Origin of the sequence: Pseudomonas sp. NFACC14, from assembly GCF_900106885.1 — a bacterium.
In the GTDB taxonomy this organism is placed as follows: Bacteria; Pseudomonadota; Gammaproteobacteria; order Pseudomonadales; family Pseudomonadaceae; genus Aquipseudomonas; species Aquipseudomonas fluorescens_AA.
The window spans coordinates 1-55756 of sequence record NZ_FNOA01000003.1 but is presented as its reverse complement, the minus strand read 5'-3'; the positions used below and the strand labels follow the sequence as shown (position 1 = coordinate 55756).

Here is a 55756-nt window from a genome sequence, read left to right as displayed (position 1 = left end):
GCGCCGCTGGCCAGGCTCTGGGCCAATTGCAGTTTGAGTTCCGGGTAACCGCTGACGCCGAACGAGCGGCAGAAGCGGTTGACGGTCGGTTCGCTGACCGAAGCCGCCTGGGCGAGGGCGGCGATGCTGAAGCGGGTCGCCTGCTGCGGATTGAGCAGGATGATCTCGGCCACCTTGCGTTCGGCCTTGTTCAGGTCTTCAAGGCGACTCTGGATCTGTTCCAGTAAGTTTCGCACGCGGTCCATACAAGATTCCTAGGAAGACGGGTCTTTGATACGACCCTTTGCGGTGGCCTATCCTACTGATGGCTCCGGCGGACCACCACTCGGAATCGGTATTTTCGGAAAATGTTGTGGTTATTACTACATTTTTCCTTGAGTGATACCTTGAAAAAAGGTATTTGTAGTTTAACTTGATAAAAGAACAAACATCATGCCTTCGATTACGGTTGAACCGTGCACCTTTGCCTTGTTCGGCGCGTTGGGCGATCTGGCCTTGCGCAAGCTCTTTCCTGCCCTGTACCAGCTCGATGGCGCCCAATTGTTGCACGAGGACACGCGGATCATCGCGCTGGCCCGTGAGCCTGGCGGTGAGCAGCAGCACCTGGCATTCATCGCTGCCGAGCTGCGCCGTTATGTCGGCGAAAAAGACCTGGACGAAGCCGTACTCGAGCGCTTCCTGGCACGGTTGACCTACCTGCACGTGGATTTCCTCAAGGCCGACGATTATGTCGCCCTGGCCGAAGCGGCCGGTTCGGCCCAGCAGGTCATTGCCTATTTCGCCACCCCGGCGGCGGTGTATGGGGCGATCTGCGAGAACCTGGCGAAGGTCGGCTTGAGCGAGAATACCCGGGTCGTGCTGGAGAAACCCATTGGCTCGGACCTGGAGTCGTCGCGCAAGGTCAACGATGCCGTGGCGCAGTTCTTCCCGGAGAACCGTACTTATCGCATCGACCATTACCTGGGCAAGGAGACGGTCCAGAACCTGATCGCGCTGCGGTTCGCCAACAGCCTGTTCGAAACCCAGTGGAACCAGAACTACATTTCCCACGTGGAAATCACCGTGGCCGAGAAGGTCGGTATCGAAGGCCGCTGGGGCTATTTCGACAAGGCCGGCCAACTGCGGGACATGATCCAGAACCACCTGCTGCAGCTGCTGTGCCTGATCGCCATGGACCCGCCGGCCGACTTGTCCGCCGACAGTATCCGTGACGAGAAGGTCAAGGTGCTCAAGGCCCTCGCGCCGATCAGCCCGGAAGGCTTGACCACCCAGGTGGTGCGCGGCCAGTACATCGCCGGCCACAGCGAGGGCAAGTCGGTGCCTGGCTACCTCGAAGAACCCAATTCCAACACCCAGAGCGACACCGAGACGTTCGTCGCCCTGCGCGCCGACATCCGCAACTGGCGTTGGGCCGGGGTACCGTTTTACCTGCGTACCGGCAAGCGCATGCCGCAGAAGCTGTCGCAGATCGTCATCCACTTCAAGGAACCGTCCCACTACATCTTCGCGCCCGAGCAGCGTTTGCAGATCAGCAACAAGCTGATCATCCGCCTGCAACCGGACGAAGGGATTTCCTTGCGGGTGATGACCAAGGAGCAGGGCCTGGACAAGGGCATGCAATTGCGCAGCGGTCCGCTACAACTCAACTTCTCCGACACCTATCGCAGCGCACGGATTCCCGATGCCTACGAGCGGTTGTTGCTGGAAGTCATGAACGGCAATCAGAACCTGTTTGTCCGTAAAGACGAAATCGAAGCCGCGTGGACGTGGTGTGACCAGTTGATTGCCGGGTGGAAAAAATCCGGCGATGCGCCCAAGCCGTATGCGGCTGGGTCCTGGGGGCCGATGAGCTCCATTGCTCTGATCACGCGGGATGGGAGGTCATGGTATGGCGATATCTGAAGTGAAACTGCCCCAGGGCGTCAGCGCCCGTGAATTCAAGAACCCGGTGCTGCTGGCCGAAGGCCTGGCGCTGAACGTGGCCGAGCAGTTGCGCAATGCGATCGATGCCCGCGGCACGGGGACCCTGGTGGTGTCCGGTGGCCGCAGTCCGGTGGCGTTTTTCCAGCACTTGGCCAAGCAGCCGCTGGACTGGTCCAAGGTGGTGGTCAGCCTGGCCGACGAGCGCTGGGTACCGGTTGAACACGCCGACAGCAACGCCGGTTTGCTCAAGCGTTACCTGTTGCAGGGCGCAGCGGCCAAGGTCCAGTTCCTGAGCCTCTACAGCGCCAGCGCTCACCTGGAAGCGGCTGCCGAGCAGGCCGATCGTTTGCTGGCCGAGCTGCCGCCCATCGACGTGCTGGTATTGGGCATGGGCGATGACGGGCATACCGCCTCGCTGTTCCCCGGCAGCCCGAACCTGGCCCAAGCCCTGGACGCCAATGGCGCACGCCGCTGCTGGCCGATGCTGGCACCGACCGTGCCGCATCAGCGCTTGACCATGAGCCGCGCCTTGCTGGCTTCGGCGCAACACAAAGTGCTGTCGATTTCCGGTCAGTCGAAATTGACCACCCTGAACGCTGCGGTGGCAGGTGACGATGTCGCCGAAATGCCGATCCGTGCGTTTTTGCAACCTACGTTAGAGATTTACTGGTGCCCATGAACCAAGGATCAGCCGCTATGACAAACCCATCCCCGACCGTTTCCATGGCGGACAAAGTTGCCCTGATCGACAGCCTCTGCGCCAAGGCGCGGATCCTGCCGGTGATCACCATCGCCCGTGAACAGGACATCCTGCCGCTGGCCGATGCCCTGGCCGCCGGTGGCCTGACGGCGCTGGAAGTGACGTTGCGTTCCCAGCACGGCCTCAAGGCCATCCAGGTGCTGCGCGAGCAGCGTCCGGAACTGGTGACCGGCGCCGGCACGGTACTCGATCGCCACATGCTGGACGCCGCCGAGGCGGCCGGCTCGCAGTTCATCGTCACCCCGGGCATCACCCGTGACCTGCTCGAAGCCAGCGTCTACAGCTCCATCCCCTTGTTGCCGGGCATCAGCAATGCCTCGGGCATCATGGAAGGCTACAGCCTGGGCTATCGCCGCTTCAAACTGTTCCCGGCCGAAGTCAGCGGTGGCGTCGCGGCCATCAAGGCCTTGGGCGGCCCGTTCGGCGAAGTGAAATTCTGTCCGACCGGCGGCGTGAGCCCTGCCAACATCAAGAGCTACATGGCGTTGAAAAACGTGATGTGCGTGGGCGGAAGCTGGATGCTTGATCCGGAGTGGATCAAGAACGGCGACTGGGCCCGCATTCAGGAATGCACTGCCGAGGCCTTGGCGCTGCTGGACTGATTGTTTTACCGAACCTCGTTGGGTGTTCTACGGTTTTACGGTGCGCTTGGTCGGCGCGCCGTTTTTTTTGCCTGGGGTTTTATGCTGGCACAGATTTCCTGTGGCCAGAGAGCAAGCTCCCGCTGGGCTGTGTAGGAGCTGGCGAAGCCTGCGATCTTTTGATCTTTCGCTTGAGACTCAAGTGTCTGGGCAAAGATCGCAGCCTCGCTCCGCTCGTCAGCTACAGGTCCAGCGGGAGCAGGCTCCCTCGTCACAGGGGCTAGGTGCGGCTCAGATGGATCAGCGCCTGGGTCAACCGCTCGATATCACTCGCCAAGGTAATCAACCCTGGGGTAATGCGGATGCATGGCCCGACGCTGGTATGGCGCACCACGGTGAAAATCCCATGCTCATCGAGCAGTCGAGCGGCCATCGTCTGTTGGTCGGCCTGGTTGGTGAAGCGCATCGCCGTGATGCCGCAATAGAGGCGCCGGTCATCCGGGGTCATCACCTCGATGCCCGGCACATCGCGCACGGCATTCACCCACAGGTCGCGCAGGTAGCAGAGGCGCGCGCCCTTGGCCAAGGCACCGCCCAGGCTGCGGTGTTCTTCGAAGACCAGGGGCAGGGTGAGCAAGGCCGGGATATTGGGCGTGCTGTGGGGCGTGCGTGTGCGGATGTCGGTGGCGGGGTAGTGGTCTTCGTCCATGTCCGGATCGATGTCGGCCAACCGCTGCGGGGCGATGTACAGGAAGCCCTGGGAGAGCGGGCCGCCGATCCACTTCTGCAGGTTGAACCCGGCAAATTCGATCCCGAGCTTCTTCAGGTCGAAATCGATCTGACCCAGGGCGTGGGCACCGTCGAGGATGATATCGACGGCAAACGCCCGGGCGTTCTCGGCAATGGCCTGGACCGGCATCACCAGCCCGGTCAGGTGGTTGACGTAGGTCAGCGCCATCAGCTTGAGGCGAGGGTAGCGAATGAACGCTTCGCGGTAAGTGCTCACCAGGCTGTCGAAACTGGCGGGGTGCTGGTGGACGATTTCGATCACCTCCGCGCCACGTTGGCGGGCCAGCCAGCGCATGGCGCTTTTGACCGAGGCATATTCCACGTCACAGATCAGCACTTGATCGCCCGGCTTGAGGCTGTTGTAGTTGCGAATCAAGGTTTGCAGGGCATCCACCGCGCTGTTGGCCAACGTCACGCTCTGGGGGGAGGCGTGGATCAGCCGGGCCACCTGTCGCCGAATGGCTTCGCCGTGTTCCCGGTCGAACTGCTGGCGCACATACACCGAGTTGCCGCGGTTGATGAACTCGATGTTGCGCTGGTATTCCTCCACCACGGTGCGGGACATGCGTCCGAAGTAGCCGTTTTCCAGATTGAGTGGCCCGGCGGGATCGATGTCGTAGCGGTCGACAAAGGTTCGCCAGAAGGCTTCATCGTGGGCGCGCAGCGTGTTCTCGGGCATGGCGGGTCTCAGTCAGTCAATGGCGAGGTTTGGGCAGGCCATGTTTGGCGCGTAGCGGGTCCAGCAGGTCGGACAAGCCGTTATGATCGATTTCCTGCATCAATGCCAGCAAACCGCCGAGTTCACCGTGGGGGAAACCCTGGCGAGCGAACCAGTTGAGGTATTGACCTGGCAGGTCGGCAAGGATTCGACCCTTGTACTTGCCAAAGGGCATTTGACGCGTGACGAGCAACTCGAGCTTTTCCGGATTCATGGCAATCGTCTTGATTTCAAATCTGTCTCGAAAATACAGGCATTCTGCATGCAGGCCAAATGACAGATCATGCAAATAGCGCGGATACAGATTTCAGGGTATTTGTTAAATAATTGATTTTTAAGTGCTTTTATTGGGTTTGATGGCTGGCATGGCTGATGCAATATCCCTTGCAGGTTTTCTATTCACCAGCAAAGGAACTGAAAAATGACTGACATCAACAAAGAATCCATCTCCGTCTTGAACGACCTGATCGAGACCTGCAAGGATGGCCAGGAAGGGTTCAAGACCTGCGCTGAAGACATCAAGCATCCAGAGCTCAAGACGCTGTTCGTCCAGCGCTCCGCCGATTGCGCCACCGCGGCGGCCGAGCTGCAGGCAGCTGTTCGTTCGCTGGGCGGTGATCCGGAAACGTCCACCAGCGTTGCCGGTGACCTGCACCGTCGCTGGGTGGACGTGAAATCCATGTTCACCGGCAAGGATGAAGAAGCGGTGCTCAACGAAGCCGAGCGCGGCGAGGACCATGCGCTCAAGGCTTATAAAGAGGCGCTGGAGAAAATCAACAAGCACAACCTGGTGGGCATTCGTGACCTGGTCGAACGTCAGTACCATGGCGTGCAACGCAACCATGACCAGGTCAAGGCTCTGCGCAACCAGGCGCGTGCCCAGAGTTAAACACGCAGCCAACGCCAAAAAAAACGCCAGCCTGCCTGGCGTTTTTTTTGTTTGGGGCTCGGATTGAAGGTGACACTGTTGTGGCGAGTCAGGTTGGCGCACTCAGCCTCGATCAGAAAAAGTGTGTTGTTGAATCCATCAATAATCAGCTCTGGACTCTAATAGGTAGCTAGCTAATAATTGCGCCGCCTATCCCTCCGCATTGCATCTATTGTTATTGGCGTCCCCCAAAGAGTTTTTCGCGTGCCCATTACCTTCCAGGCCTTGTTCGCCCCCGACCGCCTCGCTGTGCAGTTCGCCATCAAGACCGTGCTTGGCGCCGGGCTGGCGTTATGGCTGGCGTTGCGCTGGGGGTTGGAGCAGCCGTCGTGGGCGCTGATGACGGCGATCATCGTCGCCCAGCCACTGTCCGGGATGGTGGTGCAGAAAGGGTTGGCGCGATTGGTCGGCACGTTGGTGGGCACCGTCATGTCGGTGGTGTTCATGGGGCTGTTTGCCCAGGCGCCCTGGTTGTTCCTGCTGGCCTTGGCGCTCTGGCTAGGCCTTTGCACGGCCTGTTCGACGCTGCTGCGCAGTGCCTGGTCGTATTCATTCGTATTGGCCGGCTACACGGTGGCGATCATTGCCCTGCCGGCCATTTCCCATCCGCTGGGGGTGTTTGACCAAGCGGTGGCGCGCTGTACCGAGATCAGCCTGGGCATCGTCTGTGCCACGGCGGCCAGTGCCTTGCTCTGGCCGTTGCGGGTCGAGCGGCAACTGGCCGGTCAGGCCCTGGCTGCCTGGCAGAGTGGCATGCAGGCAGCCCGTGCGACCCTGGCGGGCGATGCCCAGGCCCGTAAAGGATTGCTGGAAATTCTGGGCAGGATCGTCGCGGTGGATGCCCAGCGCGAACATGCCTGGTTCGAAGGCAGCCGAGGTCGACAGCGAGCCCGGGCCATCAGCGGCTTGAGCCAGAAATTGCTGATGCTGCTGCGTATCTCGCGCTCGGTGCGCCGGCAGTGGAAGCAGCTTGACCCCGAGGAAGCGGTGGCGCTCCAGCCATGGATGAACGAGGTGCGGCAAGCCCTCGATGCCGACAGTGCGACCCTGCAGGCCCTGCGCCCCCGGGTATGGGATGCGTCCCACGACCCCCAGATCAGCGCGGCGCAAAGTTACTGCCTGGCGCGGTTCGCCTTGTTGCTCGATACCGCCCTGGCCGCCTGCGCCGCCCTGACGGCGGTGCAGGAGGGCAGGGAGGCGGCGGATCCACCCCGCACCTTGACGCCCCATCGCGACGTGTCCCTGGCCATGGTCTTCGGCGCGCGTAGCGCCCTGGCATTCCTGGCGGTGGCCTGTTTCTGGCTGGCGACCGCCTGGCCCGCCGCATCGGGTGCGCTGGTACTGACGTGCGTGGTGTGCAGCCTGTTCGCCAGTCGCGAAAACGGCGCGCAGATCGGCATGAGTTTTCTGCGCGGCATCTTTTTGGCCGTGCCGACGGCGTTCGTGATCGGCGAGCTCGTGCTACCGCAATGGAGCAGTTTCGCGATGCTGTGCATGGCCATGGGCGTGCCGTTGTTTTTCGGGGCATTGGGCATGGCCAAGCCGCAGATCTTCGCCACGGCGACGTCGTTCTGCCTGCATTTCGTGGTGTTGATTTCACCGCTCAATGCCATGAAATACGACGTCGCGGCGTTCTTCAACAATGCCCAGGCCATGATGATCGGCGTGGGCGCGGCGGTGTTGGCCTTCAATCTGTTGATTTTGCGCAACCCGGCCTGGCACAGCCGCCGTCTGCTGGCCGCGACCCTTCACGATCTGGTGCGCCTGACCCATCGCCGCCTGCCGGGGGCCGAGAGTTGGTTCGGCGGGCGCATGGCCGACCGGCTGTTGCAGCTCGCCAGGCATTACCCTGAACTGCCGGCGCAGTCGCGCAGCCGTTGGGATGATGGTTTGCTTGGCCTGGACATCGGCGATGAGCTGTTGCATTTGCGCCTGAGCCTGGCCGTCGCCCAAGTGCCCGATACCCGGGCGCAGCGCCGTTATTTCGAAGCGCTGGAGCAGGTGCTCGAACGTGGTCCGGCCGGTGACCAGGCCGATGCGCTGGCCCCGGCGAGCGCCGAGTTCCTGGACGTGTTGTCGACCCAGCCGCCCGGCGATGCACTGAAGCTGGCCCAGGGCGCGGTGGTGCAATTGCAAAACAGCTGGCGCGCCTGGTGCAGCCAGCACGAACCTGAACGACGGGAGCACAGCCATGGGCTTGCGTGAGTGGTCGATTGGCGGGGTGTTGCTCAGCCCGTTCCTGATTTATTTGGTACTGGCGTTGCTGGTGACCGGCGCGTTGCGCCTGTTGCTCAGCCTGGTGCCGGCCGGGCGGTGGATCTGGCATGAAGCCTTGTTCGACTGCGCCCTGTATGTCTGTGTCCTGACTGTCATTACCGTGGTCCTCGGGCCGCTATAGGAGTTGAACATGCGTACTTCCGTACGTGTCGCCGTCACGCTGTGCATGGTGGCCGTGGCGATCTTCGCCGGCTTTCACCTGTGGCAGTACTACATGCTCACGCCCTGGACTCGCGATGCGCGGATCCGCGCTGACGTGGTAGTGATCGCACCCGACGTGTCGGGCTGGGTGCGCGAGCTCAAGGCTGTGGATAACCAGCAGGTCAAGGCCGGTGATCTGCTGTTGAGCATCGACCGCGAGCGTTTCGAGGCGGCGGTGGAGAAGGCCCGGGCCGTGGTCCAGACACGCCAGCAGCAACTGAGCCTGCGCGAACACGAAGCCAGTCGCCGCGCCGCCCTGGGCCCCCAGGCCATCAGTGCCGAATTGCGGGAAAACGCCCAGATCAACGCTGGCATCGCCCGCGGCGAACTGCGCGAAGCCCAGGCCGAGGCCAAGGTCGCCGAGCTCAACCTGGCCCGCAGCCAGGTCCTGGCCCCCCGCAGCGGCCACATCACCAACCTGCGCCTGGCCGAAGGCAACTACGTGAATGCCGGCCAGCCGGTCATGGCGCTGATCGATGACTCGACGTTCTATGTGCAGGCCTATTTCGAAGAAACCAAATTGCCCAGGATTCGTGTGGGCGATCCGGTCAAGATCTGGCTGATGAGTGCCGGCCATGCGCTGGAGGGGCATGTCGAAAGCATCAGCCGCGGCATTACCGACCGCAACACCAACCCCGATGCGCAGTTGCTGGCGGAGGTGGAGCCGACCTTCAACTGGGTGCGCCTGGCCCAGCGGATCCCGGTGCGGATCAAGTTGGACAAGGTGCCGGAGGGGGTGAACCTGAGCGCCGGGATGACGGCGAGCGTGCAGGTGCGCGAAGACCAGCCATAATTTTGTGGCGAGGGGATTTATCCCCGTTGGGCTGCGCAGCAGCCCTTGTGCCCAGGCTGACACACGGCAGGGATTTGAGGTATTGGGGCCGCTTCGCGCCCCAGCGGGGATAAATCCCCTCGCCACATGTCATTCACTTTAGATCGCGGTAATCAACCGACAGTGATCGCCGGCAATGTCGGCAAGGTCACGGTCTGCTGTTTGCGCGGGGCGAGGATTTCGGCTTCGCCGTCCACCACCAGCTCGTCGCGCTGATTGAACACGCGGGTGGCGATGCGCACACGAAATTTCGGCATCTTTTCCAGGATTTCCAGGCGCACGGTCAGGGTGTCGCCGATTTTCACCGGTTTCTGGAAGCTCATCTGCTGGCCGATATAGATCGTGCCCGGCCCAGGCAGCTCGCACGCCACCGCCGCGCTGATCAGCGCACCGCTGAACATGCCGTGGGCGATGCGCTCCTTGAACATGCTCGCCGCGGCGAATTCGGCGTCCAGGTGCACCGGGTTGTGATCGCCCGACATCGCTGCGAACAGCTGGATGTCGCGTTCCTCGACGGTCTTGCTGTAGCTGGCGGTCTGGCCGATTTCGAGGGCTTCGTAAGGGGTGTTGGTAACCTGGGTCATCTGTTTCAGATCCTGTGGAGTAAAGGAAAACGCTGCAAGCCTACTCGCTGCGTGGCGGCCGCTTGTGTTCCAGGGCCTGGGCAATCCAGGCCAGCACGTCGGCGGTCACTTCATCGCGGTTGGTTTCATTGAACAATTCGTGCCGGGCCTGCGGGTAAATCGTCAATTGCAGGTGCTGGCTGCCGGCGTCACGCAGGGCGTCGGCCAGATCCTTCAGACGCTTGCCTTCGCTCACCGGATCACATTCGCCACCGATCACCAGCAGGGGCAGGCCCGGATCGATCTGGGCGAGATTGGACGCTTTGCTGATTTGCTGCAAGCCGCCGAGCAGGTCGACCCACAGTTGATTGGTGCAGCGAAAGCCGCACAGCGGGTCGTGGACGTACTTGTCGACTTCGGCCGGATCGCGGCTGAGCCAGTCGAAGGGGGTACGCGTCGGTTTGAATTTCTTGTTGAAACTGCCGAACGACAGCCACTCGATCAAGGCACTGCGCCCCGTCGCACCCTGGCGCCGGCGTTCGAAGCGGGCGATCAGGCGAGCGCTGCGGTAGAGCGCCACCGGCTGGAAGTTCGAACCGCTGAGAATCGCCCCGTGCAGGCTGGCGCTGTGATGCAGCAGGTAACCCTGGGCGATGTAGCTGCCCATGCTGTGGCCCAGCAGCAGGATGGGCGTATCAGGGTGCTGCTGGCCGATGTGATGGTTGAGGCTGGCCAAATCACCCACGACCTTGGCCCAGCCGTCTTCGTCGGCAAAGTGGCCGAGTATCGTTCCCTCGCCGGTCTTGCCATGGCCGCGCAGATCCATCCCATAGACCCCATAGCCTTCGTCGCACAGCGCCTGGGCCAGGCGGGCGTAGCGGCCACTGTGTTCAGCCATGCCATGGGCCAGCATGATCACCGCCACCGGGGCGGTTTCGGGCAGCCACTGGTTGACGAACAGGCGGCTATGGTCGGTCGCGGTCAGCCAGAACGTTTGGTGGATCATGGCGATTCCTTTGCACAAAGTCAGACGCAGCGTCGCTGCATTGTATAGCGCATCCGTTGCGTCTCGCCTGATCAGGCCACGCCATGGCAAGAAGATTCACACAATCTATGACGCAGGTTGCCATATTTGCCTGATTGGCCATAGCTGCTAGTGTCCCAGGAGCTCCGCCTCTGCAAGCGATACAGACGCGGCCCGGACATGCTCAGGTAAAGAGGACAAAAACAATGCAGCCTGATTTCTGGAATGACAAACGCCCGGCCGGCGTGCCCCTGGACGTCGACCTGGGGACCTACAAGTCGGTGATCGAGGTGTTCGAGCGTTCCTGCAAGAAATTTGCCGACCGTCCGGCGTTCAGCAACATGGGGGTGACCCTCACCTATGCCGAGCTCGAGCGCTACAGCGCGGCTTTCGCCGGTTACCTGCAAACCCATACCGACCTGGCGCCTGGCGATCGTATCGCGGTGCAGATGCCGAATATCCTGCAGTACCCGATCGCCGTGTTCGGTGCCTTGCGCGCCGGGCTGATCGTGGTCAACACCAACCCGCTGTACACCGCGCGGGAAATGCGTCATCAGTTCAAGGACTCCGGTGCCCGGGCCCTGGTGTACCTGAACATGTTCGGGCAGAAAGTCCAGGAGGTGTTGCCCGATACGGACCTGCAATACCTGATCGAAGCGAAGATGGGCGACATGATGCCCACCGCCAAGGGCTGGCTGGTCAACACGATGGTGAGCAAGGTCAAGAAAATGGTCCCGGCCTATTCACTGCCCCAGGCCATTTCCTTCAAGAGCGCCTTGCGCCTGGGACGCGGCCAGGGCATCAAGCCGCTGACCGTCAGCCTCGACGATATCGCGGTATTGCAATACACCGGTGGCACCACCGGGTTGGCGAAGGGCGCGATGCTGACCCACGGCAACCTGGTGGCCAACATGCAACAGGCCCGGGCCTGCCTGGGGCAGCTCGGCGATGACGGCCAGCCGCTGCTGCGCGAAGGCCAGGAGGTCATGATCGCGCCACTGCCGCTGTACCATATCTATGCGTTCACGGCGAACTGCATGTGCATGATGGTGACCGGCAACCACAACGTGTTGATCACCAATCCACGGGACATCGGCGGCTTCATCAAGGAACTGAAGAACTGGCGTTTCTCGTTGCTGCTGGGGCTCAACACGCTGTTCGTGGCGTTGATGGACCATCCGGATTTCAAGACCCTGGATTTTTCCCACCTCAAGGTCACCAACTCCGGCGGCACCGCGTTGATCAAGGCCACCGCCGAGCGCTGGCAGCAGCTCACCGGTTGCGGGATTACCGAGGGCTATGGCCTGACCGAAACCTCACCGGTGGCCAGTGCCAATCCTTATGGCGGCAAGTCTCGACTGGGCACGGTGGGGATGCCGGTGCCGGGTACGCTGATGAAAGTGATCAACGACGATGGCGTCGAGCAGCCCCTGGGCGAGCGCGGCGAGCTGTGCATCAAGGGGCCGCAGATCATGAAAGGCTATTGGAACAAGCCCGAGGCCACGGCCGAAGTGCTGGACAGCGAGGGCTGGTTCAAGTCTGGCGATATCGCGGTGATCGACCCGGACGGGTTTGTGCGCATCGTCGACCGCAAGAAAGACATGATCATCGTCTCGGGTTTCAATGTGTACCCCAACGAGATCGAAGACGTGGTGATGGCCCATCCCAAGGTGGCCAACTGCGCGGTGATCGGCGTGCCGGACGAGCGTTCGGGTGAGGCGGTGAAGTTGTTCGTGGTGGCGCGGGAAACCGGGGTCAGCCTTGAAGAACTCAAGGCCTATTGCAAGGAGAATTTCACCGGCTACAAGATTCCCAAGCACATCGTGTTGCGGGATTCATTGCCGATGACGCCAGTGGGCAAGATCCTGCGGCGGGAGTTGCGGGATATCGCCTGAGGCGCCTGCCTCATGGATCACTGTGGGAGCGAGCTTGCTCGCGATAGCGGTAGGTCAGTAACAGAGATGTGGGCTGATACACCGCCATCGCGAGCAAGCTCGCTCCCACCGTTTTTATATATTCGGGGTCATTATCCAAGGCTTAGAATTTTTACTCTAAAAATGACCATAAATATTCATGAGTCATGTTTATGACTGTGGGGGTTGTTTTTGGCTCTAGGCGACCCTCGGCAAAGCTGCTACTCTCGGCGCGCTTTTGTGACTTCTCGGCCTTGATTCAAGCCAGATTCACCAATAAACACACACCAATAATAATCGCATCAAATGCGGTGAGAATTCGCGTTGCTGAGGAGTGGGCTTCCATGATCGAAGACTTTTGGAAGGATAAGTACCCAGCTGGGATTGCTGCCGACATCAATCCAGACGAGTATCCGAATATTCAGGCGGTGTTGAAGCAGTCCTGCCAACGCTTTGCCAACAAGCCGGCATTCAGCAACCTCGGCAAGACGATCACCTACGGTGAGCTCTACGAGTTGTCCGGGGCGTTTGCCGCGTACCTGCAACAGCATACCGATTTACAGCCGGGCGATCGAATCGCCGTGCAGTTGCCCAACGTTCTCCAGTACCCGGTGGCGGTGTTCGGTGCGATCCGTGCCGGGCTGATCGTGGTCAACACCAACCCGTTGTACACCGCGCGGGAAATGGAACACCAGTTCAACGACTCCGGTGCCAAGGCCCTGGTGTGCCTGGCGAACATGGCGCACCTGGCCGAAACCGTGGTGCCGAAGACGGGCGTCAAGCACGTTATCGTCACTGAAGTCGCCGACCTGCTTCCGCCGCTCAAGCGCCTGTTGATCAACAGCGTGATCAAGTACGTCAAGAAGATGGTCCCGGCTTATCACTTGCCCAAGGCCGTCAAGTTCAACGACGTGTTGAGCAAAGGCCACGGCCAGCCGGTGAACGAAGCCAACCCCACCAGCGACGACGTGGCCGTGCTGCAATACACCGGCGGCACCACCGGCGTGGCCAAGGGCGCGATGCTCAGCCACCGCAACCTGGTGGCCAACATGTTGCAGTGCAAGGCGCTGATGGGCTCCAACCTCAATGAAGGTTGCGAGGTGCTGATCACGCCACTGCCGCTGTACCACATCTATGCCTTCACCTTTCATTGCATGGCGATGATGCTGATCGGCAACCACAATATTCTGATCAGCAACCCGCGTGACCTTTCGGCGATGGTCAAGGAACTGTCGAAGTGGAAGTTCAGCGGTTTCGTCGGCCTCAATACGCTGTTCGTGGCCCTGTGCAACAACGAAGCCTTCCGCAAGCTGGACTTCTCGGCACTGAAAGTCACCCTGTCCGGAGGCATGGCCTTGCAACTGGCCGCGGCCGAGCGCTGGAAAGCGGTGACCGGTTGCCCGATCTGCGAAGGTTATGGCATGACCGAAACCAGCCCGGTGGCCACCGTCAACCCGATCCAGAACATCCAGATGGGTACCATCGGTATTCCTGTGCCGTCGACGCTGTGCAAGGTGATCAATGACGCGGGTGTCGAGCAGCCATTGGGCGAAATCGGCGAGTTGTGCGTGAAAGGTCCACAGGTGATGAAGGGCTACTGGCAGCGTCAGGACGCCACCGACGAGATCCTCGACAGCGAAGGTTGGCTCAAGACCGGTGATATCGCGCTGATCCAGCCGGACGGCTACATGCGCATCGTCGATCGCAAGAAGGACATGATCCTGATCTCCGGTTTCAACGTGTACCCCAACGAACTGGAAGACGTGCTGGCAACCCTGCCGGGCGTGCTGCAATGCGCGGCCATCGGCGTACCGGACGAAAAATCCGGCGAGGCGATCAAGATCTTCATCGTCGCACGGCCCGGTGTGACGTTGACCAAGGAACAGGTAATGGAACACATGCGTGCCAACGTCACCGGCTACAAGGTGCCCAAGGCCGTGGAGTTCCGCGATGCCTTGCCGACCACCAACGTGGGCAAGATCCTGCGCCGCGAGTTGCGGGATGAAGAACTCAGGAAGTTGGGGTTGAAGAAGTAAGACCGTTACCCATGAAAAGCCCCGCTGATGCGGGGCTTTTTGTTGGCTGCGATTTCCTGGGCAAGAAAGCTTGTGTGGCGAGGGAGCTTGCTCCCGCTGGACGCGCAGCGGCCCCTTGCGGTGTGTCCGTCAGATCGAAGGGGGCTGCTGCGCAGCCCAGCGGGAGCAAGCTCCCTCGCCACAGGGAACCGGTGCCTCTCGGGTCCGGTTACAACCGGAACTGCGCAAAATCCAGGTTGGTGCCACCCGGTCGCATGTCCTGCAGGTAGGCGTCCTTGTCGGCACTCAGTTCCAGGCTCAGGGCTGCCTTGCGTTTGCCCTGGTTGCGCACTTCCAGGCCTTCCATTTTTTCCCGCAGGAACACGGTCGGCACCTTCAAGTGCAGCAGCTCATCGGTGGCCGGCGTGTGCAGCAGCAGGTGGATCCATTCGTACTGACCGATGGCCAGGCGCGCCACCGGGATATCGAACCAGAAGATGTTGCGGTTGCGGTTCAATTCGCTGAAATGGCAATTGTTGACGCCCAGTACGGCGCCGCCCAGTTCCTGGTTCCTGCGGGCGATGGCCTGCTTTTTATCGAGTTTCATAACGTTCCTACGGGGTTGGAGCTTCAAGCCACGGCCTGAATACGTGGGGCATTCTCGGGGGTTGATCGACAAACATAAAGTGCAACCTGCATTCGACGCTGAAATGTGCCGCTGAAAAAAATGAAACTCCCGGCGAACGGCCCCGGTCAACCCTTATGTAATGACTTTTCGTAGCGTTGTTCACAGGAGAGACACCATGGGTAGCACGAGCGATAAAGTGAAGGGCGTCGCCAACGAAGCCGTTGGCAACATCAAGCAAGGCGTCGGCAAGGCCACCGACAATGACCGTATGCGCGCCGAGGGCGTGGTCCAGGAGAAAAAAGGCGAGGCCCAACAAGCCGTGGGCAAGGCCAAGGATGCGGTCAAGAAAGGCGTCGACAAGGCATAACCGGCCTGTAGTGAAGCGAATGGAACGGTCATCTGCGGATGGCCGTTTTCATGTCGGCTCGAACTTGCACCGGGGAAATTGTTCCAAAGTCGCCAAACAGGTTACTTTGTCTTGGATAACAACCCCATGAGTCGCCAGGCGACCTTCCTTTTTTGCGGCGAAAGGAGACGCACATGATGTTTCCGGCCTTGAAAGGCTTACCTTTGCATCGTGTGATGATGCGTACCGTGACCGAGTTCGTCGACGACGAGATGTCGACCTACGCCTCGGCACTGGCCTACCAGATGCTGTTTTCGCTGTTTCCGTTCATTCTCTTCCTGATTGCCTTGATCGGTTTCCTGCACCTGCCGGACTTCTTCTCCTGGCTGCGCCTGCAATCGGAGCTGGTGCTGCCCCCCCAGGCCCTGGAGCAGGTCAACCCGGTGATCGACCAGCTTCAGCAGTCCAAGGGTGGGTTGCTGTCCGTGGGTATCGTCATCGCCTTGTGGACCGCTTCGGCGGGCGTGCGCCTGATGATGAGCGCGATGAACGCCGCCTACGATGTGGTGGAAGGACGTCCGGCCTGGAAGCGCTTCCCGCTGTCGATTTTCTACACGGTCGGCATCGCCGGCATGCTGCTGGCCGCTGCGGCGTTGATGGTGCTCGGGCCGCAGGTAATGGGCTGGATTGCGGCCCAGGTCGGCCTGGAGGAGTTCATCGTCACGCTCTGGACGATCGTGCGTTGGCCGGTGATCGTGTTCTTGCTGATGGTGGCCGTGGCGCTGATCTATTACGTGATGCCCGACGTCAAGCAGGAGTTTCGCTTCATCACGCCGGGGTCGGTGCTGGCGGTGGTGGTGTGGATCATCGCTTCCCTGGGCTTCGCGTTTTACGTCAAGACCTTTGCCAACTACAACGCCATGTATGGCAGCATCGGCGCGATCATCGTGTTGTTGCTGTATTTCTATATTTCTTCGGCGGTGCTGTTGCTCGGCGCGGAAATGAATGCGGTGATCGAGCACATGTCCACCGAGGGCAAGAACCCGGGTGAAAAGAGCGCGGGCGAGCACGAAAAACAGCATGTGTCGGGCCTGGGGCGCGACCATTCCATCCCTCAAACCCATCCTGACGAAGCCCGACCATGATCCGTGAAATCCTGAAAATGGGCGACGAACGCCTGCTGCGCATCGCCCCGCCGGTGCCCGCCGAAATGTTCGACAGCCCGGAGTTGTGGCAATTGATCGACGACATGTTCCAGACCATGGAAAGCGTCGGCGGCGTCGGTCTGGCGGCGCCGCAGATCGGCGTCGACCTGCAGCTGGTGATCTTCGGCTTCGAGCACAGCGAGCGTTACCCCGACGCCGAGGCGGTGCCCCAGACCATCCTGATCAACCCACTGATCACCCCCCTGGGCCCGCAGATGGAAGAGGGCTTCGAAGGTTGCCTGTCGGTGCCGGGCCTGCGCGGTGCGGTGGAGCGCTACCAACACATCCGCTATGAGGGCTTCGATCCCAAGGGCGAGCCGATCGTGCGTTACGCGTCGGGTTTTCATGCGCGGGTGGTGCAGCATGAATGCGATCATCTGATCGGGCGCTTGTACCCGTCGCGCATCACTGATTTCAGCAAGTTCGGCTTTACCGAAGTGATGTTCCCGGACCTGGACCCCGCCGCCGACGATTGATACCCACCCCTGAACCCCGTGGGAGCGAGCTTGCTCGCGATGGCGGTGTGTCAGCCGCCATTGATGCAGCTGACCTGACGCCACCGCGAGCAAGCTCGCTCCCACAAGGGACTGCCCTGATCTCAGGGTTTTGCAGGCTCCCACCCCATCGCAATCATCGGCTTGCTGCGGGCATACCGGCTCAGGCGCTCGGCCATCGCATAGGGCAGTTCAGGGTCGAAGCTGAAGCCACGCCGCTCATAAAAGCCGCGCAAGTCCGGGTGGCAGAACAGCCACACCGGTTTGTCCACACCGTTCACCGCTTCGGCGATCAATCGCGCGGCTATGCCCTGGACGCGGTACGCCGGGTCGACGAACAACCCCGTCAACCAATGCCCACCCGACACGGGCCGCAAGCACAGGGCGGCGACGATCTCATCGCGCCGTGCCACCCACAGCTGCGCGTCACGCACCGCTTTCATCGAGGATTGGTGAGCGCGATAGAACTTGTTCATCAGCGGCCAAAGCGATGCTTCGAGCGCTGCGTAATGGATTTCGGACATGGTTGGGTCGTGGCGCAGAAGGGGGAGGCAATTATAAAAGAACGCGACTGCGGCGATAGGTGTATACCTGACTTCACATCCCGTATGACTGGAGTACGTATCATGGCCAAAGGCATGGATTCAAAAAAAGCGGCAAAGAAAAAACCGGCGAAGACTGCCGATGAGAAGCGCGCCGACAAAAAAACCAAAAAGGTGAACCTGTTCGGTCATTGAGCCGGTACCGCTTCGGCGGGCCTCAGGTTTGAGCTGGGCGGTCACCCCAGCTCAAACGCTTGGTGATGTGCCGAGGCTCAAAGCGAGGCGAGAAACATGTCCGTGGCCGAGGCTTTGTCGCCCGTGCGGCTTTCTTGGGCCTTTTCCACTTGTGCCATCGCCGACTTGTCCTGCATGCGCTGGGCAATCTCCTGGCTGACCGCCATCTGCTTCTCGGGCGGCATCGCTTCGAACGCTTCCTCGGTAATGCCCATCTCTTCGAGAATACTGTCGCGCAGGCGCTCTTCGGGCGTCTTGCTCATGTAGTCCTTGAACTGCGCCGTGGCGGAGCCGCCCAGTGTCGTGGTTTCTTCAGGCATTGATGAAGCCACGGTCTGCAGTTGCACGCGCGTCTTGGCGAACGCCTCATCCACCTTGTCGCTGATGGCGGTGGCGGCATTGACCTGTTGCGTGGCTCGTCGGGTGAAGGAATCCTGGACCTGGGCACTGCCCTGGCTGGCCTGGGCCTGGACATTATTGCGCAATGCCTGCAGCGCGGCGCTTTGCAGGCCGCTGGCGGCTTCGGCGGTGGGATCCTCGCCCGGGCGTTTGAGTGGCAAGACCATCGCTTGCTGTTTGGCACTGACCAACATGATGAACACCTGTAGGTAATGGCTGAGCGATGGGCAGGAGCAATTCCCATGCCGCCTTCGCAAGGCCCGTATTCCAAAGGGTCTGGACAAGCGCGCGGCGAGCGGGGCGGCCAACCCTTGCCGTCCGACGGCATGGATCGACCGCTTGAGCGTGCGCCTCAGGTGCTTTCGCGAACCTTGAGCTCGAAACCCAGGTCCACCACCGGCTGCGCGATGCGGTTGCCGGCCATCAGCGTCAGCATCTGTTCGGCGGCGCGGCGACCGATGGCTTCCCGTGGGGTGCTGATGCTGCTCAGGCGCGGCACCATATGGGCCGAGGCGGGCAGGTCGTTGAAACCGAGGATCGACACCCGCTCGGGGATCTTGATGCCGCAGCGCAATGCTTCGAGCAGGGCGCCGTGGGCCAGGTCATCGTTGCCGAAGAAGATCGCATCGACGTCCGGGTGACTGGCCAGCAATTGCAGGAACAGCTCGCCGCCCAGGCCCACCGATGATGGACGCGGTGTCAGTACTTCCAGGTCCGGGTCGTACAATCCGACGTTCTGCAAGGCACGCCGGAAACCCTCGCCGCGCAGCAGGGTGCGCTGGTCCAGCTGCGCGCCGATGTAGGCAAGGCGCTTGCGGCCCTTGGAAATCAAGTGCTCGGCCGCCGTTTCGCCAGCCTTGAGCTGGGAAAAACCGACGCAATTGAGCCCGGCGCCGGGGTCCAGTTCCATCATGTACACGCACGGTATGTTGCTGGCCTCGATCATGCGCCGGGCGCTTTCGGTGCGGTCGAAACCGGTCAGCAGCAACCCCCGTGGCTGGTAGGCCATGTAGTTGCGCAACAGGTCTTCTTCCTCGTCCCGGGAGTAGTGGTAGTTGCCGATCACCACTTCGAAACCCTTGGGTCGCAGCACCCGATGGATGGCTTCCAGGGTGTCGATGAACAACAGGTTGGACAACGACGGCACCAGCACCACCACCGAATGGCTCTGGGCCGAAGCCAGGGCGCGGGCGGCGGGATTGACAACGTAGTTGAGTTCCACGGCGGCCTGGCGGACTTTTTCCACCAGTTCCGAGGCGACGGTGCTGACGCCACGCAGGGCACGGGAGGCGGTGATAGGGCTGACACCGGCCAGGCGTGCGACTTCGTTGAGCGTGGGGCGACCGGTGGTGCGAGGATTCTTATCGTTTTTAGGGGCGGTCATCAGGGCGGCTTGCCAAACAAAAATCAAGGCACTAAGGTAGCGCTGTCTCGACGCCGCTGCAAATGCGTGAGCGGGGGTTGCCTGATCCCCTGTCCACGGGTGTCGTGAACGAACATGCTGCAACCACAAAAATGACAAGAAGGCGTCGGCAACTTCTGCTTTTGCTGCGGTGTCATAACTGGCAAAGGTAGCGCTGTCTGCGCGCTGAGGTGTTACATGAACAATCCCATCTCCGCCCTGGTCATCATGGGCGTTGCCGGTTGCGGCAAAACGTGCGTCAGCCAGGCCCTGTGCCAGTTGAGCGGCGCCACCGCCATCGAAGGCGACACGTTCCACCCCGCGGCCAACATCCAGAAGATGAGCGCCGGTATCCCCTTGAATGACGACGACCGTGCCGGCTGGCTCGACAGCCTGTGCGACGAGTTGCGCCGTGTCGATGCCACGGGCGAGCGCCCGGTGCTGACCTGCTCGGCCCTCAAGCACAGTTATCGCGAGCGTCTGCGCAGCGCCTTGCCCGGCCTGGGCTTCGTATTCCTTGAGTTGACCCCCGAAGTGGCCGCCGACCGCGTTTCCCATCGTCCCGGCCATTTCATGCCGTCGACCCTGATCGACAGCCAGTTCGCCACCCTTGAATCCCCTGTCGGCGAGCCCCTGACCCTGGCTCTGGACGCGTCCAGCCACAGCGTTGACGAACTGGCGCAGCAGGCTTACGTCTGGTGGTTGGCCCACGGTTTGAAGCTGGCCAGCTGATTTCAAAAAATTTGCGTCAGAAAGATAGCGCTGTCCCGACGACTCATAAATAACTGCTTCAATAACAACAACAAATCAGGAGACACCTCCCATGTTCGGCATGTCCCACGAGACGTTCCTACTGCTTGATGCAGTGGTCACGGTGATCGGACTCATCGTCCTCATCACCAAGTTCAAATTCCACCCGTTCATTGCGCTGACCATCGCCGCCGCGTTCCTCGGCCTGACATCGGGCATGCCGACCGGCACCATCATCAAGGCGTTCCAGGACGGCTTCGGTGGCGTGCTGGGCTTTGTCGGCATCATCCTGGCGCTGGGCACGATGCTCGGCAAAATGATGGCCGAGTCGGGCGGGGCCGATCAGATCGCCCAGACCCTGATCCGCGCCTTCGGCAAGGACAAGGTGCAGTGGGCGATGATGTTCGCCGCGTTCCTGGTGGGCATCCCGCTGTTCTTCGAAATCGGCTTCGTGCTGCTGATCCCGCTGGTGTTCATCGTTGCGCGCCGCACCGGCGTGTCGATCATCAAGATCGGTATCCCGCTGCTGGCCGGTCTTTCCGCGGTCCACGGCCTGGTGCCGCCGCACCCGGGGCCGCTGCTGGCGATTGGCGTGTTTGGCGCCGACATCGGCAAGACCATTCTCTATGGTCTGATCGTCGCGCTGCCGACTGCCATCATTGCCGGCCCGATCTTCGGTACATTCATTGCCAAGCACATCCCCGGCCATCCGAACCAGGAACTGGTGGACCAACTGGCCCGCGAGACGAGCGCCGCCGAGCTGCCAAGCTTCAGCATCACCCTGATCACCGTGCTGTCGCCGGTGTTCCTGATGCTGCTCAAGACTTTCGCTGACGTGGCGCTGCCGGACGGCAACCTCTTCCGCGCCTGGATGGACATGATCGGCCACCCGATCTCGGCGTTGCTGCTGGCATTGTTGCTGTCGCTGTACACCTTCGGCTACAAGCAGGGCATCGGTTCCAGCCAGATGCTCAAATGGCTGGACGCCAGCCTGGCGCCGACCGCCGCGATCATCCTGATCATCGGTGCCGGTGGTGGCTTCAAGCAGATGCTGGTCACCAGCGGCGTGGGCGATGTGATCGGTCACATGGCGGTGAGTGCGCAGATCTCGCCGATCCTGCTGGCGTGGTTGGTGGCGGCGGTGATCCGTATCGCCACAGGTTCGGCGACGGTGGCGACCATTACCGGTGCCGGTATCGTGGTGCCGGTGGTGGGGATGATGCCGGGTGTGAACCGTGAGCTGCTGGTGCTGGCGACCGGTGCCGGCTCGTTGATCCTGTCCCACGTCAACGATGCGGGTTTCTGGCTGGTCAAGCAGTACTTCAACATGACCGTGGCCGAGACGTTCAAGACCTGGACCGCGATGGAAACCATCCTGTCGGTGGTGGGGTTGATCTTTATCCTGCTGCTGTCGCTGGTGGTATAACCGACAACCTATAACCCTTTGTGGGAGCGAGCTTGCTCGCGATAGCGGACTTGCAGTCGATACTTTACTGACTGTTGTACCGCTATCGCGAGCAAGCTCGCTCCCACACTGGTTTCGGGTGATCAGTAGAGCCAGGGCGGGAGCCAACCCCGCCGCTGGTTTAGGTCAGGCGTTTGGTTTGCTTACCAACCCATCCGCCCTGAACATCCCACGGATCCCACGCACCGCCTGGCGAATCCGGTCCTGGTTCTCGATCAGCGCAAAGCGCACGTGATCATCCCCATACTCCCCGAACCCCACCCCCGGCGAGACACAGACCTTGGCCTCGGCCAGCAGCTTCTTGGCGAACTCCAGCGAGCCCAGGTGCGCATAGGCCTCGGGGATCTTGGCCCAGACGTACATTGATGCCTTCGGGTTCTCTACCATCCAGCCCAGCTCATGCAGGCCCTTGACCAGCACGTTGCGGCGCTGGCGGTACTGCTCGGCGATGTCGCGCACGCATTGCTGGTCGCCTTCGAGGGCGGCGATGGCCGCCACCTGCAGCGGCGTGAAGGTGCCGTAGTCGTGGTAGCTCTTGATCCGCGCCAGGGCGTTGACCAGTTCCGGGTTGCCCACCATGAACCCGATGCGCCAGCCGGCCATGTTGTAGCTCTTGGACAGGGTGAAGAACTCCACCGCGATGTCTTTCGCGCCCGGCACTTGCATGATCGACGGGGCTTTCCAGCCGTCATACACGATGTCGGCGTAGGCCAGGTCGTGGATCACCAGCACGTCGTACTGCTTGGCCAGGGCGATGACCCGCTCGAAGAAGTCCAGCTCCACGCACTGGGCGGTGGGGTTGGACGGGAAGCCGAGGATCATCATCTTCGGCTTGGGGATCGAGCCGCGAATGGCCCGCTCCAGTTCGTCGAAGAAATCCACCCCAGGCACCAACGGCACCGAGCGCACCTGGGCGCCAGCGATCACCGCGCCGTAGATGTGGATCGGATAGCTGGGGTTGGGCACCAGCACCGTGTCGCCCTGGTCCAGGGTCGCCAGCATCAGGTGGGCCAGGCCTTCCTTGGACCCGATGGTGACGATGGCTTCGGTCTCCGGGTCGATGTCCACCTCATAGCGGTCCTTGTACCAGCGCGAAATGGCGCGGCGCAGGCGCGGGATGCCTTTGGAGGTGGAATAACCGTGGGTGTCTTCGCGCTGGGCGACGGTGACCAGTTTTTCCACGATGTGTGGAGGCGTGGCGCCGTCGGGATTACCCATGCTCAAGTCGATGATGTCTTCGCCGCGCCGACGCGCAGCCATCTTCAGCTCGGCAGTGATATTGAATACATATGGGGGGAGTCGATCGATGCGCGCAAAGCGGCGCGGCGAACCTTGTTCGGCCATTATTGCCTCGAGATACGTGAGCGCCCGGAACCGTCCGAGCGACGTTGGCCACTGCGGTGGCCTGCGGCGCAAGATAATCGGGCGGATGTCGGATTGTCCAGTAGCCGAGGCGAACTATTTTCGACGACACTGTCGCCCTGGCCGCGGCGCCATCGATGGTCGCAGCGGCTTGTTGAACCTGCCTCACCAATCCTGATGGAATGAATGATGGAATTTTCCAGCGGTTTCCTGCTGAGCCTTTCGCTGTGCCTGGACATTGGCGTGGCCAATATCGCGATGATCACCCTGGCGATGCAGCGCGGCTATTTCCAGGGGTTCGCCCTGGGCCTAGGCACCTGCGTGGGCGATCTGATCTATGCCGTCCTGGCCTTGGCCGGCATGACTGTGCTGCTGCAATACGAAGCGGTGCGCTGGGTGCTGTGGGTCGGCGGCTCGGTGCTGTTGCTGTACTTCGCGGCCAAGATGATCCACTCGGCGATCTATCACAGCGCGGTACTGGCCGAGGCCGGTGAAGTGCAGGGCAACTCTTCGCGCCAGGAGTTCTTGCGCGGGATTTTCCTGGCCATGTCATCGCCCAGTGCCATCCTCTGGTTCGCGGCGGTGGGCGGTACGCTGATCGCCCGTTCGGGTGGCGGAACCTTGCTCAGCTCGGCGCTGTTTCTCAGTGGTTTTCTCTGCGCCGGGCTGCTGTGGTGCGCGGCCTTGTGCCTGGCGGCGACCCAGGGCGGCAAACTGTTGGGGGATAAGTTGTTGCGTTATTCCTATTGGGCATCCGCCGCGATCTTCTGTTATTTCGCGGTGTACGTGATTGTTTCTGGCTACAACGAGTTTGTAGGAAACGCCGTCACCGGGGCCCTGCCTGGCATCTGATTAGCGAAACGGCCCTGGCAATCACGGTTTGGCTTCTATACTGCCAAGCCCGACTTCACGTTTTGCTGGAGTGTTGCCGCATGGAAAAGCCCGAACGCGATTGCACAGCCGTACCACGCTTTGAACAGGGACGTTTTCAGCTCGTCGCCGGCTTTGGTGCTCGGTTTACCCAGGACACCGCCCAAGACATCCCTTTGCTCTGGGAAAAGTTCCTGCCCTGGCTCGGCAAGGTGCCAGGGCAGAAAGATGAAGTGACCTACGGTGTGTGTTGCAACCCGGACGGGAAGGGTGGGTTCGAATACATCGCCGGCGTGGAAATCAGCCGGCTCGACGATTTGCCGGAGCAATACCGCTGGATCGAAATCCAGCCAGGCCATTACGCGGTCTTCGAACACAAAGGGCCGTTGAAAAAACTGCCGGATACGTTTCAGTACATCTGGAAAGAATGGCTGCCCCATTCCGGTTACGAAGCGGCGGATGAGCCTGAATTCGAGCGCTACAGCGAAGACTTCAACCCCAGGACCGGCCAAGGCACCCTGGAGATCTGGATCCCGCTCAAGCCAAGCTGATCGTCGCAGGTCCCCTGTGGGAGCGAGCGTGCTCGCGATAGCGTCAGGCCAGCCACTTTGATGTTGACTGAAACACCGCTATCGCGAGCAAGCTCGCTCCCACATTCAGCACCTATCGATCGTTGATTCTGTTTGTCAGAACGTCAACCCCATCCGCCGCTCATAACCGATGCGGCCCTTATAGGCTTCGCCACTGTCGACCCAGCCCAACCGGGCGTACAGGCCAATGGCCGAGACGTTATCGGGATCGACCGAGAGCTCCAATCCGTGGATGTCCGGCCAGGCGGCTCGTGCCACGGCGGGCAGCGCCTGCAGGCAGGCCTTGCCATACCCTTTGCCCTGGGCCCGGTGGTCGACTTGCAAGGCATGCAGAGTGGCGCTGTGTTCGTTGGCCCAGGCGGGCAGTACCGGCGGGCGCTTGAGCAGCAGGAAGGCCACCGGCACCTCGCCAGCCAATAGCGCAAAGCCTTTGACCCCTGGGCCGGGCCGGGACAGCAGCATGTGCAGGGCGCCATGGATATCGCCGGCGAACCTGATCTGTTCGGGGTGGAGTTCGATGGCGCTGACCTGTTCGCGTTGCAGCGCGGTCAGGTCTTCGTAGGGGACGAGTCGAGCGGTCACAGAAACGTCCAATGCTTGCCGGCAGAATAGGACTGGGATTCTAGCGAATTTTCTCTTTGGAATTATTTTTGTTGGATTGTCGATTCGCTGTTTTTCCAAACGACAAAGGGTGTCTTCAACAAAAAAACTGCGGAGAATCACCATGGATACCCAAGCCACTGAAACCCGGATCCAGGCCTTGATCGACACCTACCGTCAAGCCGTCATGGCCAAGGACGTCGAAAAAGTCATGGCGCTCTATGACGATAACATTGTGTCGTTCGATGCCATCCAGGCCCTGCAATTCAAGGGCAAGACCGCTTACCGGGCTCATTGGCAAGCCTGTATGGAAATGTGCCCCGGCCCGCACAAGTTCGACTTTCATCAGGTCAAGATTACCCCGGCCGACAACATCGCCTTCGCCCACTGGCTGGCCTATTGCGGCGGCACCAACGAGAAAGGCGAGGAACAGGCCTGCTGGATGCGTGTGACGGCCTGCTACCAGCGTGTAGCCGGACAATGGCTGATCGTCCATGAACATTGGTCCGCTCCGTTCGACCCGATGGCCGGGACGGCGCTGTTCGACCTGCAACCCTGATCGTCGGTTTTTTCGCCGGGCGTCATTCTGCCGTCCATAGTTGATCAGTCCGAACACGGAGCCTTCCATGAAGTACCTATGCCTGGTGTATAGCAACGAACAGACGCTGCACAACTCGCCCGACAGCCCGGAGGACGCTGAGTGCATGGCCTATGCCGAATCGATCCAGGGCAGTGGGCGCATGCTGGCCGCCGAAGCCCTGGAGTCGGTACAGACCGCTACCACGGTGCGCATGCGTGGCGGCAAGCTGTCGATCACCGACGGCCCCTTCGCCGAAACCAAGGAGCAGCTGGCGGGCTTCTACCTGATCGACGCCAAGGACCTCAACGAAGCCATCCAGGTCGCCGGCCATATCCCGGCGGCCCGGGTCGGCTGCGTTGAAGTGCGACCGGTACGCCAACTGAACCCCTGAACAACAATCACACACAGGATTTCGTTCATGAACCTCACCGCTGCCCCTTGCGCGTTATCCATCAACCGGGTCATCGATCGCCAGGCACACGACCCTGAGGGTTGGGGCCAGGGCCTGGACCGGCTTGAGACGCTGGTTGCCCAAGGCATGCCCGACTGATGTCGGTCGAAACGGTCAAGGCGCGGGTCGAGCAGGTTTATCGACAAGACTCGCGGCGGATCCTGGCGACGCTGATTCGCCTGCTGGGTGATTTCGAACTGGCGGAAGAGGCCTTGCACGAGGCCTTTTTCATTGCGGTCGAGCGCTGGCAGCGCGACGGTGTGCCGGACAACCCGCGGGCCTGGCTGGTGTCTGCGGGGCGCTTCAAGGCCATCGACAGTTTGCGCCGACGCGCGCGTTTCGCCGCGTCCCAACCGATGTTGATCGCTCAACTCGAGGCGCTGGAACAGGATCCGTGGAGTGACGAAGACGTGGAAGACGATCGCCTGCGGCTCATCTTTACCTGTTGCCACCCGGCCCTGGCGGCGGATGCCCAGGTGCCCCTGACGCTACGGGAAGTCTGCGACCTGAGCACCGAACAAATCGCCCGGGCGTTTCTCGCCGCCCCGGCGGCCATTGCCCAGCGCATCGTGCGGGCAAAGGCGAAAATCCGTGATGCCAGGATCCCCTATCAGGTGCCGTCCCGCGCGGAACTGCCGGAGCGGTTGGACAGCGTACTGCGGGTGATCTACCTGGTGTTCAACGAAGGCTATTCGGCCTCGATGGGGGCCGAGTTGACTCGCGAAGACCTCACGCGCGAAGCCATCCGTCTCGGGCGTCTGCTGATGGAGTTGCTGCCCGAGGCCGAGGTCATGGGGTTGCTGGCGTTGATGTTGCTGCACGAATCCCGGCGCCCGGCGCGAACGTCGTCGACCGGTGAACTGATTCTGCTGGATGAGCAGGTGCGATCCTTATGGGATGCCGAGCTGATCGCCGAGGGCTGTGCGTTGGTGGAAGCCGCGCTGAAAACCCGACGGTTCGGGCCGTACTGCCTGCAAGCGGCGATTGCGGCGGTGCATGCCGAAGCGCCGACGGCTGAGCAGACCGATTGGCCGCAGATCGTCGGGCTTTACGATGTGCTGCTGCGGGCCGTGCCGTCACCGGTGATCGAACTCAACCGCGCCGCCGCCCTGGCCAAGCGCGACGGACCACAGGAAGGGCTGCGCCTGGTTGACGGGATACTCGCCAGGGGGGATTTGACGGACTACCACCTGGCCCACTCGGCGCGGGCGGAGTTCTGTCGGCAGTTGGGGCGGGTGGACGAGGCGAGGGCCGCCTACCAACGCGCGCTCGAACTGACGCAGCAACTGCCGGAACGGCGGTTTATCGAAGGGCGGCTTGCCGGGTTGCAGCCATGAACCACCGTGCGCCCCTTGTGGGAGCGAGCTTGCTCGCGCTAGTGGTAGACCAGCCAACATCAATATCGACTGATAGACCCCCATCGCGAGCAAGCTCGCTCCCACAAGAATGGTGATGACTGGTCTCGCATTTTCGAAACACCAGAACACCCTGTGGGAGCGAGCTTGCTCGCGCTAGTGGTAGACCAGCCAACATCAATATCGACTGATAGACCCCCATCGCGAGCAAGCTCGCTCCCACAAGAATGGTGATGACTGGTCTCGCATTTTCGAAATACCAGAAAGCACTGTGGGAGCGAGCCTGCTCGCGATAGCGGTAGACCAGCCAACATCAATATCGACTGATAGACCTCTGTCGCGAGCAAGCTCGCTCCCACAGGTTTTGTGGCTTGGCTGGCTGCGTTGACCCGCAGCCAGCCGGCGTTGATCAGAACTCGTGATCAGCGTTGTCCGGGTTCAGGTCGCTGATGCCCAGTTTGCCCGCAGCCTGTTCGATCGAACCGGTCTGCTTGACCAGTGCGGCGATGGCGTCGCGCACGATCTGGTTACCGGCAGTGTTGCCGGCGGCGATCAACTGGTCGTAGTGCTCACCCTTGTTGGCGTGATCGACCATGACCTGGATCTTGGCCTCGGTGTCGGCCAGGTCGGCCTTGAGCGCGGTGTCCGCGGCCGGGTCGGCCTTGGCGACCAGGGACGACAGGCTGGCGCCGGTCATCTTGGTGCCGTCGACACGGGTGTATTCGCCCAGGTACACGTTACGCACGCCCTTGGCATCGTAGAAGTGCGAGTTGTGGGTGTTGTCGCTGAAGCAATCCTGTTCGTCTTCCGGCGAGTTGGCTTCCAGGGACACCTTCATGCGCTCGCCCGCCAGTTCACCCAGGGACAGGCTGCCCATGCCGAACAGCATCTTGCGCAGGCCGCTTTCGGCCGGCTCGGCTTCCAGGGTGGCGCGGTAGTTGTCGGCCACGTTCGGCTTCCAGTTGCCGACCATTTCTTCCAAGTCGCTGACCAGCAGCTGGGTCACGGACTTGAGGTAGGCACGACGACGGTCGTTGTGGCCGCCAGTGGCGCCGGCGCCTTCCAGGTAATCCGAAGCGGGGCGATTGCCGGCGCCCGGGCCGGTGCCGTTGAGGTCCTGGCCCCACAGCAGGAATTCGATGGCGTGGTAACCGGTGGCGACGTTGGCCTCGGAACCGCCCAGTTCGTTCAGGCTGGCGAGTTTTTCCGGGGTGATGTCCTTGACGTCGACCTTGTCTTCGCCAACCTGGACTTCGGTATTGGCGATGATGTTGGCGGTGGCGCCCGGGTTACCCAGGGCGTGCTCGTAGGACTTGTCGACGTAGTCGATCAGGCCTTCGTCCAGGGGCCAGGCGTTCACCTGGCCTTCCCAGTCGTCGATGATGGTGTTGCCGAAGCGGAACACTTCGCTTTGCAGGTACGGCACGCGTGCGGCGATCCAGGCAGCCTTGGCGGCTTTCAAGGTGTCGGCGTTCGGCTTGGCCAGGAACGCGTCGACGGCGGTTTGCAGGGTCTTCGCAGTGGATTCGGCATCGCTGTAGACGGCATAGACGATGTCGGCATAATGCGCGACAACAGCCTTGGCGGCGGCTTCGTCGACTTTGCCGGCGGCAGCAGGGGCGACCGGTGCCGAGGTGCTGGCGGCCGGCGTTGGCGCTTGCGGCGCGGCGGCCTTGTCTTTGCCTTCGCCGCAACCGGCGAGGGAAATAGCGATGGCCAGCAGACTGGCGGTAGCCAGGGGCATACGAATCATGGCGAACATCCTGCTTCGGTGATGGATGGGACAGGCGCGAGGGTGCGCAAAAACTGCGACATAATGCGAAAGATTTGCATTATGTGTAAAGGGTTATGGTTGTAAATATTTCTTATTTAATGAAGGGATCGGCAGCGTCCCGTAGGAGCTGCCGAGCGAAGCGAGGCTGCGATCTTTCCACTGCCCATCGAGTCTGGAGCGAAAGATCAAAAGATCGCAGGCTTCGCCAGCTCCTACAGGAACGTGGCAAAAGAGAGGAATCAGAGGATGGACACCTTGCTGCGCTCGGCCTGCTTCAGGTAAAGGCCCAATTCCCGCGCCGGTAGCGGCTTGCTGTAGTAATAGCCCTGACCTTCGTGGCAGCCCTCGGCGATGATGTAGGCTTCCTGCTCGACCGTCTCGACGCCCTCGGCAATGACCTGCATCCCCAGGCTCTTGCCCAATTGGATGATGGCCCGGACGATGGTTGCGTCGTCTTCGTCGTCGAGCAGGTCCTGGACGAAGCTCTTGTCGATCTTGATCTTGTCCAGCGGCAGGCTCTTGAGGTAACTCAGGGACGAATAGCCGGTGCCGAAGTCATCGATGGCAATCAGCGCTCCGGAGCGACGCAGGCTAAGCAGGTGCTGGGCCGCGGTGGTGATGTCTTCCATCAGGCCGGTCTCGGTGACCTCCAGCTCGAGGCTGCGCGGTGGCAGCCGGTATATCTGCAGGAGATTGTTCACCACCCGTGGCAGTTCGGCATGGTGCAGTTGCACGGTCGACAGGTTGACCGCCATGCGCAGGTCGAGGAAACCCTGGTCGTGCCATTCGCGCAATTGCCTGCACGCCTGGTCCAGCACCCATTCACCGATGGCGATGATGGTGCCGTTCTGCTCGGCCAGGGGAATGAACAGGTCCGGCGGCACAAGGCCGTGCTCGGGATGGTGCCAGCGGATCAGGGCTTCGGTGCCCACCACCCGCAGGTCGCGGTAGCTGATCTGTGGCTGGTACACCAGGGAGAACTGCTCGCGGGCCAGGGCCTCGCGCAGGTCTTTTTCCAGCTCGCGGCGGCGGCGCATCTCGCTGTCGACGCTGGCGATGTAGAACTGGTAGCGATTGCGCGAGCGACTCTTGGCCAGGGTCATGGTCTGCTCGGCTTTCTGCAACAGTTTCTCGGTGCTGTCGCCGTCTTCGGGGAAGAGGGTGATGCCGATGGTGGCCCGCAGGCGGATTTGCTGATCGTCGATGGCGAACGGTGCTTCCAGGTCATCGAGGATGCTCTGGGCCAGTTCGGCGGCCTCGTAAGGCTGTTCGATGTCGGCCTGGACCAGGGCGAACTGGTCGCCCCCCAGCCGCGCCAGTGCGCCGAGCCGCCCACTGTGGGCCCGCAGTCGATCGGCCAGGGCCAGCAGCAACTGATCGCCGGTCTGATAGCTGAACTGTTCGTTGATGCCCTTGAAATCATCCAGCCCTACACACAACACCGCCACCCGACGTTGCAGGCGTCCGGCGTCCACCAGGATCTTGTCCAGCTGTTGTTGAAGTTGCTGGCGGTTGGGCAGACCGGTGAGAAAGTCGTACTGGGCCATTCGCAGCAGGCTGTTTTCCGCTTCGTGACGCAGGTGCGTGTTGCGCTCGATGGATTCGAGCAGTTGGTTGGCCGTGTTGATCCACAGGCCCAGTTCGTTTTGCTCGTGGCCGCGCAACTGCGGGATCTTGTGCGCACTGGGGCGATCGGGGTTGATTTCGGTCAGGTGCTCGATGATCCGCGACAACGGCTTGGTCAGCAGCCAGTGATAGACCAGGTACAGCACCAGGCCCATGGCCAGGGCCCGCAGCATCCCGGAGATGAAGATGATCACCGAGCTGACGATGAAACCCTCGCCGTAGGTGGCCGTGTCGAGGGTAATGCTCAGGTCGCCGTAATATTCGCTGTAGGGGCCACGTCCCACCAGTTGCGTGGTGAAGGTGCGCTCCTTGCCCAGGATCAGGTCGGTCAGCCAGCGGCTTTCAGAGTGCTGCAAGGGGCGGGTTTTTTCGGCGAGCATGGTTTCGCGGGGATGGCCGATGGACGCCATGCGCACGGCTTGGTCCTGGAACAGGCCTTCGATCACTTGCATGCCCATTTCCCGGTCCAGGCTGTAGACGGCCTGGGTCGATGGATCGCGGAACATGTCGAGGATACGCTGGGCGTCACTGGCGACGGCCTGGTTGGTTTTGTAGGCATCGAACACAATCTGGGCGCAGCTCAAGACCATGCCAACGATCAATGCCGAGAGGAGCACGACCCGGAGCAACTTCACAGACAAGCTGTTCTTGAGTTCCAGCTTCAAAGAGTGGTTCCTTGTTCCGTGCGGGTAGCGTCAAGTTGCCATGAGTATTGGCAATCCTGTGATGTCAGTCAAAGGGACAATCAAACACAAGGGTTTTCGCTTGAAACCTGGCCGATGTACGTTTTTTCCAGAGTGATTGCTCTACGACCATTGTGTCGGTTGCAAGGCACCGCAACTTGAGGCCTGCCGGGATTTTTTCTTGGGTTCCGGACACGAGGTATTTGGCTTGCGATCAATTTTCTCACGCAAAAAAAACCCGGCACGGCGCCGGGTTTCCTTTGTCTGGCATCGAGCTTAGGCAGTAAAGGCTTTGCCTTCGAACTGCTCGGCGACGAATTTCCAGTTGACCAGGTTCCAGAACGCTTCGACGTATTTCGGACGAACGTTGCGGTAGTCAATGTAGTAGGCGTGTTCCCACACGTCGCAGGTCAACAGCGGGGTGTCGCCGCTGGTCAGCGGGTTGCCGGCGCCGATGGTGCTGGCCAGGGCCAGGGAACCGTCAGCCTTTTTCACCAGCCAGCCCCAGCCGGAACCGAAGGTGCCGATGGACGTCTTGCTGAACTCTTCCTTGAACTTGTCGAACGAGCCGAATGCCTTGTTGATGGCTTCAGCCAGGGCGCCGGTTGGTTGACCGCCGGCGTTTGGCGCCAGGCAGTTCCAGTAGAAGGTGTGGTTCCAGACCTGAGCGGCGTTGTTGAAGATGCCGCCCGAGGAAGTCTTGACGATTTCTTCCAGGGTCTTGCCTTCGAACTCGGTGCCAGGCACCAGGTTGTTCAGGTTCACGACGTAGGTGTTGTGGTGCTTGTCGTGGTGATATTCCAGAGTTTCTTTGGAGATGTGCGGCTGCAGTGCGTCGTGTGGATAGGGCAGCGGCGGCAATTCGAAAGCCATGGTGATTCTCCTAATCAGGTCAGTTGCGGTGAGCGCAAGGCCGATCACGGGCGGCCAGACTAGCGCCGGGGAGTTTGTACTCTTTGCGGCGCAGGAGTCGGATCATAGCACCGGGGGTGCGGCATAACCACGCAACAACTGTGTGGAATAGAGGTTCCAGAGCGGTTTGGAATAATCAGCCGGCGACAATCAATTGCATCGCCACGGTAAACATCATCACCGCCACCAACAGGTCCAGGATCCGCCAGGTGCTTGGACGGGCCAACCAGGGGGCCAGCCATGCGGCACCGATGGCCAGGGTGAGGAACCACAGCAGCGAGGCACTGGCCGCGCCCACCACATAGGCGCCGGGCACGCTCTGCTGGGCACCGAGGGAGCCGATCAGCAGCACGGTGTCGAGGTAGACGTGGGGGTTGAGCAACGTCACCGCCAGCGCGCTGAGCAAGACTGCCCGCAGCGAGCGCACAGCCTGGTTTTCACCCTGTTGCAGGCTCTGCTTCGAACAGGCCCGGCGCAAGGCCAGGCTGCCGTACCAGAGCAGGAACGCCGCGCCGCCCCAGCGGGCAATCGACAGCAGTAACGGGCTCTGGGCCAGCAAGGTCGCCAAGCCGAACACTCCGGCGGCGACCAACAGGGCGTCGCAGGCGATGCACAGCGCCGCGACCGGCAAGTGGTGCTCGCGGCGCAGGCTCTGGGCCAGCACGAATGCGTTCTGGGCGCCGATGGCCATGATCAGCCCGAGGGCCACCAAGAGCCCGTTCACATAGCTTTGCCACATTGTTTTATCCCCCGGCAGTTGATGAATTGCTGGCCATTCTCCTGTGGCGAGTTGTATAAGAAAAACCAATATTGCTGATTGCTCATTAGGGAAACTGATGTTCGATTACAAATTGCTCTCTGCCCTGGCCGCCGTGGTCGAGCAGGCCGGTTTCGAGCGCGCGGCCCAGGTGCTGGGTTTGTCGCAATCGGCCATTTCCCAACGGATCAAGCTGCTCGAGGCGCGTGTCGGTCAGCCCGTTCTGGTGCGTGCCACACCGCCAGCACCCACGGAAATCGGTCGTCGGTTGCTCAACCACGTGCAACAGGTGCGGCTGCTCGAGCGCGACCTGCAGAGCCTGGTGCCGGCGCTGGATGAAGAGGGCCTGCCGGAGCGTTTGCGCATCGCCTTGAACGCCGACAGCCTGGCAACCTGGTGGGCCGCTGCCGTGGGAGATTTCTGCGCCGACCATCACCTGTTGCTCGACCTGGTGGTGGAAGACCAGACTGTGGGCCTCAAGCGTATGCGCGCCGGTGAAGTGGCGGCCTGTGTCTGCGCCAGCGAACGCCCGGTGGCGGGTGCTCGCAGCGTGCTGCTGGGGGCGATGCGCTACCGGGCGTTGGCCAGTCCGGCCTTCATCGCCCGGCACTTTCCCGACGGCGTGCGGGCCGATCAACTGGCTCGTACGCCGGCATTGGTGTTTGGCCCGGATGATTTCCTGCAGCATCGCTACCTTGCGTCCGTAGGCGTGGAGGGCGGTTTCGAGCATCATTTATGCCCCTCGTCCGAAGGTTTCATCCGTCTTGCCGAGGTGGGGTTGGGCTGGGGGCTGGTGCCGGAGCTGCAAGTGCGCGAACAGCTGGAACGGGGCGTGCTGGTGGAATTGTTGGCAGATAAACCGATCGATGTGCCGCTGTACTGGCATCATTGGCGCAATGGTGGACAGTTGCTCGGCTTATTGACTGAGCGATTGATCGCAGCGGCAAGCAGCACGCTGCAAGCGGTAAGTGAAAAGCGCTTGGCTTGACGCTTGTGGCTTGTAGTTCGAATCTGATTTTTAGGAGCATGCATGAAGATTTTGGTCACCGGCGCGAGCGGCTTCATCGGCGGGCGTTTTGCGCGTTTCGCCCTGGAGCAGGGCCTGGATGTACGGGTCAACGGTCGCCGGGCCGAGAGTGTGGAACACCTGGTGCGTCGCGGTGCGCAGTTCGTCCAGGGCGACCTGAACGACCCTCTGCTGGCCCGCGACTTGTGCCTGGATGTCGAGGCCGTGGTGCATTGCGCCGGCTCCGTGGGACTGTGGGGGCGCTACCAGGATTTCCATCAGGGCAATGTCCAAGTCACGGAAAATGTCGTTGAAGCCTGTCTCAAGCAGAAGGTGCGCCGCCTGGTTCATCTGTCCTCGCCGTCCATTTACTTCGACGGCCGTGACCACCTCGGATTGATCGAAGAACAGGTGCCCAAGCGCTTCAAGCACCCTTACGCCGCCACCAAGTACCTGGCCGAGCAGAAAGTCTTCGGTGCCCAGGAGTTCGGCCTCGAAGTGCTGGCCCTGCGCCCGCGTTTCGTGACCGGTGCCGGTGACATGAGCATTTTCCCGCGCCTGCTGAAAATGCAGCGCAAGGGACGACTGGCCATTGTCGGCAACGGGTTGAACAAAGTGGACTTCACCAGTGTGCAGAACCTCAACGAAGCGTTGCTCAGCAGTCTGCTGGCCACCGACTCTGCCTTGGGCAAGGCCTACAACATCAGCAACGGGGCACCGGTCCCGCTGTGGGACGTGGTCAACTATGTGATGCGCCAGATGGAAGTCCCGCAGGTCCGGCGTTATCGTTCCTACGGCTTGGCCTACAGCCTCGCGGCCCTGAATGAAGGATTCTGCAAGTTGTGGCCAGGTCGTCCCGAGCCGACGCTGTCGCGCCTGGGCATGCAGGTCATGAACAAAAATTTCACCCTGGATATCAGTCGTGCCCGGCATTATCTCGATTACGATCCGCAGGTCAGCCTGTGGACCGCCCTCGATGAATTTTGCGCCTGGTGGGGTGTCCAGACAGCCCGCTGATCGGCCCATCCTGAACCGAGTGCCGGGTTCGGGGTCAATCGGTGCGGCGGGCGAGAGGGTTATACTCGCCGCATCAAGCCATTATCGGTTTCCCAAAGGTCGAACCATGCCCATGCGTAACGATGCCAACGACGACTTCGATGATGTACCGAGCCTGCGGATGCGGGCCGATATTCCCGATGACGATGATTTCATGCCCAGCCGCCAGCCTCACGTGCAAGCGCGCCCGGCGCCCGTTGCCGCGGCCAAGGTCAAGGGGCCCAGCACCGGGCCGCTGTGGGCATTGGTCGGCGCGCTGCTGTGTGCATTCGGTTTCCTGGCCTGGTGGAGCTTCCAGCAGATTTCCCTGATGGAGCAGCAACTGGTGGCGACCCAGGAAAGCTTCGCCCGGATCAGTGAGGATGCGGCAGGGCGCTTGCAGGACATTTCCGGCAAGGTGGTCGCCGGGCAGTCCAACGTCATGAGCGACAGTGAAGCCTTGAAGCTGCAGATCAAACAGTTGGAGAACAAGCTGCAGGAACAGGGGCGGCAATTCGACGGCAAGCTGCAGGAGCAGTACAGACTACAGCAGGCCACGTTCGGCCCCTCTGCCGACCTGGACAAGGAACTGGCCCAGCTCATCGCCCAGGCCTCGGAACAGCAGAACACCAACACGCAGTTGCAGGCGTCCAACAAGGAGCTCCAAGCTCAGGTCAAGGCGCTGGCGGCAGAAGTGACCGCCCTGAAGAGCCAGGGCGAGGGTGGGGCCTTGGATGCCCAGCTCAAGAGCATCGGTGCTGACATCACCGCCCTGAAAAGAGCCACCTCCAACTCTGCCATCGACCGCCTGGAGCAGGAAGTGATCGTGCTCAAGAGCCAGCAGGACAAGGGCGGCAACACGGCCGAGTTTGACGCCTTCCGCGGCCAGGTCACCCGTAACATCAACACGTTGCAGGCGCAGATCCAGAACTTGCAGCAGCAACTGCGCGCTGGGGCTCAATAAGCCGTTTGTGCGCGCATCATTTCTGAATGTGCCGCCGCTATCGCGAGCAAGCTCGCTCCCACACTAGAGGGTACTGACCCTGTGGGAGCGAGCTTGCTCGCGATGACGTCCTGTCAGTCAATATCAATACCACTGGCTCACCCAGGCTCCCCAGCAATTCCCTGAATACTCCAACATCACCCCACGCCGTCTACGCTCTTGAAACACCAACAAGAACGAGGGGCGCACGCATGGGGTTTTTTCACAGGATGGCCTGGCTGGGTGCAATGCTCATGCTGGGGTTGGCTCAGGCCCAGGCGGCCACTGCGGACGATGGCCAGGCGGCCCGGGCACTGCTGGAGAAGGCCTTGGCCTATTACCACGACAACGGCGACAAAGCCTTTGCCGCGTTCAGTCGCCAAGGGGAATTCGTCGACAAGGATCGCTACGTGTTCGTGGTGGATACCCGAGGTGTAATGCTCGCCAGCGGCGGGCCGTCCCAGGCGTTGATCGGGCGGGACGTGTCCGATGTGCTGGGGCCGGATTTGCGCAAAGCCTTCAAGGACGCCTTGAAAACCCCCGAGGCCAGTGGCATCCAACAAGCCGAATACCGCTGGCAGAACTGGACGGACGGCAAGGTCGAGCGCAAGCATGTGTATTTCCAGCGTGTTGGCGAACGAATCCTCGCTGTCGGCTACTACCTGCCCCGGGCTTCCGCCGAACAGGCCAGGGCGTTGCTGGACAAGGCCTCGAATGACCTGCAAAAAAACGAGAAGGCCACGCTGACGGCGGTCAACTCCCTCAAGGGCGGTTACCTGCAGGATGACTTGTATGTCTTTGTCGTCGACCTCGATACCCGGCGCTATGTCGGCCATGGTACCAATTTGCGCTTGATCAATACCGACTTCGCCAAGGTCAAGGACCCGGATGGCAAACCGGTGGGCGAGCCGATCCTGGCGCTGATCGGCAAACAGGGCGAGGGAGAGTACGAGTACCGCTGGAAGAATCCGGTGACCGGCAAGGTCGAGGATAAACACGCGTACCTGAAGAAGGTCGGGCATTTCCTGGTGGCGGTGGGGTATTACAGCCCTTGATGCGAGGCGCTGGACATTGTGGCGAGGGAGCTTGCTCCCGCTGGAGTGCGCAGCGCTCCCCAAAAAAGGGGGCTGCTACGCAACCCAGCGGGAGCAAGCTCCCTCGCCACAGGTGAATCCCAACAGCCTTCAGACGGTGGCAATCAGCCCGCCACCAACACCCGAATCGCCTCCAGGCGCAACGCCGCCTTCTCAAGCATCGCCAGGCCTTGCTCGCGCTGTTGGCGCAGGGCCACCAGCTCGCTGTCGCGCACGGTCGGGTTGACCGCTTGCAGGGCGGTCAGGCGGGCCAGTTCCTCGTCGGTATCGGCGGCCAGGCGGCGCTGGGCCTCGGCCACGCGTTCGGCGTGACGTGGGGCGATTTTCTCTTCGCCAGCGTTGATCCGTGGTGTGAGCTGGTCGCGCTGGGCCTGGATGAACTTGTTGGCGCTGGCGCGGGGCACGCTTTCGAGTTGGTCGTTCAGGGTTTCGAACGAGACCCGGGCGGCCAGGTCGTTGCCGTTGGCGTCCAGCAGGCAGCGCAGGGCGGCCGGCGGCAGGTAGCGGCCCAGTTGCAGCGAGCGCGGGGCGACCACTTCACTGACGTAGAGCAGCTCCAGCAACACGGTGCCGGGCTTGAGGGCCTTGTTCTTGATCAGCGCCACGGCGGTGTTGCCCATGGAGCCGGACAGCACCAGGTCCATGCCGCCTTGCACCATCGGGTGCTCCCAGGTGATGAACTGCATGTCTTCGCGCGACAGCGCCTGGTTGCGGTCGTAGGTGATGGTCACGCCTTCGTCGTCGCCCAGTGGGAAGCTGGCGTCGAGCATCTTTTCGCTCGGCTTGAGGATCAGCGCGTTTTCCGAATGGTCCTCGCTGTCGATACCAAAGGCGTCGAACAGGGTTTCCATGTAGATCGGCAGGGCAAACTGGTCGTCCTGCTCGAGAATGGCCTCCACCAGCGCATCGCCTTCACCGGCACCGCCGGAGTTGAGTTCCAGCAAGCGGTCGCGACCGGTGTGCAGCTCGGCTTCCAGGCGTTCGCGTTCGGCGCGGGCCTCGTCGATCAGCGCTTGCCACTGGCCATCGTCGGCTTCTTCCAGCAAGGGCAGCAGGCGCGGGCCGAACTGGTGCTGCAAGGCGTTGCCGGTCGGGCAGGTGTTGAGGAAGGCATTCAGGGCTTCGTGATACCACTGGAACAGCCGCGCTTGCGGGCTGGTTTCCAGGTAGGGCACATGCAGCTCGATGGTGTGCTTCTGGCCGATCCGGTCCAGGCGGCCGATACGCTGTTCCAGCAGGTCCGGGTGCGCCGGCAGATCGAACAGCACCAGGTGATGGGCGAACTGGAAGTTGCGGCCTTCACTGCCGATTTCCGAGCAGATCAGCACTTGGGCGCCGAACTCTTCGTCGGCGAAATAGGCCGCCGCACGGTCACGCTCCAGGATATTCATGCCTTCGTGGAACACCGTGGCCGGGATGCCGGAGCGCACACGCAAGGCATCTTCCAGGTCCATGGCCGTTTCGGCGTGGGCACAGATCACCAGCACCTTGGTGCGCTTGAGCATTTTCAGGGTGTCGATCAGCCACTCGACCCGCGGGTCGAAACGCCACCAGCGCTCCTCCTCGCTGGCGTCCGGCTGGGCCTGGAAGCTGACTTCCGGGTACAGCTCGGCGTGATCGCCCAACGGCAATTCGAGGTATTCGTCCGGGCAAGGCAACGGGTAGGCGTGCAGCTTGCGCTCCGGGAAGCCCTGCACAGCGGCGCGGGTGTTGCGAAACAGCACGCGGCCGGTGCCGTGGCGGTCCAGCAGCTCGCGCACCAGGCGGGCACTGGCTTCGACATCGCCATCATTGACGGCGGTCAGCAAGGCTTCGCCTTCATTGCCCAGGAAACCCTGGATGGTCTTGTGGGCTTCGGGCGAGAGGCGGCCTTTGTCCAGCAACTCCTGCACGGCTTCGGCCACCGGGCGATAGTTTTCGCTCTCGGCGCGGAAGGCCTTGAGGTCATGGAAGCGGTTCGGGTCCAGCAGGCGCAGGCGGGCGAAGTGGCTGTCCTGGCCCAGCTGTTCCGGGGTCGCGGTGAGCAGCAACACGCCAGGGATGGTTTCGGCAAGCTGCTCGACCAGGGCGTATTGCGGGCTGACCTGGTCTTCGTGCCACACCAGGTGGTGGGCCTCGTCGACCACCATCAGGTCCCAGCCGGCGGCGAATAGCGCGTCCTGGGCCTTCTCATCGTCCACCAGCCACTCCAACGCCACCAAGGCCAGTTGGGTGTCTTCGAACGGGTTGCTGGCATCGCTTTCGATGAAGCGTTCTTCGTCGAACAGCGCGACCTGCAGGTTGAAGCGCCGGCGCATTTCCACCAGCCATTGATGCTGGAGGTTTTCCGGTACCAGGATCAGTACGCGGTTGGCGCGGCCGGACAGCAACTGACGGTGGATGACCAGGCCGGCCTCGATGGTCTTGCCCAGGCCCACTTCGTCGGCCAGCAACACCCGCGGGGCAATCCGGTCGGCCACTTCACGGGCAATGTGCAGTTGATGGGCAATGGGCTGGGCACGTACCCCGCCCAGGCCCCAAAGCGAAGACTGCAACTGGCGACTGGTGTGCTCCAGGGTGTGGTAGCGCAAGGAGAACCAGGCCAGCGGGTCGATCTGGCCGGCGAACAGACGGTCGCTGGCCAGGCGGAACTGGATGAAGTTCGACAGTTGAGTCTCGGGCAGGGTGACGACTTCGTTCTGCCCGTTAAGGCCGTGGTAGACCAGCAGGCCATCGACGTCATCGACTTCGCGCACGGTCATTTTCCAGCCTTCGAAGTGAGTGATCACATCGCCCGGCGAAAACCGTACACGGGTGAGGGGCGCATTCCGTAGCGCGTACTGGCGGGTGTCGCCAGTGGCCGGATAGAGCACGGTCAATAAGCGGCCGTCCTGTGCCAGAACGGTGCCTAAACCCAGCTCGGCTTCGCTGTCACTGATCCAGCGTTGCCCCGGTTGATACTGCTGCGCCATGCTGCCTGACTCCCGCCTTGAAAAAGCCGGTTATCTTAACGGAAGGATCCTTCAGACCAAAGGATTTACGTACGCTGATTCATTACCAATGGCACGGAACTTACGCTTGCCCAGCGATCAAACAAGCTCGGCCTTGGTGAACGCTGCAATTGCCAACTGGGTCACAAGTTTCGGACCGGCGGTTCAAGCTGCTCCTTTAGCCGCCGACAACCTGAAGACAGGAGAACTTTATGTTGCCACCCATGCTCCCTTTGAGCGCCGTACCCATCACCGCTCAACAGGATCCGGTTCGCCAGCGACCGGACATACCGCCCGTGGTCCCGGTGCAGCAAAGCTCCAATGAAAGCACCATTGACCTGCAAAAACGCGACCCGGAAGAGGCCGCGCTGCTGTTGCGCGAGGAACAGCGTCGCCAGCAGGAACGCGACCGCCGCCGCCGCGAGGCCGATGAAGACCCAGAAGTGCACTTGGCCGTACCGGGTACCGAGCTCAACGCCGACAACACCGTGCCAGTGGTGCCGCTGATAGACGACGAGACGCGCCAGGGCCTGTGGGTCGATATCCAGATCTGATCCAGGCGCCTGCCTGCACGCACAGGCTGGTCAACGCCGCCAACAGCCCGCATCATGGGCGCATCCGCAATTCACTGCACGATGCCTACACGCCATGAGCCAAGACGACAAGCTGATCGACCTCAGTGCCGAGCGCGCCAAGCGCGTTCACGACCTCAACGAAAAACGCCTCAATGAAGTCCGCCAGGCTTTCGAGCAGGCCATGCCGCTGGGTAAGCCCAAGAAAAAGCCGAAAAACAAACCGAAAAAGCGCTGAACCTCCTCGATCCATTGATGCAGATCAGTTATTTCCCCTCCTTTGCGCCCCGTCGTGGGCGTTATTGACCCCGGTCAATTTTCATCCAGGCCTGATTGGTTACCTTGAACCCATCGCAACAGGGGCAAGACCAGGAGGTCAGTCATGTTTTTCGATAATGTGGTGTTTGCCGGGGTGTTGACGGTCGGCCTCATGTTCGTGTTTTTCGCAGGTTTCGGATTATTCATCTGGAAAGACGCACACAAGCGGAAAAAACCGTAGGTCTTTCCGGCTACAACGAGCACGCAAGGCATTTTGGGCGACTTCGGTCGCCCTTTTTTTTTGGCCAATTCTTGCTCTTTCAACGCAAAACAATTGGGGAGCGAGCTTGCTCGCGATGAGGGGCCTGTCAGTCGACATCGACGTTGGCTGATACACCGCTATCGCGAGCAAGCTCGCTCCCACACGGGGTGGGTGTTTTGGGCATAAAAAAAGGTGCGAACCGCAAGGGTCGCACCTTTTTTACCGGCCGCTGGAATCAGCTGCCGAGGGCCTTCGATGCCAGCCAGAACAAGCCGGCCGACAGGGCAACCGTCGCCGGCAGGGTCAGCACCCAGGCCAGCAGGATGTTGCGCACGGTGCCACCTTGCAGGCCGCTCTTGTTGGCGACCATGGTGCCGGCCACGCCCGAGGACAGGACGTGGGTGGTGGAAACCGGCAGGCTGAAGATGTTCGCCGCGCCGATCATGCACGCGGTGGTGATCTGGGCCGACATGCCCTGGGCGTAGGTCATGCCTTGCTTGCCGATCTTCTCGCCGATGGTCAGCACTACACGCTTCCAGCCGATCATGGTGCCCAGGCCCAGCGCCAGTGCCACGGCCAGGATTACCCAGAACGGGGCGTATTCGGTGGTGGCGGTCAGGTCCTTGCGCAGCTTGTTCAGGTCGTCTTTCTCACGAGCGGCCAGGCCTGGCAACTTGCCGACCTTCTTCGCCGTGTCGTCCAGGCAAAGCAGGTAGCGACGGACCTCGATGCGTCGTTCCGACGGCAGCGAATGGTAGTCCGCCACGCCTTTGAGCGTGTCGAGCAGGGCATTGATGGTCGGTTCGGTCTGCTGCGGGTTGCAGCGGAATTTCTCCGGCAGATCGCCTTCCACGCTTTTGCCCAGCGCCAGGAATTCACCCAGGGACTCGTTGTTGCGTTGGTAGAACTGGCTCAAGTGCAGCGTCGCGTCTCGGGTCCGCTCGATCTGGTAGGTGGTGCTGCCCAGGTCGAGTACGAACTGCGCCGGCACGATACCGATCAGCACCAGCATGATCAGGCCGATGCCTTTCTGGCCATCGTTGGAGCCGTGGACAAAGCTGACGGCCATGGCCGAGATCACCAATACGAGGCGATTCCAGAACGGTGGGTGCTTTTTGTCGTCGATCTGGCGGCGCTGTTCCGGTGTCTTGTGCATCTTCGACAGCGGACGCCACCATTTCAGGCCAATCAGCACCAGGGCGGCGATCAGGAAACCGGCCATGGGCGAGAACACCAGGGAGGCGCCGATATCGATCGCCTTCTGCCAGTTCACCCCGTCGGCCAACGGGATATCGTTGATCAGTGCATTGGCCAGGCCCACGCCGAGGATCGAACCGATCAACGTGTGGGAACTGGACGCGGGGATACCGAAGTACCAGGTGCCCAGGTTCCAGGTGATGGCCGCTGCGAGCAGCGAAAACACCATGGCCAGCCCGTGTCCGGTGTTCACATTGATCAGCAGCTCCACGGGCAGCAGGTGAACGATGGCGTACGCCACCCCCACGCCGCCCAGCAGCACACCGAGGAAATTGAACACACCGGAAAAGAACACCGCCAGGTGAGGCGGCATGGCTTTGGTGTAGATAACAGTGGCAACCGCGTTAGCGGTGTCATGAAAGCCGTTGATGAACTCGAAGGCGAGGACAAAAGCCAGGGCGAGCAAGAGGCTCACAAGCACCCAAGCATCCAGTCCGCTGAATAAATCGATCATGAAGGTTTTCTGACCCGGTCGTAAGGGGGCGCGATTATGCCAGAAAACCTCGGTAATCGATGCACTGCCTGCTCATCGGTAACATTCTTCAACGAAATAATTTGTAGGAAAGCCTCAAGCGCGAGGTTTTTCGCGGGGTACGTAACCCCTTGATTCAGGGGCGCAAAGCGCATTCGGCCAGGATCGCCGCCAGCTATAGGACGCCTTGAGGAATTGTATGAAATATCTGAAAAGGAGGTCGGCCAGGACCCTTCCCGATTGTCGGACGGGGAGTGGAGGGCGGCCCGCTCATGGCGGGCGTGCGCTATCGCCTCCGGCCAGGGTGGCGGCCGGAGACCTCTTCACAAGAACGTCGGGCCCGGAGCGTCACTGCTCTTCGGCTTTGAGTTCTTTTTCCATTTTCTGAAGTTCCTGGGTGAAGGCCTGGTCCTGAACGGTGGCGCGCTTACGCCAGGGTTTGCGTTCCGGTTCAGGTTGCGCGGCGTAGGTGGTGATTTCTCCGCCGTAAACTTCCTTGTAACGTTGTTCCTGGCGCTCAAGTTCCGCGCGCAGTTCGTCTTTCGTCACAGTTTTACCTAAATTAATTGAAGTTGAATCTGGTGATACGCACTGCATGTGGACATGCAGACGGCCACGGCACCAGAGCTGACAGCTGACGTAGCATCAGGGCTTCGCATTGTTGCCAAACAGGGGAAGCGACCATGAAGGTGCCTCGGGCATCGGGGTCGCAACCACGATGCCTGCGTACGGGAACGGTCGACTGGCCGTACCGTCGCTGTTTGCATTATAGCGGCCCAGCCGAATAACACTATCGGGAAAAAGTAAAAGGCATTGTTGTTGTGTGAACTCATGTTTGTATGTGCAACTTGTACTGCCGCTCGCAGAAGATACCGGCTAGTGCCGCTATCCAGATGCCGTTCCCGCCGACTAGTTCAATATTGCTAACATCGTCAGGTCAAACCCTGTGTTGTTTCCCGCAAAACTTACTCTCGATCACGTCCGCGGCAGTCCGCTTATTCGGCGCCTGGCCTGATTGCGATTATCGGTCGACGGTTCGATAATCGAACGATCTTGACCGGCGGCCCTTGCTTGCCCATCGGGCAGCCGCTTGAATAGCCGTCACTCCCGGGGAAGGATCAGACATGAACGACCAATTGCGCAATGCCTTCACTTCAGTCGCGCCACCGATCGTCGCCTCGCCGGCCAAGCGGATCCAGGCCCTGACCGGTGATCCCGATTTCATGACGTCCCTGGCCCGCGGGTTGGCGGTGGTCCAGGCCTTTCAGGAGCGCAAGCGGCACCTGACCATCGCCCAGATCAGCCACCGCACGGAAATCCCCCGCGCCGCCGTCAGACGTTGCCTGCATACCTTGATCAAGCTTGGTTACGCCACCACGGATGGGCGCACCTATTCGCTGCTGCCTAAAGTGCTGACCCTCGGTCACGCCTATCTGTCCTCCACGCCCCTGGCCGTTTCTGCCCAGCCGTACCTGGACCGCATGAGCGAGCAACTGCACGAAGCCTGCAACATGGCCACGCTCGAAGGCGACGACATCCTCTACATCGCCCGCTCCGCCACCACCCAGCGCCTGATTTCGGTTGACCTGTCGGTGGGCGGGCGCCTGCCAGCCTATTGCACCTCGATGGGCAGGATTCTCCTGGCGGCCCTGGATGATGCGTCGCTGCGCGATTACCTCGACCACGCCGACCTGCAAGCCAAGACCAGCCGCACGTTGCACACACCCCAAGCGTTGCTCGAGTGCCTGCAACAGGTGCGGCAACAGGGCTGGTGCATCGTCGACCAGGAACTGGAACAGGGCCTGCGTTCGATTGCTGTGCCGGTGTACGACGCTTCCGGTCAAGTGGTGGCCGCGCTCAACGTCAGTACCCATGCCGGGCGGGTCAGTCGCAATGAGCTGGAACAGCGCTTCCTGCCAGGCCTGCTGGGGGCCAGTCGCGACCTGAGCGCGCAACTGTTCACTTAAGCTGTTCGATAAACGCACACAGTCGGCGGCGATGAATTGACGGTCTTTGCCTGGCCTCATTAATGTCGCGCAGCGTCATCCGGCGTATTTCGCCGGTCTCTGATTCGTTCGCCTGCGTTTCTTGCGTGGAATAAAAATAAAATGAACCAGCCCCAGACCTCCGTAGGCCACTGCCTCGATGTGCAGTCCTTCATCAATGCCCAACCCATTTCGCGCTATCAGTGGCGGGTGGTGATCCTCTGTTTCCTGATTGTGTTCCTCGATGGCCTCGATACTGCCGCCATGGGCTTCATCGCCCCGGCCTTGTCCCAGGACTGGGGCATCGATCGCGCCAGCCTCGGCCCGGTGATGAGTGCTGCGCTGATCGGCATGGTGTTCGGCGCGCTGGGCTCCGGGCCGTTGGCTGACCGCTTCGGGCGAAAAGTCGTACTGGTGGGCGCGGTCCTGCTGTTTGGCGCGTTCAGCCTGGCGTCGGCCTACAGCACCAACGTCGATCAACTGCTGGTATTGCGTTTCCTGACCGGCCTGGGCTTGGGCGCCGGGATGCCGAACGCCACCACCTTGCTCTCGGAATACACCCCGGAACGCAAGAAGTCCCTGTTGGTGACCAGCATGTTCTGCGGCTTCAACCTGGGCATGGCCGGCGGCGGATTCATCTCCGCCAAGCTGATACCGGCGTTTGGTTGGCACAGCCTGCTGCTGATTGGCGGGATCCTGCCGTTGATCCTGGCAGTGGTGTTGTTGTTCTGGCTGCCGGAGTCGGCGCGTTACCTGGTGGTGCGCAATCGCGGTACCGACAAAGTGCGCAAGACCCTGGCGCCGATCGAGCCTCACACGGTGGCCCAAGCGGCGAGCTTCAGCGTGCCGGAACAGAAAACCGTGAAAGCCCGCAACGTGCTGGCGGTGATTTTCTCCGGCACCTACAGCGCTGGCACCCTGCTGCTGTGGCTGACCTATTTCATGGGCCTGGTGATTGTCTACCTGCTGACCAGCTGGTTGCCGACCTTGATGCGCGACAGCGGCGCGAGCATGGAACAGGCCGCGTTTATCGGCGCGTTGTTTCAATTCGGCGGCGTGTTGAGCGCCGTCTTCGTCGGTTGGGCAATGGACCGGTTCAATCCGCACAAGGTCATCGGCCTTTTCTATCTGATGGCCGGGTTGTTTGCCTACGCGGTGGGGCAGAGCCTGGGCAACATCACCTTGCTCGCCACCCTGGTGCTGGTGGCCGGCATGTGTGTCAACGGCGCGCAATCGGCGATGCCTTCCCTGGCGGCGCGTTTCTACCCGACCCAGGGTCGGGCCACCGGTGTCTCGTGGATGCTGGGCATCGGTCGCTTCGGCGCGATCCTCGGGGCCTGGATGGGCGCGACCCTGCTGGGCCTGGGGTGGAACTTCGAGCAGGTCCTGACGGCCCTGGTCATTCCGGCGGCCCTGGCGACCACGGCGGTGCTGATCAAAGGCATGGTCAGTCATGCGGATGCGACCTGAGCCAGTGCGTAAGCCTGTGTGGGAGCGAGCTTGCTCGCGATAGCAATGTGTCAGCGGGTGATGCCTGTCTGATCCACCGCCATCGCGAGCAAGCTCGCTCCCACAGGGTGGGCGCTGTGTGCTTGGATAAATCGATAGCCAAACAACAATCTGTTCGATAAACGAACACTCAGTCGATTATCGGATTGTTTGGCCTTTTTCCGAAGCTTAATCTTCCAGTCACTCCGGCGCTTAACCTCGCGCCTTTTTCTTCATGTCGGTCTACTGGAAAACGGGAGCCTGCCCCATGGCTGAAATCCTTTCGCTGCACGACGCGGTGAAGCAATTCGTCAACGACGGCGATACCGTCGCGCTCGAAGGCTTCACTCACCTGATTCCTACGGCGGCGGGTCATGAAATCATTCGTCAGGGCAAGAAAGATCTGACCCTGGTGCGCATGACCCCTGACCTGATCTATGACCAGTTGATCGGCGCCGGTTGTGCTCGCAAATTGATTTTCTCCTGGGGCGGCAACCCTGGCGTCGGGTCGTTGCACCGCTTGCGCGATGCCGTGGAGAAACAATGGCCGCACCCGCTGGAGATCGAGGAACACAGCCACGCCGACCTGGCCAACGCCTACGTCGCCGGCGCCTCCGGCCTGCCATTCGCGGTGTTGCGGGCCTACGCCGGCTCCGACCTGCCGAAGGTCAACCCGCTGATCAAGAGCGTAACCTGTCCCTTCACCGGCGAAGTATTGGCCGCCGTGCCTTCGGTGCGCCCTGATATCACGGTGATTCACGCCCAGAAAGCCGACCGCAAGGGCAACGTGCTGCTGTGGGGCATTCTCGGTGTGCAGAAAGAAGCCGCCCTGGCCGCCAAGCGTTGCATCGTCACCGTGGAAGAAATCGTCGACGACCTGAATGCGCCGATGAACGCCTGCGTGCTGCCGACCTGGGCGTTGAGCGCGGTGTGCCACGTACCGGGCGGCGCCCATCCGTCCTACGCCCACGGCTACACCGAGCGTGACAACCGTTTCTACCAGGCGTGGGATCCGATCGCTCGGGACCGTGAGACGTTTACCGCATGGATCAACGAATACATCCACGGCACTCGGGATTTCAGTGAATTCCAGGCCAGACTGGCAGCCGCTTCGCAGGTGAAACCATGACCTACTCCACCAACGAAATGATGACCGTCGCCGCGGCGCGTCGCTTGAAAAACAATGCCGTGTGCTTCGTTGGCATCGGCCTGCCGTCGAAAGCGGCCAACCTGGCGCGGCTGACCTCGTCGCCAGACGTCGTGCTGATCTACGAGTCCGGCCCGATCGGTGCCAAACCCAGCGTACTGCCGCTGTCCATTGGCGACGGTGAGCTGGCGGAAACCGCCGATACCGTCGTACCGACCGGTGAGATTTTCCGCTACTGGCTGCAGGGCGGGCGTATCGATGTCGGTTTCCTTGGCGCGGCCCAGGTCGACCGTTTCGGCAACATCAACACCACAGTGGTGGGCGACTACCATCAGCCGAAAGTCCGCCTGCCGGGTGCCGGTGGCGCACCGGAAATCGCCGGCTCGGCCAAGAGCGTGTTGATCATCCTCAAGCAGTCGGCGCGTTCGTTTGTCGACAAGTTGGATTTCATCACCTCGGTCGGGCATGGCGAAGGTGGCGATTCGCGCAAGCGTCTCGGTCTGCCGGGCGCAGGGCCCGTGGGCATCATCACCGACTTGTGCATCATGGAGCCGGAAGCCGGCAGCCATGAATTCGTGGTCACCGCGCTGCACCCCGGCGTGACCCGCGAGCAAGTCATTGCGGCCACCGGGTGGGCGATCCGTTTCGCCGACCAGGTGCAAACCACCACCGAGCCGACCGAGGTGGAGCTGCGTGCACTGCGTGACCTTGAAGCTCGCACCGCGGCGGCCCACGGCCAGGCACCGGGAGAAGCCTGATGCGCGACGTTTATATCTGTGATGCGATTCGAACCCCCATCGGTCGATTTGGCGGCGGTTTGTCCGCGGTCCGCGCCGATGACCTGGCGGCTGTGCCGATCAAGGCGCTGATGGAACGCAACCCATCGGTGGACTGGAATGCGGTGGACGAGGTGTTTCTCGGCTGCGCCAACCAGGCGGGCGAAGACAACCGCAACGTGGCGCGCATGGCGCTGCTGTTGGCGGGCCTGCCGCAGAGCATTCCCGGTGTGACCCTCAATCGTCTTTGCGCCTCGGGCATGGACGCCATCGGCACCGCGTTCCGCGCCATCGCCAGCGGCGAGATGGAACTGGCGATCGCTGGCGGTGTGGAGTCGATGTCCCGTGCGCCGTTCGTGATGGGCAAGGCTGATACCGCGTTCTCGCGCAACATGAAACTGGAAGACACCACCATCGGCTGGCGCTTCATCAACCCGTTGATGAAAGCCCAGTACGGTGTGGACGCGATGCCGCAGACCGCCGATAACGTGGCCGATGACTACGCCGTGTCCCGCGCCGACCAGGACGCTTTCGCCTTGCGCAGCCAACAGCGCACGGCGGCGGCCCAGGCGGTGGGTTTTTTCGCCGAAGAAATCGTGCCGGTGCGCATCGCCCATAAAAAAGGCGAAACCGTGGTCGAGCAGGACGAGCACCCACGCGCCGACACCACGCTGGAGACCTTGAGCAAACTCAAGCCAGTCAACGGGCCGGACAAGACCGTCACCGCCGGCAACGCGTCGGGTGTCAACGACGGTGCGGCGGCACTGATCCTGGCCTCGGCCGAGGCGGTGAAAAAACATGGCCTGACGCCTCGCGGCAAAGTGCTGGGCATGGCCAGTGCCGGCGTCGCGCCACGGGTGATGGGCATCGGCCCGGTACCGGCGGTGCGCAAACTCACTGAGCGCCTGGGCCTGGCGGTCGCCGATTTCGACGTGATCGAACTCAATGAAGCGTTTGCCAGCCAGGGCCTGGCGGTGCTGCGTGATTTGGGGCTGGCGGACGATGCGCCGCAGGTCAACCCGAACGGCGGCGCCATCGCCCTCGGCCATCCCCTGGGCATGAGTGGGGCGCGGTTGGTGATGACGGCGCTGCACCATCTGGAAAAGACCGGCGGCAAGAAGGGCTTGGCGACCATGTGTGTCGGCGTCGGCCAGGGTCTGGCGTTGGCCATCGAACGCGTCTGACGCGTCGCTCTACTAATAAGAAACCGAGGAATGCTTCATGACTGACAAGCCTGGTTATCGTCGCCCCCAAGCGGGCACCCAGCCGGAGTATCTGCACCCGCCGTACCAGTCCACCAACCTGCGCTCGCCGTCCAAGCCATTGGTGTTCCTGCCGCATTCGTTGTCGGAAATCACCGGCCCGACTGTCGGCGCCGACCGCGTGCAGGAAAAGGATCATGACCTGACCGCCCAGCATGCCGGCGAGCCACTGGGTGAACGGATCATCATTCACGGGCGCGTGCTGGATGAGCACGGCCAGCCGGTGCCAGGCATCCTGGTGGAGATCTGGCAGGCCAACGCCGCCGGTCGCTACAACCATGACCGTGACAACCATGACGCGCCGCTGGACCCGAATTTCACCGGCACCGGTCGCACCGTCACCGACGCCGACGGCTGGTATCAGTTCCAGACCATCAAGCCCGGCGCTTATCCGTGGGGCAACCACCACAACGCCTGGCGCCCGGCGCATATCCATTTCTCACTGTTCGGGCCGAGCATTCTGACGCGCCTGGTGACGCAGATGTACTTCCCTGGCGATCCGTTGCTGGAATACGACCCGATCTACAACTGCGTGCCGGACACGAGTGCCAAGGAACGCCTGATCGCCCGTTTCGACCTGGAAAAAACCGTCCCTCACTACGCCCTCGGTTACCGCTGGGACATCGTCTTGCGCGGCCGCGATGCCACGCCGATGGAGAAATAAGATGACGCTCACCGCCACCACGTCCCACACCGTTGGCCCGTACTACCACATCGGCCTGACCTGGCTGAACCGCGAAGACCTGACCGTCGCCGAAACCCTCGGCCAACGCGTAGCGATCACCGGGCAGGTGGTCGACGGCAACGGCCAGTTCGTCAACGACGCGATGCTGGAAGTCTGGCAGGCCAACGCCGCCGGCAAATACGCCCACCCGGAAGACGACCAGGACAAACCCCTGGACCCGCATTTCGAAGGCTTCGGCCGGGTGCCGGTGGATGCCGAAGGGCGTTTTCGCTTCACCACCATCAAGCCGGGCACCGTGCCGGGATTGGGTGGCACGACCCAGGCACCGCACCTGGTGGTGCTGGTGTTCGCTCGCGGGTTGGTCAAGCACTTGCTGACGCGCATCTATTTCGACGGCGAACCGGCCAACGAAACCGACCCGCTGCTGGCCTGCGTCCCCGAAGAACGTCGCGGCACAATCGTGGCCAAGCCTGATGCGTCGGGCGTGTACCAGTGGAACGTGATCCTTCAGGGCACAGATGCCGAGACGGTGTTCTTCGATTACTGAGTGAGCCAACAGTGGCGCCATCGCGGGCAAGCCTTGCTCCCACAGGGGGACCCGACATGCGGTGGGCAATGGCAACAACCCTTGTGGGAGCGAGCTTGCTCGCGATGGCGTCCACACAGGCGCTATCGCTTCAACGTCTGTTTGCGGAACGGGTCTGTTACGGAGTGTGTCTAGACTTTGTTAAGTCCCCAACGAGTGAATAATCCATGGCCACCCCAATCATCAGCCACTACACCGGCGAAGAACGCAGCAAGCGCATCTTCGCCATTGTCGGTGCTTCATCCGGCAACCTGGTCGAATGGTTCGACTTCTACGTCTATGCGTTCTGCGCGATCTATTTCGCGCCGGCGTTCTTCCCGTCCGACAACCCGACGGTGCAACTGGTCAACACGGCCGGTGTGTTCGCCGCCGGGTTCCTGATGCGACCCATCGGTGGCTGGATTTTCGGCCGGGTGGCGGACCGTCACGGGCGCAAGAATTCGATGATGATCTCGGTGCTGATGATGTGTTTCGGCTCGTTGCTCATCGCCTGCCTGCCCACCTACAAGGACATCGGCGTCTGGGCGCCGGTCCTGCTGTTGTTCGCACGCCTGCTGCAAGGTTTGTCGGTGGGCGGCGAGTACGGCACCACCGCCACCTACATGAGCGAAGTCGCCCTCAAGGGCCAGCGCGGTTTCTTCGCCTCGTTCCAGTACGTGACGTTGATCGGTGGGCAACTGCTGGCGGTGTCGCTGGTGGTGATCCTGCAACAGTTTCTCAACGAAGATGAACTGCGTGCCTACGGCTGGCGGATCCCGTTCGTGGTCGGCGCCGTGGCCGCATTGATTTCGCTGTTCCTGCGTCGGTCCCTGAAAGAAACCAGCAGCAAGGAAATGCGTGAGAACAAGGACGCTGGCAGCATCGCGGCGCTGTTTCGCGACCACAAGGCCGCGTTCGTCACCGTGCTGGGCTATACCGCCGGCGGTTCGTTGATTTTCTATACCTTCACCACGTACATGCAGAAATACCTGGTGAACACCGCCGGCCTGCACGCCAAGACCGCCAGCTACATCATGACTGGCGCGCTGTTCCTGTACATGTGCATGCAGCCGTTGTTCGGCATGTTGGCGGACAAGATCGGCCGACGCAATTCCATGCTCTGGTTCGGTGCCCTGGGGGCGTTGTGCACGGTGCCGATCCTGCTGACCCTCAAAAGCATCAGCAGCCCGTTCCTGGCGTTTATCCTGATCACCTTGGCGCTGGCGATCGTCAGTTTCTACACCTCCATCAGCGGCCTGGTGAAAGCGGAAATGTTTCCCCCTGAAGTGCGGGCGCTGGGGGTGGGGTTGGCCTACGCGGTGGCCAATGCCGTGTTCGGCGGCTCGGCCGAATACGTCGCCTTGAGCCTGAAAGCCCAGGGCATGGAGAACGCCTTTTATTGGTATGTCACGGTGATGATGGTCGTGGCGTTCCTGTTCAGCCTGCGCCTGCCCAAGCAACCGGCGTATTTGCATCACGACCTTTGAATCCACCTGATCATTTGAGGCTCGTTTGAGTCATTGTGGCGAGCCGCTGGTTTTGTAGGAGCTGGCGAAGCCTGCGATCTTTTGATCTTTCACTTGGGACTCAAGCGCTTGTGGAAAGATCGCAGCCTCGCTTCGCTCGACAGCTCCTACGGGGCAAGTCAACGGGAGCGAGCTTGCTCGCCACAGAGGCATCCACCTTTCGAAGGACTGTTTATGAGCGAACGACCGGGCAATCAGCTATTCGATGCCTACTTCACCGCCCGCGACATGCGCGAGGTGTTCTGCGATGCGGGCCGGGTCCAGGCCATGCTTGACGTCGAAGCCGCCTTGGCCCGGGCCGAGGCGCGGGTCGGGGTGATTCCGCAAAGTGCCGTGGCGCCGATCGAGCAGGCTTGTCGTGCGCAGCTGTACGATTTTTCGGCACTGAGCGAAGCGATCGCCAGTGCCGGCAATTCGGCTATCCCGCTGGTCAAGGCGTTGGGCAAGCGCATCGCCGCCGAGGATGCCGAAGCCGAGCGCTACGTGCACCTGGGCGCCACCAGCCAGGATGTGATGGACAGCGGGCTGGTGCTGCAACTGCGTCAGGCGTTGGGCTTGATCGAGGGCGAGTTGGCGCAACTGGCCGCCATCCTGGCCCGACAAGCCGAACGCTACGCCGCCACACCGTTGGCCGGGCGCACCTGGCTGCAACACGCCACGCCGGTGACACTGGGGATGAAAATCGCCGGTTGGCTGGGGGCGATCACCCGCAGTCGCCAACGCTTGAAAGAGCTCAAGCCACGTTTGCTGGTGCTGCAATTCGGCGGCGCCTCCGGGACGCTCGCCGCCTTGGGCGATCAGGCCTTGCCAATCGCCGAAGCCTTGGCCGCCGAACTGCAACTGACTTTGCCGGAGCAGCCGTGGCACACCCAGCGCGATCGTCTGGTGGAGTTTGGCTCCGTGTTGGGCCTGATCGCCGGCAGCCTGGGCAAACTGGGCCGTGATATCAGCTTGTTGATGCAGACCGAGGCCGGCGAAGCGTTCGAGCCTTCGGCGCCGGGCAAGGGCGGCTCGTCCACCATGCCCCACAAGCGCAACCCGGTGGGCGCGGCGGTGCTGATCGGTGCGGCGACGCGAGTCCCCGGTTTGTTGTCGACGCTGTTCAGCGCCATGCCCCAGGAGCACGAGCGCAGCCTGGGCCTGTGGCACGCCGAATGGGAAACCTTGCCGGAAATCTGCTGCCTGGTCTCCGGTGCCTTGCAACAGGCGCGGCTGCTGGCCGAAGGGCTGGAAGTGGATGCGGCGCGCATGGCCCGCAATCTGGAACTGACCCAGGGACTGGTGCTGGCCGAAGCGGTGAGCATTGTCCTGGCCCAGCGTGTCGGGCGCGACACGGCGCATCATTTGCTGGAGCAATCCTGCAAACGCGCCGTGGCCGAACAGCGGCATCTGCGCGAGGTGCTGGGAGACGAACCCCAGGTCACCGCGCAGCTATCGGCATCCGAGCTGGATCATCTGCTCGACCCGGCGCACTACCTCGGCCAGGCCCAGACCTGGGTCGCCCGAGCCGTGGCCGAACACCTTGCCTTGAACGTCTGAAAGGAGATTGTTGTGGGATTCGTCAAACTCGCCGAGGGCGATCTGAATTACCTATTGGACGGGCCGCAAGACGCCCCGGTGCTGCTGCTCTCCAACTCACTGGGCACCGATCTGCACATGTGGGACGAGCAGGTCGCGGCCTTCAGCGAACACTTTCGCGTGCTGCGTTTCGACACTCGTGGCCATGGTCAATCGCTGGTCACCGAAGGCCCCTATAGCATCGAACAGCTGGGTCGCGACGTGCTGGCGATGCTCGATCAGTTGGGCATCGATAAAGTGCATTTCTGTGGCTTGTCCATGGGCGGGTTGATCGGCCAGTGGCTGGGGATCAATGCTGGCGAGCGCCTGCACAAACTGGTGGTGTGCAACACCGCCGCCAAGATCGGCGACCCGTCGGTGTGGAACCCGCGCATCGAAACCGTGCTGCGGGACGGTAAAGCGGCGATGGTCGCGCTGCGGGATGCTTCGATCGCCCGCTGGTTTACCGCGGATTTTTCCGAGGCTCATCCTGCGAAGGTGAAGAAAATCACCGACATGCTCGCTGCCACATCGCCCCAGGGCTACGCGGCCAACTGTGCGGCCGTGCGTGATGCCGATTTTCGTGAGCAATTGTCGTTGATCCGTGTGCCGCTGCTGGTGATCGCCGGCACCGAAGATGCCGTGACACCGCCGTCGGGTGGGCACTTTATCCAGGAGCGGGTCAGTGGGGCCGAGTACGCCGAGTTCTACGCCGCTCACCTGTCCAACGTCCAGGCCGGCGCTGCGTTCAGCACCCGGGTGCTGGATTTCCTGCTTGATTCCAGCCGCGCCTGAGGAGTTTTTTGTGGACGAGAAACAACGTTACGATGAAGGCATGAAAGTACGCCGCGCGGTACTGGGCGATGCCCATGTCGACCGCAGCCTCGATGCCCTGACCGAGTTCAACAGCGAATTCCAGGAGATGATCACCCGCCATGCCTGGGGCGACATCTGGACCCGTCCAGGCCTGCCACGCCATACCCGCAGCCTGATCACCATCGCCATGCTGATCGGCATGAACCGCGCCGAAGAACTCAAGCTGCACTTGCGCGCCGCCGCCAACAACGGCGTGAGCCGCAGCGAGATCAAGGAAGTGATCATGCAGAGTGCCATCTACTGCGGCATCCCGGCGGCCAACGCCACCTTCCACCTGGCCGAATCGGTCTGGGATGAACTGGGCGTCGAATCCCGGGCTTAAGGGGCGCTTCATTCCCTGTGGGAGCGAGCTTGAACTGGCCTAATGATTTTGGACACTTCAATCGGGCGCTATGATGGCGCCCAAATCTGAGGTGTTTTTGGTTATGCGTAA

General features: G+C 61.5%; 56 protein-coding genes (1 of these 56 cut by a window edge). 38 read left to right on the top strand and 18 right to left on the bottom strand.

Features of this window, described 5'->3' with window-relative positions:
- A protein-coding gene (locus tag BLU85_RS06830) for a MurR/RpiR family transcriptional regulator (RefSeq protein ID WP_170842276.1) crosses the window boundary here: on the bottom strand, positions 1 to 236 show its start. It extends 625 nt beyond the left edge of the window; only the first 236 of its 861 coding nucleotides appear in the window; it begins with the start codon at positions 234 to 236; the stop codon falls past the left edge of the window.
- Positions 237 to 432: 196 nt separating this feature from the next.
- Here BLU85_RS06830 and zwf point away from each other — a divergent pair, with 196 nt between their 5' ends.
- The 3 genes from zwf to BLU85_RS06815 are packed head-to-tail and all read left to right on the top strand — an operon-like array spanning position 433 to position 3285.
- Entirely contained in the window at positions 433 to 1902 is a 1470-nt protein-coding gene (gene zwf / locus BLU85_RS06825) for a glucose-6-phosphate dehydrogenase (protein WP_092203908.1), read from the top strand.
- The gene (gene pgl / locus BLU85_RS06820) at positions 1889 to 2602 is read left to right on the top strand and encodes a 6-phosphogluconolactonase (RefSeq protein ID WP_092203906.1); all 714 of its coding nucleotides are present in this window, start codon (positions 1889 to 1891) and stop codon (positions 2600 to 2602) included. Before zwf ends, pgl begins: the two co-directional genes overlap by 14 nt.
- 17 nt (positions 2603 to 2619) lie before the next feature.
- Entirely contained in the window at positions 2620 to 3285 is a 666-nt protein-coding gene (locus BLU85_RS06815) for a bifunctional 4-hydroxy-2-oxoglutarate aldolase/2-dehydro-3-deoxy-phosphogluconate aldolase (protein ID WP_060738863.1), read from the top strand.
- 259 nt (positions 3286 to 3544) lie between these two features.
- Here the strand turns inward: BLU85_RS06815 and BLU85_RS06810 are convergent, their stop codons facing one another.
- The gene (locus BLU85_RS06810; protein WP_092203904.1) at positions 3545 to 4732 is read right to left on the bottom strand and encodes an aminotransferase class V-fold PLP-dependent enzyme; all 1188 of its coding nucleotides are present in this window, start codon (positions 4730 to 4732) and stop codon (positions 3545 to 3547) included.
- Positions 4733 to 4748: 16 nt separating this feature from the next.
- The gene (locus tag BLU85_RS06805; protein ID WP_092203902.1) at positions 4749 to 4985 is read right to left on the bottom strand and encodes a DUF3820 family protein; all 237 of its coding nucleotides are present in this window, start codon (positions 4983 to 4985) and stop codon (positions 4749 to 4751) included.
- A gap of 207 nt (positions 4986 to 5192) precedes the next feature.
- Here BLU85_RS06805 and BLU85_RS06800 point away from each other — a divergent pair, with 207 nt between their 5' ends.
- The 4 genes from BLU85_RS06800 (at position 5193) to BLU85_RS06785 (ending at position 8970) form a co-directional block, all read left to right on the top strand.
- The gene (locus BLU85_RS06800; protein ID WP_092203900.1) at positions 5193 to 5660 is read left to right on the top strand and encodes a ferritin-like domain-containing protein; all 468 of its coding nucleotides are present in this window, start codon (positions 5193 to 5195) and stop codon (positions 5658 to 5660) included.
- Between the two features lie 243 nt (positions 5661 to 5903).
- A complete protein-coding gene (locus BLU85_RS06795; RefSeq protein WP_092203898.1) occupies positions 5904 to 7904 on the top strand; it encodes an FUSC family protein in 2001 nt (666 codons plus the stop codon).
- Entirely contained in the window at positions 7891 to 8097 is a 207-nt protein-coding gene (locus BLU85_RS06790) for a DUF1656 domain-containing protein (protein WP_092203896.1), read from the top strand. The genes BLU85_RS06795 and BLU85_RS06790 overlap by 14 nt, the downstream gene beginning before the upstream one ends.
- 9 nt (positions 8098 to 8106) lie before the next feature.
- Positions 8107 to 8970 carry an efflux RND transporter periplasmic adaptor subunit gene (locus tag BLU85_RS06785; RefSeq protein WP_092203894.1) on the top strand — a complete coding sequence of 288 codons (864 nt, stop codon included), beginning with the start codon at positions 8107 to 8109 and terminating at the stop codon, positions 8968 to 8970.
- 152 nt (positions 8971 to 9122) lie between these two features.
- On the opposite strand, the gene BLU85_RS06780 is transcribed toward BLU85_RS06785, so the two are convergent.
- Both BLU85_RS06780 and BLU85_RS06775 read right to left on the bottom strand, forming a co-directional pair.
- The gene (locus BLU85_RS06780; protein ID WP_092166033.1) at positions 9123 to 9593 is read right to left on the bottom strand and encodes a MaoC family dehydratase; all 471 of its coding nucleotides are present in this window, start codon (positions 9591 to 9593) and stop codon (positions 9123 to 9125) included.
- 40 nt (positions 9594 to 9633) lie between these two features.
- A complete protein-coding gene (locus tag BLU85_RS06775) occupies positions 9634 to 10578 on the bottom strand; it encodes an alpha/beta hydrolase (RefSeq protein ID WP_092203892.1) in 945 nt (314 codons plus the stop codon).
- A 224-nt stretch (positions 10579 to 10802) separates the two neighbouring features.
- On the opposite strand from BLU85_RS06775, the gene fadD2 reads away from it, so the two are divergent.
- Entirely contained in the window at positions 10803 to 12491 is a 1689-nt protein-coding gene (gene fadD2, locus BLU85_RS06770) for a long-chain-fatty-acid--CoA ligase FadD2 (protein ID WP_092203890.1), read from the top strand.
- Positions 12492 to 12853: 362 nt separating this feature from the next.
- Positions 12854 to 14545 (top strand): long-chain-fatty-acid--CoA ligase FadD1, encoded by a 1692-nt coding sequence (gene fadD1 / locus BLU85_RS06765; protein WP_092203888.1) that lies wholly within the window; start codon positions 12854 to 12856, stop codon positions 14543 to 14545.
- Between the two features lie 208 nt (positions 14546 to 14753).
- Here the strand turns inward: fadD1 and BLU85_RS06760 are convergent, their stop codons facing one another.
- Positions 14754 to 15131, bottom strand: a complete 378-nt coding sequence (locus BLU85_RS06760; protein ID WP_060738853.1) for a hypothetical protein — start codon at positions 15129 to 15131, stop codon at positions 14754 to 14756.
- Positions 15132 to 15327: 196 nt separating this feature from the next.
- Here BLU85_RS06760 and BLU85_RS06755 point away from each other — a divergent pair, with 196 nt between their 5' ends.
- The 3 genes from BLU85_RS06755 to def all read left to right on the top strand — a co-directional run bounded on the left by BLU85_RS06755 (position 15328) and on the right by def (position 17179).
- On the top strand, positions 15328 to 15519 hold the full coding sequence (locus BLU85_RS06755; RefSeq protein ID WP_060738852.1) for a CsbD family protein: 192 nt from the start codon (positions 15328 to 15330) through the stop codon (positions 15517 to 15519).
- Positions 15520 to 15692: 173 nt separating this feature from the next.
- Entirely contained in the window at positions 15693 to 16643 is a 951-nt protein-coding gene (locus tag BLU85_RS06750; protein ID WP_060738851.1) for a YihY/virulence factor BrkB family protein, read from the top strand.
- On the top strand, positions 16640 to 17179 hold the full coding sequence (gene def / locus BLU85_RS06745) for a peptide deformylase (RefSeq protein ID WP_092203886.1): 540 nt from the start codon (positions 16640 to 16642) through the stop codon (positions 17177 to 17179). Before BLU85_RS06750 ends, def begins: the two co-directional genes overlap by 4 nt.
- A 122-nt stretch (positions 17180 to 17301) precedes the next feature.
- Here def and BLU85_RS06740 read toward each other — a convergent pair whose 3' ends face one another.
- The 3 genes from BLU85_RS06740 to BLU85_RS06730 all read right to left on the bottom strand — a co-directional run bounded on the left by BLU85_RS06740 (position 17302) and on the right by BLU85_RS06730 (position 19756).
- On the bottom strand, positions 17302 to 17721 hold the full coding sequence (locus BLU85_RS06740; protein ID WP_092203884.1) for a GNAT family N-acetyltransferase: 420 nt from the start codon (positions 17719 to 17721) through the stop codon (positions 17302 to 17304).
- A 290-nt stretch (positions 17722 to 18011) separates the two neighbouring features.
- Positions 18012 to 18566, bottom strand: a complete 555-nt coding sequence (locus BLU85_RS06735; RefSeq protein WP_092203882.1) for a hypothetical protein — start codon at positions 18564 to 18566, stop codon at positions 18012 to 18014.
- 158 nt (positions 18567 to 18724) lie between these two features.
- On the bottom strand, positions 18725 to 19756 hold the full coding sequence (locus tag BLU85_RS06730) for an HTH-type transcriptional regulator GntR (RefSeq protein ID WP_092203880.1): 1032 nt from the start codon (positions 19754 to 19756) through the stop codon (positions 18725 to 18727).
- Between the two features lie 216 nt (positions 19757 to 19972).
- Between BLU85_RS06730 and BLU85_RS06725 the strand changes: the two genes are divergently transcribed.
- A complete protein-coding gene (locus BLU85_RS06725) occupies positions 19973 to 20506 on the top strand; it encodes a gluconokinase (protein WP_092203878.1) in 534 nt (177 codons plus the stop codon).
- Positions 20507 to 20597: 91 nt separating this feature from the next.
- Positions 20598 to 21950 (top strand): GntP family permease, encoded by a 1353-nt coding sequence (locus BLU85_RS06720; RefSeq protein WP_092203876.1) that lies wholly within the window; start codon positions 20598 to 20600, stop codon positions 21948 to 21950.
- Positions 21951 to 22115: 165 nt separating this feature from the next.
- On the opposite strand, the gene alaC is transcribed toward BLU85_RS06720, so the two are convergent.
- The gene (alaC, locus tag BLU85_RS06715) at positions 22116 to 23333 is read right to left on the bottom strand and encodes an alanine transaminase (RefSeq protein ID WP_060738844.1); all 1218 of its coding nucleotides are present in this window, start codon (positions 23331 to 23333) and stop codon (positions 22116 to 22118) included.
- 207 nt (positions 23334 to 23540) lie between these two features.
- Between alaC and BLU85_RS06710 the strand changes: the two genes are divergently transcribed.
- Positions 23541 to 24203: a LysE family translocator gene (locus tag BLU85_RS06710; RefSeq protein ID WP_092203874.1), complete on the top strand. Its 663-nt coding sequence runs from the start codon at positions 23541 to 23543 to the stop codon at positions 24201 to 24203.
- Positions 24204 to 24283: 80 nt separating this feature from the next.
- Positions 24284 to 24772 (top strand): GyrI-like domain-containing protein, encoded by a 489-nt coding sequence (locus BLU85_RS06705; protein ID WP_092203872.1) that lies wholly within the window; start codon positions 24284 to 24286, stop codon positions 24770 to 24772.
- 135 nt (positions 24773 to 24907) lie between these two features.
- Here BLU85_RS06705 and BLU85_RS06700 read toward each other — a convergent pair whose 3' ends face one another.
- Positions 24908 to 25393, bottom strand: coding sequence for a GNAT family N-acetyltransferase (locus tag BLU85_RS06700; protein WP_092203870.1), 486 nt, complete (start codon positions 25391 to 25393; stop codon positions 24908 to 24910).
- A 142-nt stretch (positions 25394 to 25535) separates the two neighbouring features.
- On the opposite strand from BLU85_RS06700, the gene BLU85_RS06695 reads away from it, so the two are divergent.
- The 4 genes from BLU85_RS06695 (at position 25536) to BLU85_RS06685 (ending at position 27779) form a co-directional block, all read left to right on the top strand.
- Complete coding sequence (locus tag BLU85_RS06695; protein ID WP_092203868.1) at positions 25536 to 25970, top strand: YybH family protein; 435 nt, start codon at positions 25536 to 25538, stop codon at positions 25968 to 25970.
- A 67-nt stretch (positions 25971 to 26037) separates the two neighbouring features.
- Positions 26038 to 26382 carry a YciI family protein gene (locus BLU85_RS06690; protein WP_092203866.1) on the top strand — a complete coding sequence of 115 codons (345 nt, stop codon included), beginning with the start codon at positions 26038 to 26040 and terminating at the stop codon, positions 26380 to 26382.
- Between the two features lie 27 nt (positions 26383 to 26409).
- Complete coding sequence (locus BLU85_RS31325) at positions 26410 to 26541, top strand: hypothetical protein (RefSeq protein ID WP_256326558.1); 132 nt, start codon at positions 26410 to 26412, stop codon at positions 26539 to 26541.
- Complete coding sequence (locus tag BLU85_RS06685; protein WP_092203864.1) at positions 26541 to 27779, top strand: RNA polymerase sigma factor; 1239 nt, start codon at positions 26541 to 26543, stop codon at positions 27777 to 27779. The genes BLU85_RS31325 and BLU85_RS06685 overlap by 1 nt, the downstream gene beginning before the upstream one ends.
- A 427-nt stretch (positions 27780 to 28206) precedes the next feature.
- Here the strand turns inward: BLU85_RS06685 and BLU85_RS06680 are convergent, their stop codons facing one another.
- From BLU85_RS06680 to BLU85_RS06665, 4 genes are all read right to left on the bottom strand, one after another.
- Positions 28207 to 29550 (bottom strand): imelysin family protein, encoded by a 1344-nt coding sequence (locus BLU85_RS06680; protein ID WP_092203862.1) that lies wholly within the window; start codon positions 29548 to 29550, stop codon positions 28207 to 28209.
- A 260-nt stretch (positions 29551 to 29810) separates the two neighbouring features.
- The gene (locus BLU85_RS06675; protein WP_092203860.1) at positions 29811 to 31862 is read right to left on the bottom strand and encodes a putative bifunctional diguanylate cyclase/phosphodiesterase; all 2052 of its coding nucleotides are present in this window, start codon (positions 31860 to 31862) and stop codon (positions 29811 to 29813) included.
- Positions 31863 to 32156: 294 nt separating this feature from the next.
- Positions 32157 to 32753, bottom strand: coding sequence for a superoxide dismutase (locus tag BLU85_RS06670; RefSeq protein ID WP_003198616.1), 597 nt, complete (start codon positions 32751 to 32753; stop codon positions 32157 to 32159).
- A 175-nt stretch (positions 32754 to 32928) separates the two neighbouring features.
- Positions 32929 to 33531, bottom strand: a complete 603-nt coding sequence (locus BLU85_RS06665) for a LysE/ArgO family amino acid transporter (RefSeq protein ID WP_092203858.1) — start codon at positions 33529 to 33531, stop codon at positions 32929 to 32931.
- Positions 33532 to 33628: 97 nt separating this feature from the next.
- Here BLU85_RS06665 and BLU85_RS06660 point away from each other — a divergent pair, with 97 nt between their 5' ends.
- From BLU85_RS06660 to BLU85_RS06645, 4 genes are all read left to right on the top strand, one after another.
- Positions 33629 to 34537 carry a LysR family transcriptional regulator ArgP gene (locus tag BLU85_RS06660; RefSeq protein ID WP_060738833.1) on the top strand — a complete coding sequence of 303 codons (909 nt, stop codon included), beginning with the start codon at positions 33629 to 33631 and terminating at the stop codon, positions 34535 to 34537.
- Between the two features lie 42 nt (positions 34538 to 34579).
- The gene (locus tag BLU85_RS06655) at positions 34580 to 35572 is read left to right on the top strand and encodes an NAD-dependent epimerase/dehydratase family protein (RefSeq protein ID WP_092203856.1); all 993 of its coding nucleotides are present in this window, start codon (positions 34580 to 34582) and stop codon (positions 35570 to 35572) included.
- Between the two features lie 106 nt (positions 35573 to 35678).
- Positions 35679 to 36554 (top strand): ATPase, encoded by an 876-nt coding sequence (locus BLU85_RS06650; RefSeq protein WP_092203854.1) that lies wholly within the window; start codon positions 35679 to 35681, stop codon positions 36552 to 36554.
- 230 nt (positions 36555 to 36784) lie between these two features.
- Entirely contained in the window at positions 36785 to 37627 is an 843-nt protein-coding gene (locus BLU85_RS06645) for a cache domain-containing protein (RefSeq protein ID WP_092203850.1), read from the top strand.
- Between the two features lie 143 nt (positions 37628 to 37770).
- Here BLU85_RS06645 and rapA read toward each other — a convergent pair whose 3' ends face one another.
- On the bottom strand, positions 37771 to 40617 hold the full coding sequence (gene rapA, locus BLU85_RS06640) for an RNA polymerase-associated protein RapA (protein ID WP_092166068.1): 2847 nt from the start codon (positions 40615 to 40617) through the stop codon (positions 37771 to 37773).
- 230 nt (positions 40618 to 40847) lie between these two features.
- Here rapA and BLU85_RS06635 point away from each other — a divergent pair, with 230 nt between their 5' ends.
- The 3 genes from BLU85_RS06635 (at position 40848) to ccoM (ending at position 41706) form a co-directional block, all read left to right on the top strand.
- Positions 40848 to 41189, top strand: a complete 342-nt coding sequence (locus BLU85_RS06635) for an aspartate-semialdehyde dehydrogenase (protein ID WP_092203848.1) — start codon at positions 40848 to 40850, stop codon at positions 41187 to 41189.
- Positions 41190 to 41283: 94 nt separating this feature from the next.
- On the top strand, positions 41284 to 41445 hold the full coding sequence (locus tag BLU85_RS31100) for a hypothetical protein (RefSeq protein WP_003184513.1): 162 nt from the start codon (positions 41284 to 41286) through the stop codon (positions 41443 to 41445).
- 144 nt (positions 41446 to 41589) lie between these two features.
- Positions 41590 to 41706 carry a cytochrome c oxidase subunit CcoM gene (gene ccoM / locus BLU85_RS31545; RefSeq protein WP_025212288.1) on the top strand — a complete coding sequence of 39 codons (117 nt, stop codon included), beginning with the start codon at positions 41590 to 41592 and terminating at the stop codon, positions 41704 to 41706.
- A gap of 256 nt (positions 41707 to 41962) precedes the next feature.
- Here the strand turns inward: ccoM and BLU85_RS06625 are convergent, their stop codons facing one another.
- Together BLU85_RS06625 and BLU85_RS06620 are read right to left on the bottom strand one after the other, a co-directional pair.
- On the bottom strand, positions 41963 to 43438 hold the full coding sequence (locus BLU85_RS06625) for an inorganic phosphate transporter (protein ID WP_060738827.1): 1476 nt from the start codon (positions 43436 to 43438) through the stop codon (positions 41963 to 41965).
- Positions 43439 to 43804: 366 nt separating this feature from the next.
- Entirely contained in the window at positions 43805 to 44005 is a 201-nt protein-coding gene (locus tag BLU85_RS06620) for a hypothetical protein (protein WP_003198635.1), read from the bottom strand.
- 575 nt (positions 44006 to 44580) lie between these two features.
- On the opposite strand from BLU85_RS06620, the gene pcaR reads away from it, so the two are divergent.
- The 11 genes from pcaR (at position 44581) to pcaC (ending at position 55645) form a co-directional block, all read left to right on the top strand.
- The gene (gene pcaR / locus BLU85_RS06615; protein WP_072409756.1) at positions 44581 to 45423 is read left to right on the top strand and encodes a pca regulon transcriptional regulator PcaR; all 843 of its coding nucleotides are present in this window, start codon (positions 44581 to 44583) and stop codon (positions 45421 to 45423) included.
- A gap of 141 nt (positions 45424 to 45564) precedes the next feature.
- Positions 45565 to 46911, top strand: coding sequence for a 4-hydroxybenzoate transporter PcaK (locus BLU85_RS06610; protein WP_092203846.1), 1347 nt, complete (start codon positions 45565 to 45567; stop codon positions 46909 to 46911).
- A gap of 286 nt (positions 46912 to 47197) precedes the next feature.
- A complete protein-coding gene (locus BLU85_RS06605; protein WP_072409760.1) occupies positions 47198 to 48058 on the top strand; it encodes a CoA transferase subunit A in 861 nt (286 codons plus the stop codon).
- Positions 48055 to 48834, top strand: coding sequence for a CoA-transferase subunit beta (locus BLU85_RS06600; RefSeq protein ID WP_092203844.1), 780 nt, complete (start codon positions 48055 to 48057; stop codon positions 48832 to 48834). Before BLU85_RS06605 ends, BLU85_RS06600 begins: the two co-directional genes overlap by 4 nt.
- Positions 48831 to 50036 (top strand): 3-oxoadipyl-CoA thiolase, encoded by a 1206-nt coding sequence (gene pcaF, locus BLU85_RS06595; protein ID WP_170847625.1) that lies wholly within the window; start codon positions 48831 to 48833, stop codon positions 50034 to 50036. Before BLU85_RS06600 ends, pcaF begins: the two co-directional genes overlap by 4 nt.
- Positions 50037 to 50073: 37 nt before the next feature.
- Complete coding sequence (gene pcaH, locus BLU85_RS06590; RefSeq protein WP_092144292.1) at positions 50074 to 50778, top strand: protocatechuate 3,4-dioxygenase subunit beta; 705 nt, start codon at positions 50074 to 50076, stop codon at positions 50776 to 50778.
- 1 nt (position 50779) lies between these two features.
- Positions 50780 to 51346: a protocatechuate 3,4-dioxygenase subunit alpha gene (gene pcaG / locus BLU85_RS06585; RefSeq protein ID WP_092203840.1), complete on the top strand. Its 567-nt coding sequence runs from the start codon at positions 50780 to 50782 to the stop codon at positions 51344 to 51346.
- 206 nt (positions 51347 to 51552) lie between these two features.
- Positions 51553 to 52851, top strand: coding sequence for an MFS family transporter (locus BLU85_RS06580; protein WP_092203838.1), 1299 nt, complete (start codon positions 51553 to 51555; stop codon positions 52849 to 52851).
- A gap of 213 nt (positions 52852 to 53064) precedes the next feature.
- Positions 53065 to 54429, top strand: a complete 1365-nt coding sequence (locus BLU85_RS06575; RefSeq protein ID WP_092203836.1) for a 3-carboxy-cis,cis-muconate cycloisomerase — start codon at positions 53065 to 53067, stop codon at positions 54427 to 54429.
- 12 nt (positions 54430 to 54441) lie between these two features.
- Complete coding sequence (pcaD, locus tag BLU85_RS06570; RefSeq protein WP_092203834.1) at positions 54442 to 55242, top strand: 3-oxoadipate enol-lactonase; 801 nt, start codon at positions 54442 to 54444, stop codon at positions 55240 to 55242.
- A gap of 10 nt (positions 55243 to 55252) precedes the next feature.
- Positions 55253 to 55645: a 4-carboxymuconolactone decarboxylase gene (gene pcaC, locus BLU85_RS06565; protein ID WP_092203832.1), complete on the top strand. Its 393-nt coding sequence runs from the start codon at positions 55253 to 55255 to the stop codon at positions 55643 to 55645.
- Positions 55646 to 55756: the final 111 nt, after the last annotated feature.

Excerpts from the sequence above, each read along its gene's own strand:
- BLU85_RS06650 (WP_092203854.1), top strand. The coding sequence starts at position 35,679 with ATGCCCATGCGTAACGATGCCAACGACGACTTCGATGATGTACCGAGC.
- BLU85_RS06610 (WP_092203846.1), top strand. The coding sequence starts at position 45,565 with ATGAACCAGCCCCAGACCTCCGTAGGCCACTGCCTCGATGTGCAGTCC.
- BLU85_RS06790 (WP_092203896.1), top strand. The coding sequence starts at position 7,891 with ATGGGCTTGCGTGAGTGGTCGATTGGCGGGGTGTTGCTCAGCCCGTTC.
- BLU85_RS06705 (WP_092203872.1), top strand. The coding sequence starts at position 24,284 with ATGGAAAAGCCCGAACGCGATTGCACAGCCGTACCACGCTTTGAACAG.
- BLU85_RS06680 (WP_092203862.1), bottom strand. The coding sequence starts at position 29,550 with ATGATTCGTATGCCCCTGGCTACCGCCAGTCTGCTGGCCATCGCTATT.
- pcaH (WP_092144292.1), top strand. The coding sequence starts at position 50,074 with ATGACTGACAAGCCTGGTTATCGTCGCCCCCAAGCGGGCACCCAGCCG.
- BLU85_RS06710 (WP_092203874.1), top strand. The coding sequence starts at position 23,541 with ATGGAATTTTCCAGCGGTTTCCTGCTGAGCCTTTCGCTGTGCCTGGAC.
- pgl (WP_092203906.1), top strand. The coding sequence starts at position 1,889 with ATGGCGATATCTGAAGTGAAACTGCCCCAGGGCGTCAGCGCCCGTGAA.
- BLU85_RS06600 (WP_092203844.1), top strand. The coding sequence starts at position 48,055 with ATGACCTACTCCACCAACGAAATGATGACCGTCGCCGCGGCGCGTCGC.
- pcaR (WP_072409756.1), top strand. The coding sequence starts at position 44,581 with ATGAACGACCAATTGCGCAATGCCTTCACTTCAGTCGCGCCACCGATC.
- BLU85_RS06760 (WP_060738853.1), bottom strand. The coding sequence starts at position 15,131 with ATGAAACTCGATAAAAAGCAGGCCATCGCCCGCAGGAACCAGGAACTG.
- BLU85_RS06655 (WP_092203856.1), top strand. The coding sequence starts at position 34,580 with ATGAAGATTTTGGTCACCGGCGCGAGCGGCTTCATCGGCGGGCGTTTT.
- fadD1 (WP_092203888.1), top strand. The coding sequence starts at position 12,854 with ATGATCGAAGACTTTTGGAAGGATAAGTACCCAGCTGGGATTGCTGCC.
- BLU85_RS06635 (WP_092203848.1), top strand. The coding sequence starts at position 40,848 with ATGTTGCCACCCATGCTCCCTTTGAGCGCCGTACCCATCACCGCTCAA.
- BLU85_RS06730 (WP_092203880.1), bottom strand. The coding sequence starts at position 19,756 with ATGACCGCCCCTAAAAACGATAAGAATCCTCGCACCACCGGTCGCCCC.
- BLU85_RS06780 (WP_092166033.1), bottom strand. The coding sequence starts at position 9,593 with ATGACCCAGGTTACCAACACCCCTTACGAAGCCCTCGAAATCGGCCAG.
- BLU85_RS06735 (WP_092203882.1), bottom strand. The coding sequence starts at position 18,566 with ATGTTGGTCAGTGCCAAACAGCAAGCGATGGTCTTGCCACTCAAACGC.
- zwf (WP_092203908.1), top strand. The coding sequence starts at position 433 with ATGCCTTCGATTACGGTTGAACCGTGCACCTTTGCCTTGTTCGGCGCG.
- BLU85_RS06645 (WP_092203850.1), top strand. The coding sequence starts at position 36,785 with ATGGGGTTTTTTCACAGGATGGCCTGGCTGGGTGCAATGCTCATGCTG.
- BLU85_RS06670 (WP_003198616.1), bottom strand. The coding sequence starts at position 32,753 with ATGGCTTTCGAATTGCCGCCGCTGCCCTATCCACACGACGCACTGCAG.
- BLU85_RS06725 (WP_092203878.1), top strand. The coding sequence starts at position 19,973 with ATGAACAATCCCATCTCCGCCCTGGTCATCATGGGCGTTGCCGGTTGC.
- BLU85_RS06625 (WP_060738827.1), bottom strand. The coding sequence starts at position 43,438 with ATGATCGATTTATTCAGCGGACTGGATGCTTGGGTGCTTGTGAGCCTC.
- fadD2 (WP_092203890.1), top strand. The coding sequence starts at position 10,803 with ATGCAGCCTGATTTCTGGAATGACAAACGCCCGGCCGGCGTGCCCCTG.
- BLU85_RS06755 (WP_060738852.1), top strand. The coding sequence starts at position 15,328 with ATGGGTAGCACGAGCGATAAAGTGAAGGGCGTCGCCAACGAAGCCGTT.
- BLU85_RS06815 (WP_060738863.1), top strand. The coding sequence starts at position 2,620 with ATGACAAACCCATCCCCGACCGTTTCCATGGCGGACAAAGTTGCCCTG.
- BLU85_RS06690 (WP_092203866.1), top strand. The coding sequence starts at position 26,038 with ATGAAGTACCTATGCCTGGTGTATAGCAACGAACAGACGCTGCACAAC.
- BLU85_RS06575 (WP_092203836.1), top strand. The coding sequence starts at position 53,065 with ATGAGCGAACGACCGGGCAATCAGCTATTCGATGCCTACTTCACCGCC.
- BLU85_RS06685 (WP_092203864.1), top strand. The coding sequence starts at position 26,541 with ATGTCGGTCGAAACGGTCAAGGCGCGGGTCGAGCAGGTTTATCGACAA.
- BLU85_RS06775 (WP_092203892.1), bottom strand. The coding sequence starts at position 10,578 with ATGATCCACCAAACGTTCTGGCTGACCGCGACCGACCATAGCCGCCTG.
- BLU85_RS31100 (WP_003184513.1), top strand. The coding sequence starts at position 41,284 with ATGAGCCAAGACGACAAGCTGATCGACCTCAGTGCCGAGCGCGCCAAG.
- alaC (WP_060738844.1), bottom strand. The coding sequence starts at position 23,333 with ATGGCCGAACAAGGTTCGCCGCGCCGCTTTGCGCGCATCGATCGACTC.
- pcaG (WP_092203840.1), top strand. The coding sequence starts at position 50,780 with ATGACGCTCACCGCCACCACGTCCCACACCGTTGGCCCGTACTACCAC.
- BLU85_RS06720 (WP_092203876.1), top strand. The coding sequence starts at position 20,598 with ATGTTCGGCATGTCCCACGAGACGTTCCTACTGCTTGATGCAGTGGTC.
- BLU85_RS06665 (WP_092203858.1), bottom strand. The coding sequence starts at position 33,531 with ATGTGGCAAAGCTATGTGAACGGGCTCTTGGTGGCCCTCGGGCTGATC.
- BLU85_RS06740 (WP_092203884.1), bottom strand. The coding sequence starts at position 17,721 with ATGTCCGAAATCCATTACGCAGCGCTCGAAGCATCGCTTTGGCCGCTG.
- BLU85_RS06580 (WP_092203838.1), top strand. The coding sequence starts at position 51,553 with ATGGCCACCCCAATCATCAGCCACTACACCGGCGAAGAACGCAGCAAG.
- BLU85_RS06785 (WP_092203894.1), top strand. The coding sequence starts at position 8,107 with ATGCGTACTTCCGTACGTGTCGCCGTCACGCTGTGCATGGTGGCCGTG.
- BLU85_RS06695 (WP_092203868.1), top strand. The coding sequence starts at position 25,536 with ATGGATACCCAAGCCACTGAAACCCGGATCCAGGCCTTGATCGACACC.
- BLU85_RS06605 (WP_072409760.1), top strand. The coding sequence starts at position 47,198 with ATGGCTGAAATCCTTTCGCTGCACGACGCGGTGAAGCAATTCGTCAAC.
- BLU85_RS31325 (WP_256326558.1), top strand. The coding sequence starts at position 26,410 with ATGAACCTCACCGCTGCCCCTTGCGCGTTATCCATCAACCGGGTCATC.
- def (WP_092203886.1), top strand. The coding sequence starts at position 16,640 with ATGATCCGTGAAATCCTGAAAATGGGCGACGAACGCCTGCTGCGCATC.
- BLU85_RS06660 (WP_060738833.1), top strand. The coding sequence starts at position 33,629 with ATGTTCGATTACAAATTGCTCTCTGCCCTGGCCGCCGTGGTCGAGCAG.
- BLU85_RS06805 (WP_092203902.1), bottom strand. The coding sequence starts at position 4,985 with ATGAATCCGGAAAAGCTCGAGTTGCTCGTCACGCGTCAAATGCCCTTT.
- BLU85_RS06750 (WP_060738851.1), top strand. The coding sequence starts at position 15,693 with ATGATGTTTCCGGCCTTGAAAGGCTTACCTTTGCATCGTGTGATGATG.
- ccoM (WP_025212288.1), top strand. The coding sequence starts at position 41,590 with ATGTTTTTCGATAATGTGGTGTTTGCCGGGGTGTTGACGGTCGGCCTC.
- rapA (WP_092166068.1), bottom strand. The coding sequence starts at position 40,617 with ATGGCGCAGCAGTATCAACCGGGGCAACGCTGGATCAGTGACAGCGAA.
- BLU85_RS06800 (WP_092203900.1), top strand. The coding sequence starts at position 5,193 with ATGACTGACATCAACAAAGAATCCATCTCCGTCTTGAACGACCTGATC.
- BLU85_RS06810 (WP_092203904.1), bottom strand. The coding sequence starts at position 4,732 with ATGCCCGAGAACACGCTGCGCGCCCACGATGAAGCCTTCTGGCGAACC.